The 53,390-nt window shown below is 69.8% G+C and carries 50 protein-coding genes, 1 tRNA gene and 3 pseudogenes; 25 read left to right on the forward strand and 29 right to left on the reverse strand.

The window, feature by feature from the left end; translation table 11 throughout:
* Positions 1 to 117: 117 nt before the first annotated feature.
* A pseudogene (locus tag ACWEVP_RS48580) lies at positions 118 to 545 on the reverse strand (IS110 family transposase); the annotation flags it as partial.
* A gap of 1,188 nt (positions 546 to 1,733) precedes the next feature.
* Between ACWEVP_RS48580 and ACWEVP_RS48585 the strand changes: the two are divergent.
* On the forward strand, positions 1,734 to 2,381 hold the full coding sequence (locus ACWEVP_RS48585) for a hypothetical protein (protein ID WP_452069406.1): 648 nt from the start codon (positions 1,734 to 1,736) through the stop codon (positions 2,379 to 2,381).
* A 119-nt stretch (positions 2,382 to 2,500) separates the two neighbouring features.
* On the opposite strand, the gene ACWEVP_RS48590 is transcribed toward ACWEVP_RS48585, so the two are convergent.
* The 3 genes from ACWEVP_RS48590 to ACWEVP_RS48600 all read right to left on the reverse strand — a co-directional run bounded on the left by ACWEVP_RS48590 (position 2,501) and on the right by ACWEVP_RS48600 (position 5,289).
* Positions 2,501 to 3,244 carry a hypothetical protein gene (locus ACWEVP_RS48590; RefSeq protein WP_452069407.1) on the reverse strand — a complete coding sequence of 248 codons (744 nt, stop codon included), beginning with the start codon at positions 3,242 to 3,244 and terminating at the stop codon, positions 2,501 to 2,503.
* 56 nt (positions 3,245 to 3,300) lie between these two features.
* The gene (locus ACWEVP_RS48595; RefSeq protein ID WP_452069408.1) at positions 3,301 to 4,776 is read right to left on the reverse strand and encodes a helix-turn-helix domain-containing protein; all 1,476 of its coding nucleotides are present in this window, start codon (positions 4,774 to 4,776) and stop codon (positions 3,301 to 3,303) included.
* A 186-nt stretch (positions 4,777 to 4,962) separates the two neighbouring features.
* Positions 4,963 to 5,289, reverse strand: coding sequence for a GntR family transcriptional regulator (locus ACWEVP_RS48600; RefSeq protein ID WP_452069409.1), 327 nt, complete (start codon positions 5,287 to 5,289; stop codon positions 4,963 to 4,965).
* Between the two features lie 119 nt (positions 5,290 to 5,408).
* Here ACWEVP_RS48600 and ACWEVP_RS48605 point away from each other — a divergent pair, with 119 nt between their 5' ends.
* The 9 genes and pseudogenes from ACWEVP_RS48605 to ACWEVP_RS48645 all read left to right on the forward strand — a co-directional run bounded on the left by ACWEVP_RS48605 (position 5,409) and on the right by ACWEVP_RS48645 (position 13,187).
* Positions 5,409 to 5,693 (forward strand): hypothetical protein, encoded by a 285-nt coding sequence (locus ACWEVP_RS48605; protein ID WP_452069410.1) that lies wholly within the window; start codon positions 5,409 to 5,411, stop codon positions 5,691 to 5,693.
* Positions 5,690 to 6,046 carry a hypothetical protein gene (locus ACWEVP_RS48610; protein WP_452069411.1) on the forward strand — a complete coding sequence of 119 codons (357 nt, stop codon included), beginning with the start codon at positions 5,690 to 5,692 and terminating at the stop codon, positions 6,044 to 6,046. Before ACWEVP_RS48605 ends, ACWEVP_RS48610 begins: the two co-directional genes overlap by 4 nt.
* 1 nt (position 6,047) lies before the next feature.
* On the forward strand, positions 6,048 to 6,365 hold the full coding sequence (locus ACWEVP_RS48615) for a hypothetical protein (protein WP_452069412.1): 318 nt from the start codon (positions 6,048 to 6,050) through the stop codon (positions 6,363 to 6,365).
* Positions 6,362 to 7,264, forward strand: a complete 903-nt coding sequence (locus ACWEVP_RS48620) for a hypothetical protein (protein ID WP_452069413.1) — start codon at positions 6,362 to 6,364, stop codon at positions 7,262 to 7,264. Before ACWEVP_RS48615 ends, ACWEVP_RS48620 begins: the two co-directional genes overlap by 4 nt.
* Entirely contained in the window at positions 7,264 to 9,522 is a 2,259-nt protein-coding gene (locus ACWEVP_RS48625; protein WP_452069414.1) for an FtsK/SpoIIIE domain-containing protein, read from the forward strand. Before ACWEVP_RS48620 ends, ACWEVP_RS48625 begins: the two co-directional genes overlap by 1 nt.
* 234 nt (positions 9,523 to 9,756) lie before the next feature.
* Entirely contained in the window at positions 9,757 to 10,116 is a 360-nt protein-coding gene (locus ACWEVP_RS48630; RefSeq protein ID WP_452069415.1) for a hypothetical protein, read from the forward strand.
* 35 nt (positions 10,117 to 10,151) lie between these two features.
* Positions 10,152 to 11,300: a DUF3631 domain-containing protein gene (locus ACWEVP_RS48635; protein ID WP_452069416.1), complete on the forward strand. Its 1,149-nt coding sequence runs from the start codon at positions 10,152 to 10,154 to the stop codon at positions 11,298 to 11,300.
* Between the two features lie 287 nt (positions 11,301 to 11,587).
* A complete protein-coding gene (locus ACWEVP_RS48640) occupies positions 11,588 to 11,776 on the forward strand; it encodes a helix-turn-helix transcriptional regulator (RefSeq protein WP_452069417.1) in 189 nt (62 codons plus the stop codon).
* Positions 11,776 to 13,187, forward strand: a pseudogene (locus tag ACWEVP_RS48645) (tyrosine-type recombinase/integrase). Before ACWEVP_RS48640 ends, ACWEVP_RS48645 begins: the two are co-directional and overlap by 1 nt.
* A 146-nt stretch (positions 13,188 to 13,333) precedes the next feature.
* Here the strand turns inward: ACWEVP_RS48645 and ACWEVP_RS48650 are convergent.
* Both ACWEVP_RS48650 and ACWEVP_RS48655 read right to left on the reverse strand, forming a co-directional pair.
* Positions 13,334 to 13,948 carry a hypothetical protein gene (locus ACWEVP_RS48650; protein ID WP_452069418.1) on the reverse strand — a complete coding sequence of 205 codons (615 nt, stop codon included), beginning with the start codon at positions 13,946 to 13,948 and terminating at the stop codon, positions 13,334 to 13,336.
* Between the two features lie 652 nt (positions 13,949 to 14,600).
* A tRNA-Leu gene (locus tag ACWEVP_RS48655) sits at positions 14,601 to 14,674 on the reverse strand.
* A gap of 173 nt (positions 14,675 to 14,847) precedes the next feature.
* Between ACWEVP_RS48655 and ACWEVP_RS48660 the strand changes: the two genes are divergently transcribed.
* Both ACWEVP_RS48660 and ACWEVP_RS48665 read left to right on the forward strand, forming a co-directional pair.
* Positions 14,848 to 15,450 (forward strand): ANTAR domain-containing response regulator, encoded by a 603-nt coding sequence (locus ACWEVP_RS48660; protein ID WP_004559041.1) that lies wholly within the window; start codon positions 14,848 to 14,850, stop codon positions 15,448 to 15,450.
* Between the two features lie 64 nt (positions 15,451 to 15,514).
* A complete protein-coding gene (locus tag ACWEVP_RS48665; RefSeq protein ID WP_452069450.1) occupies positions 15,515 to 16,006 on the forward strand; it encodes a hypothetical protein in 492 nt (163 codons plus the stop codon).
* 45 nt (positions 16,007 to 16,051) lie between these two features.
* On the opposite strand, the gene ACWEVP_RS48670 is transcribed toward ACWEVP_RS48665, so the two are convergent.
* The 5 genes from ACWEVP_RS48670 to ACWEVP_RS48690 form a co-directional block, all read right to left on the reverse strand.
* Positions 16,052 to 16,765 carry an ABC transporter ATP-binding protein gene (locus ACWEVP_RS48670; RefSeq protein WP_452069419.1) on the reverse strand — a complete coding sequence of 238 codons (714 nt, stop codon included), beginning with the start codon at positions 16,763 to 16,765 and terminating at the stop codon, positions 16,052 to 16,054.
* A complete protein-coding gene (locus ACWEVP_RS48675) occupies positions 16,755 to 17,519 on the reverse strand; it encodes an ABC transporter ATP-binding protein (protein WP_452069451.1) in 765 nt (254 codons plus the stop codon). The genes ACWEVP_RS48670 and ACWEVP_RS48675 overlap by 11 nt, the downstream gene beginning before the upstream one ends.
* Before the next feature lie 5 nt (positions 17,520 to 17,524).
* Positions 17,525 to 18,652 (reverse strand): branched-chain amino acid ABC transporter permease, encoded by a 1,128-nt coding sequence (locus ACWEVP_RS48680; RefSeq protein ID WP_452069420.1) that lies wholly within the window; start codon positions 18,650 to 18,652, stop codon positions 17,525 to 17,527.
* Complete coding sequence (locus ACWEVP_RS48685; protein WP_176171421.1) at positions 18,649 to 19,611, reverse strand: branched-chain amino acid ABC transporter permease; 963 nt, start codon at positions 19,609 to 19,611, stop codon at positions 18,649 to 18,651. The genes ACWEVP_RS48680 and ACWEVP_RS48685 overlap by 4 nt, the downstream gene beginning before the upstream one ends.
* Positions 19,612 to 19,722: 111 nt before the next feature.
* Positions 19,723 to 20,880, reverse strand: coding sequence for a branched-chain amino acid ABC transporter substrate-binding protein (locus ACWEVP_RS48690; RefSeq protein WP_452069421.1), 1,158 nt, complete (start codon positions 20,878 to 20,880; stop codon positions 19,723 to 19,725).
* Positions 20,881 to 21,407: 527 nt separating this feature from the next.
* On the opposite strand from ACWEVP_RS48690, the gene ACWEVP_RS48695 reads away from it, so the two are divergent.
* Positions 21,408 to 22,178, forward strand: a complete 771-nt coding sequence (locus ACWEVP_RS48695; RefSeq protein WP_452069422.1) for an alpha/beta hydrolase family protein — start codon at positions 21,408 to 21,410, stop codon at positions 22,176 to 22,178.
* On the opposite strand, the gene ACWEVP_RS48700 is transcribed toward ACWEVP_RS48695, so the two are convergent.
* Both ACWEVP_RS48700 and ACWEVP_RS48705 read right to left on the reverse strand, forming a co-directional pair.
* On the reverse strand, positions 22,144 to 23,115 hold the full coding sequence (locus tag ACWEVP_RS48700) for a LysR family transcriptional regulator (RefSeq protein ID WP_452069423.1): 972 nt from the start codon (positions 23,113 to 23,115) through the stop codon (positions 22,144 to 22,146). The genes ACWEVP_RS48695 and ACWEVP_RS48700 overlap by 35 nt on opposite strands.
* Positions 23,116 to 23,119: 4 nt before the next feature.
* Positions 23,120 to 23,560: a hotdog fold thioesterase gene (locus ACWEVP_RS48705; RefSeq protein ID WP_452069424.1), complete on the reverse strand. Its 441-nt coding sequence runs from the start codon at positions 23,558 to 23,560 to the stop codon at positions 23,120 to 23,122.
* A 62-nt stretch (positions 23,561 to 23,622) separates the two neighbouring features.
* Here ACWEVP_RS48705 and polA point away from each other — a divergent pair, with 62 nt between their 5' ends.
* From polA to ACWEVP_RS48720, 3 genes are all read left to right on the forward strand, one after another.
* The gene (polA, locus tag ACWEVP_RS48710) at positions 23,623 to 26,364 is read left to right on the forward strand and encodes a DNA polymerase I (RefSeq protein WP_452069425.1); all 2,742 of its coding nucleotides are present in this window, start codon (positions 23,623 to 23,625) and stop codon (positions 26,362 to 26,364) included.
* Positions 26,365 to 26,461: 97 nt separating this feature from the next.
* Positions 26,462 to 26,995 (forward strand): EF-hand domain-containing protein, encoded by a 534-nt coding sequence (locus ACWEVP_RS48715; RefSeq protein WP_452069426.1) that lies wholly within the window; start codon positions 26,462 to 26,464, stop codon positions 26,993 to 26,995.
* A 159-nt stretch (positions 26,996 to 27,154) separates the two neighbouring features.
* Entirely contained in the window at positions 27,155 to 28,765 is a 1,611-nt protein-coding gene (locus ACWEVP_RS48720; protein ID WP_452069427.1) for a trypsin-like peptidase domain-containing protein, read from the forward strand.
* A gap of 302 nt (positions 28,766 to 29,067) precedes the next feature.
* Here the strand turns inward: ACWEVP_RS48720 and ACWEVP_RS48725 are convergent, their stop codons facing one another.
* From ACWEVP_RS48725 to ACWEVP_RS48750, 6 genes are all read right to left on the reverse strand, one after another.
* On the reverse strand, positions 29,068 to 29,640 hold the full coding sequence (locus ACWEVP_RS48725; protein ID WP_452069428.1) for a TetR/AcrR family transcriptional regulator: 573 nt from the start codon (positions 29,638 to 29,640) through the stop codon (positions 29,068 to 29,070).
* The gene (locus tag ACWEVP_RS48730) at positions 29,637 to 31,532 is read right to left on the reverse strand and encodes a YhgE/Pip family protein (RefSeq protein ID WP_452069429.1); all 1,896 of its coding nucleotides are present in this window, start codon (positions 31,530 to 31,532) and stop codon (positions 29,637 to 29,639) included. Before ACWEVP_RS48730 ends, ACWEVP_RS48725 begins: the two co-directional genes overlap by 4 nt.
* Positions 31,529 to 32,218: an ABC transporter ATP-binding protein gene (locus tag ACWEVP_RS48735; RefSeq protein ID WP_452069430.1), complete on the reverse strand. Its 690-nt coding sequence runs from the start codon at positions 32,216 to 32,218 to the stop codon at positions 31,529 to 31,531. Before ACWEVP_RS48735 ends, ACWEVP_RS48730 begins: the two co-directional genes overlap by 4 nt.
* A gap of 99 nt (positions 32,219 to 32,317) precedes the next feature.
* Positions 32,318 to 33,238 (reverse strand): GNAT family N-acetyltransferase, encoded by a 921-nt coding sequence (locus ACWEVP_RS48740; protein WP_452069431.1) that lies wholly within the window; start codon positions 33,236 to 33,238, stop codon positions 32,318 to 32,320.
* 20 nt (positions 33,239 to 33,258) lie between these two features.
* A complete protein-coding gene (locus ACWEVP_RS48745) occupies positions 33,259 to 34,179 on the reverse strand; it encodes a GNAT family N-acetyltransferase (RefSeq protein ID WP_452069432.1) in 921 nt (306 codons plus the stop codon).
* Positions 34,176 to 35,027: a class I SAM-dependent methyltransferase gene (locus ACWEVP_RS48750; RefSeq protein ID WP_452069433.1), complete on the reverse strand. Its 852-nt coding sequence runs from the start codon at positions 35,025 to 35,027 to the stop codon at positions 34,176 to 34,178. The genes ACWEVP_RS48745 and ACWEVP_RS48750 overlap by 4 nt, the downstream gene beginning before the upstream one ends.
* A gap of 285 nt (positions 35,028 to 35,312) precedes the next feature.
* On the opposite strand from ACWEVP_RS48750, the gene rpsA reads away from it, so the two are divergent.
* On the forward strand, positions 35,313 to 36,812 hold the full coding sequence (gene rpsA / locus ACWEVP_RS48755) for a 30S ribosomal protein S1 (RefSeq protein ID WP_364451091.1): 1,500 nt from the start codon (positions 35,313 to 35,315) through the stop codon (positions 36,810 to 36,812).
* Positions 36,813 to 36,885: 73 nt separating this feature from the next.
* Here the strand turns inward: rpsA and ACWEVP_RS48760 are convergent, their stop codons facing one another.
* Positions 36,886 to 37,500 (reverse strand): TetR/AcrR family transcriptional regulator, encoded by a 615-nt coding sequence (locus ACWEVP_RS48760; RefSeq protein WP_452069452.1) that lies wholly within the window; start codon positions 37,498 to 37,500, stop codon positions 36,886 to 36,888.
* A gap of 200 nt (positions 37,501 to 37,700) precedes the next feature.
* Between ACWEVP_RS48760 and ACWEVP_RS48765 the strand changes: the two genes are divergently transcribed.
* Positions 37,701 to 38,147 carry an OsmC family protein gene (locus ACWEVP_RS48765; protein ID WP_452069434.1) on the forward strand — a complete coding sequence of 149 codons (447 nt, stop codon included), beginning with the start codon at positions 37,701 to 37,703 and terminating at the stop codon, positions 38,145 to 38,147.
* Positions 38,148 to 38,340: 193 nt separating this feature from the next.
* On the opposite strand, the gene ACWEVP_RS48770 is transcribed toward ACWEVP_RS48765, so the two are convergent.
* Complete coding sequence (locus tag ACWEVP_RS48770) at positions 38,341 to 38,589, reverse strand: hypothetical protein (RefSeq protein WP_452069435.1); 249 nt, start codon at positions 38,587 to 38,589, stop codon at positions 38,341 to 38,343.
* A gap of 136 nt (positions 38,590 to 38,725) precedes the next feature.
* Complete coding sequence (locus ACWEVP_RS48775; protein WP_452069436.1) at positions 38,726 to 38,962, reverse strand: hypothetical protein; 237 nt, start codon at positions 38,960 to 38,962, stop codon at positions 38,726 to 38,728.
* Between the two features lie 143 nt (positions 38,963 to 39,105).
* Between ACWEVP_RS48775 and coaE the strand changes: the two genes are divergently transcribed.
* Positions 39,106 to 40,290: a dephospho-CoA kinase gene (coaE, locus tag ACWEVP_RS48780; protein WP_452069437.1), complete on the forward strand. Its 1,185-nt coding sequence runs from the start codon at positions 39,106 to 39,108 to the stop codon at positions 40,288 to 40,290.
* Here the strand turns inward: coaE and ACWEVP_RS48785 are convergent.
* The 7 genes from ACWEVP_RS48785 to ACWEVP_RS48815 all read right to left on the reverse strand — a co-directional run bounded on the left by ACWEVP_RS48785 (position 40,287) and on the right by ACWEVP_RS48815 (position 47,553).
* Positions 40,287 to 40,910, reverse strand: a complete 624-nt coding sequence (locus ACWEVP_RS48785) for a response regulator (protein ID WP_452069438.1) — start codon at positions 40,908 to 40,910, stop codon at positions 40,287 to 40,289. The genes coaE and ACWEVP_RS48785 overlap by 4 nt on opposite strands.
* The gene (locus ACWEVP_RS48790; protein WP_452069439.1) at positions 40,907 to 42,178 is read right to left on the reverse strand and encodes a sensor histidine kinase; all 1,272 of its coding nucleotides are present in this window, start codon (positions 42,176 to 42,178) and stop codon (positions 40,907 to 40,909) included. Before ACWEVP_RS48790 ends, ACWEVP_RS48785 begins: the two co-directional genes overlap by 4 nt.
* Positions 42,175 to 43,683 (reverse strand): ArnT family glycosyltransferase, encoded by a 1,509-nt coding sequence (locus ACWEVP_RS48795; protein ID WP_452069440.1) that lies wholly within the window; start codon positions 43,681 to 43,683, stop codon positions 42,175 to 42,177. The genes ACWEVP_RS48790 and ACWEVP_RS48795 overlap by 4 nt, the downstream gene beginning before the upstream one ends.
* Before the next feature lie 86 nt (positions 43,684 to 43,769).
* Positions 43,770 to 45,266, reverse strand: a complete 1,497-nt coding sequence (locus ACWEVP_RS48800; protein ID WP_452069441.1) for an ArnT family glycosyltransferase — start codon at positions 45,264 to 45,266, stop codon at positions 43,770 to 43,772.
* Entirely contained in the window at positions 45,257 to 46,000 is a 744-nt protein-coding gene (locus tag ACWEVP_RS48805; RefSeq protein ID WP_452069442.1) for an ABC transporter permease, read from the reverse strand. Before ACWEVP_RS48805 ends, ACWEVP_RS48800 begins: the two co-directional genes overlap by 10 nt.
* Positions 46,001 to 46,011: 11 nt before the next feature.
* Positions 46,012 to 46,917, reverse strand: coding sequence for an ABC transporter ATP-binding protein (locus ACWEVP_RS48810; protein WP_452069443.1), 906 nt, complete (start codon positions 46,915 to 46,917; stop codon positions 46,012 to 46,014).
* A 117-nt stretch (positions 46,918 to 47,034) separates the two neighbouring features.
* Positions 47,035 to 47,553, reverse strand: coding sequence for a DUF402 domain-containing protein (locus tag ACWEVP_RS48815; protein ID WP_452069444.1), 519 nt, complete (start codon positions 47,551 to 47,553; stop codon positions 47,035 to 47,037).
* 100 nt (positions 47,554 to 47,653) lie between these two features.
* On the opposite strand from ACWEVP_RS48815, the pseudogene ACWEVP_RS48820 reads away from it, so the two are divergent.
* The 6 genes and pseudogenes from ACWEVP_RS48820 to ACWEVP_RS48845 form a co-directional block, all read left to right on the forward strand.
* A pseudogene (locus tag ACWEVP_RS48820) lies at positions 47,654 to 48,526 on the forward strand (DUF5685 family protein); the annotation flags it as partial.
* Positions 48,527 to 49,333: 807 nt separating this feature from the next.
* On the forward strand, positions 49,334 to 49,939 hold the full coding sequence (locus tag ACWEVP_RS48825) for a carboxymuconolactone decarboxylase family protein (protein ID WP_452069445.1): 606 nt from the start codon (positions 49,334 to 49,336) through the stop codon (positions 49,937 to 49,939).
* Between the two features lie 46 nt (positions 49,940 to 49,985).
* On the forward strand, positions 49,986 to 52,142 hold the full coding sequence (gene uvrB, locus ACWEVP_RS48830; protein ID WP_452069446.1) for an excinuclease ABC subunit UvrB: 2,157 nt from the start codon (positions 49,986 to 49,988) through the stop codon (positions 52,140 to 52,142).
* A 145-nt stretch (positions 52,143 to 52,287) separates the two neighbouring features.
* Positions 52,288 to 52,560 (forward strand): type II toxin-antitoxin system VapB family antitoxin, encoded by a 273-nt coding sequence (locus ACWEVP_RS48835; protein ID WP_452069447.1) that lies wholly within the window; start codon positions 52,288 to 52,290, stop codon positions 52,558 to 52,560.
* Positions 52,557 to 52,955 (forward strand): type II toxin-antitoxin system VapC family toxin, encoded by a 399-nt coding sequence (locus ACWEVP_RS48840; protein ID WP_452069448.1) that lies wholly within the window; start codon positions 52,557 to 52,559, stop codon positions 52,953 to 52,955. The genes ACWEVP_RS48835 and ACWEVP_RS48840 overlap by 4 nt, the downstream gene beginning before the upstream one ends.
* Positions 52,952 to 53,299 carry an MmcQ/YjbR family DNA-binding protein gene (locus ACWEVP_RS48845; RefSeq protein WP_452069449.1) on the forward strand — a complete coding sequence of 116 codons (348 nt, stop codon included), beginning with the start codon at positions 52,952 to 52,954 and terminating at the stop codon, positions 53,297 to 53,299. The genes ACWEVP_RS48840 and ACWEVP_RS48845 overlap by 4 nt, the downstream gene beginning before the upstream one ends.
* The last annotated feature ends 91 nt before the right edge of the window (positions 53,300 to 53,390 follow it).

Genomic DNA, 53,390 nt, shown 5'->3' on the forward strand with positions numbered 1-53,390 from the left:
CACTTACCGGAGACCTCACCTATTTCGGCATCCAACACGCCCAGCACGGCCAACTCCAGCCCAACCCGCCGGAGACAACTTCGATACAGGCCCTAACCGAGTTACGCATTACTCGTCTAGGTCGTCGTCGAACCCGACCAGCACCTCCAGCTCCGCCAGCGCCTCGTCACCGACATCCACCGGCCGGAGTGTGTGCGGGAGGGAGCGGGCGGCGTCGGCGATGACGAACGCGTCCCGGGCGTCGGTTTTGGCGCGGCCGGGGTAGAGGTCGGCGATGCGGCGCATCGCCAGCCCGGGCAGTAGGCGACTTGGTGGCCGGCGGCGCGGGCGACCGCGACCGGCAACGCCCCGATCGTGGCGGGCTGGTCGACCACGACCAGCAGCGGCCCATGCTCGGCGAGCTTGTCGAACAGGGCTTTCAGCCTGGGTTCGGTGTTGGGCAGCGGCCCGTCATGCCGCCGGTTGCCGTCGGGGTCGAGACCGACCGCGTGGTGGACGTCCTTGCCGACGTCCAGGCCGAGGAACACGCTGAAGCTGCTGCTCATCCACCATGCCGTTTCGCTCGTCGGATGTGGTCACCGATCAGGCATCGAGCGCCGGCACCCACGTTACGAGGAGACCTACCAAGCCGGTGGCCGTGTCCCTATCAGCGGTCGGTCGATGCCACCAGGCCCGGTGACACCACCCCCCGGATCATGGGTTCGACTGGGGGCGCAAATCATGCCGGGCCTGGCGACCACAGCTCCTTGATCAGGAACTACGAAAACGGTAACGGGGGCGACTGGCCGGTCTCGGGCCTCGGGGCGGTCGTCACCGTCTCGCCGAACGGCGTTGACCGCAGAGATTTGTCGAGACTCGCCGCGGACTGCTGCAGCGGCGACAACGCCAACTTGACCCTGAGGTTGTTCACCAGGACATTAAGACGGTTCGGGACTGATTCGAACTCACACGGCTCGACCTGGGCAAACGCGTCTGTCGAGTCGCTGCTTCGACGGGGAATATGACGCCGGCCTGAGAAGTCTCCGTGCCCCGGTGAGATTCGAACTCACACTGGACGGGTTTTGAACGGATGTTGCGAACCGCCTCTGAGCAGGGCAGGAGTGGCGAACTGAGTCCGAGCGGGGGCGGATCGGGGGGTGAGCCGGCCGTCCGAGAGGGGCCTCGAACGTGACGCGGCGCTGCGGCTGCTCCGGCAGACTAAACCGGGGGCCAACCTCGCCCAGTACCGTCGCCGCTGAGACCGCATGAGCGGTGCTTCGATACAGTGACCTCATGGCTTCCAGGTATTTTGGGGCGTGAAAGGCCTGGTCGGAGACCTTGTCTGTCTAGCTGTGGCGAGGAATCGTAAGCTTTCTTAGCCGTCGTAACCCCTCGGGTTGGCCCTGGGATGTTGCGTTCAGGATCAAGTGCGCGACTGACATGTCGTGTAGGCGGCTCTCGTGTACACGACACCGAACGGAAGGATCGTTGTGCTTGAGCAGCCGACAGGCCCGTCAACTGTTACGCCGACTGCCTCGCTGACCCCGACACCTTCTGCGCCGGGCTCGCCATCGGTTGCGGCTTCAACCTTGACTGCCACTAGCCCTGTCGGCACTCCATCGAGTGTCAACGATCCCGCAAGGTCGAGCGCAGATGCCGCGTGGGCCAGCTTTTGGGTCGCCCTGTTTGCCTTGATTGCGACGATCGTCGCCGCCTTGGTGGCGTGGCGTGGGTACAGGAAGCAGTCTCGACAATTGGCAATACTGGAGGATGAAAAGCAAAAAGAGGTGCCTTCAAAGTTTGCTCTATGGATTCACTGGGCCGATGGCGGTTACGAAGTGCGTTACCATAACGGCTCTCATCTGCCCGTAAGCAACGTGTGGTATCGCTTTACTGTCGATGGAGAGGAAACAAAAGATAACCCGTTGGGTAATTTGGGCCCGACGACCTCACCGATTGCACTGAGTTCTGCAATTGATGCACTGACTCAGATGGTAGGCGAAGTTATTTGGAAGATGGACGAAACTGCCGCCTCTGAATCTCCTCAAAGAATCGGAATCGACCCAGAAACGCTTGAATATATTCGTCACGAGCTTTTTACGGGTGCAACGGTGTCTGCGCTATGGTTTACTGATTCTTCTGGGAAGAAATGGCTGCGTGGCGCGTCGGGTGAATTGACGGCCGAGCCGAATGTAGATGAGGCGCCGCCGGGATACGGTGCTACGCCTCTCAATGTAGAGGAAGCGCGTCGTGGTCGGGCCAATCAAGTGAGGGAATTTCAGCAAAAAAAAGAAGAGTGCAAGCAGAAAGGGCAGTCGACGCGCCTGCGGACACTGGCAGGGTGGCTGCGTCGCGGCTTCGGTCTTGCTGATCGCCTTTCGCGGTGGGGGAGAAACGGGTAGATAGGTGGGCTCACCTGCTTGCGGAAGCTGGCTCGGAGTCAGCGGGGGAGCGGGGTATCCCTGTGAGATCAGGCACGGCTTCGTCTCGCTGCTCGCGGTCGTGTTGCATGACTCGAACTTCAGCTGAATGCGTAAATTGCAAGCTGAATCTGACTTGATGGCACGGCAATTGTCCTCTTGATATCGTCATCATAGATAAATGTGGTACCATTTCCAATGCCGATAAGAAGTCCGGATCTAATCGGTTTATAGTCCGGTATTACGTTATTTTCTGCTGTGTACAGTAGTGTCGCGGCTTCCTCGGGTTTTGTCCATCGATATAGTACGACGCGAGGGATCAAGTCGGCGCGCACCGGATTGCCTGATTCATAGTCCGAATTTACGGAAACCCTGCCAGCTTGATCGCCTAAAATGTGGGCACCATAAAGAATCAGCGCAAGGGTTGCGACTCCGATTAAGAGTGACAATATTAGCTTGAAGTGGTGTATCTTCCGATCGATTTCCGTGAAGCGCCAGGAGGCTTTGGCGAGCTTCTTGCGTCGTAGGGGCTCTTTAACTCTCCATTCAATTAATTCCGTGGAGCTGCTTGAGTAAGGTAATGATATCGTCGAGTTTTGAATATTATTACGCGATGAGACAAGTGCAAATGATAATATGCCGAAGATAATGATGGTTGCCGCAATGGATCCTGTGTAGTAGAGTCGACCAAAAGCGTTCAGGGGCGTAATAGCTAATTGCTCTGGCGAAAGCCCAAAGTGTGAATAGTACGCGGTAGCGGCGAGATAAGAGGCCGATTGACCTACAATGCCAGCCAGCGTGATGGCGCCCACGATGCTGGCGACTGTGACCTTCGGAAGTTTCATCTATTTTTCGTCCTGGTTTCATTATTCTGTGTTCTGTGAGGCGCGGCGACCCGTATTCACCTTTCAAGGATCTGGCTACGGAAGCGCCATGCGCGTTCGAGAATGCATGCGCCTGGAGAAGCCATTGGCTCATGTGTCAAGAGGCGAGTGACGCTATCCTCGGTGAACGGGACCCCGTCTGAGACGGATGACGATTCGGCGGCGGTTACCAGGACGCCTTCAGCGTTGACGTCGACAGCGCCTCCGAATAGATCGTCGAACACGTCGTCGTCCATTACGACTGCCGTCAAGACCGTAGCTGTGAGTGTGAGTGTGTCCAACCCGATGCCGAGGCAATACGCCGTAACGCGATCTTTCTCGCGCGCGGCTTGCAGGTCGCGGTACAGCGACCAGTTCTCGTAGTCGAGCGGCTCACCCTGGCTGCCGTCTCGCTCCGGTTCGCCGAGGATCTCCTCGGAGTACTCCCGAACCATGCTGCGCCACAGGTCGAAGTCGTTCTCCTTGTCCCACGCCGCCACAGATGACGGCTGGAATTCGCCGGCCGGGATGAGGCCGTAGATGCCGGCGGCCGTCGCGACCTTGGCCGGGTCGCGCCAGTGCAGGAGGAACGTCGCCTTGCCGGTGTCGCGCTGACGGCGGAGCGTCAGCGTCTCGATCGCGGGCATGACCGGCCGCCGCTCCAGGTCGAACGGGTCGCCAATCAGGCCGCGCAGCGGCAGTTCCGACCAGTCCGCGCGCGGCATCTTCCGGTTCGGAGCCTGCGCGACGGCCAGCTCGTGTGCGATGGCCTCGGACAAGTCGAGCTTGTCGAAGTACGTCGCCAGGCCGAATTTCATCCGCTCGTTCGACGGCGTCAGGTCGACGTCCAGCAGCCGGTAGCTCGTGCGGTTTTCGAACAGCGACGGCGGGTCCAGGTACTTGATCGCCGACGTGTACCGCTCGAAACGCCGGCCGGGCGCACGGAGCGGCAACGCCTTGTCCGCCTCCGGTTCGGTGCCGGTCACCGTGATCGGCACCCGGTGGTCCGACCACTCAAGCTTGATGTCCTCCAAGCGCACCGGTGCCGGCGGCATCCACTCCCGCCGGGCGATCAGCGGAGCCTTGCCGATGCGCGCCTCCGGCCGGTAGAGCGACGCGGCCGCCTCGGCGAGCTCCCGCCGGCGGCCATTGAGTTCGCGCCGCATCCGTCGCCATTCCTCCTGGCTCACTGCGACCGGGTCAACCTCGTTGACCAGCGCAGATGTCGACGGGGGAGCGACGGGCTGAAGCAGCTCCTTGGACAGCCCGAGGCGCGACGGAGAGATGCTGAGCTGGTTGGCGACCCGCAGCAGCGTGTCCAGGTCTCGGACCTGCCGTTGACCGGTCTCGATCTTCGAGATGTACGACTGGTCCATGTTGAGGATCTGGGCCAGATCGGCCTGGTTGAGCCCGTTGGCCTTCCGGTACTCCTTCAGGACCTCGGCAAGCAGTCCGGTGTTCAGTTCGACCTCGGTTGTCGACCTCGGCGAGAGCCACGGCTGGTCTGCTTCCACTGGGGGCAAGTCCCTTCGTTTCGATCTTTTTCGGCTGCGATCGGGCGGACTAGACGGTGTTTGAACTGCGGTTATGCCTGGTTGTCATGCGGGAGCGGTGTTAGGACTGTCCGGCCTTGGACGGTGGTGGTGCTCACGGGCGAAGCTAGCTCCATGATCACGAACCACGGACCGAACGGCCGGACATCACGACCGCTTCTCAAGCTCCTCTACCCGCCGGCGGAGGTCGGCAACCTCGGCTCGGAGAGCGGCGACGTCGTCGGCGGGCGCGCTCTCATCCGGGAGGCTTCGGACGAACGTGCCTCGCCCGGCGGCGGACTCGAGCACGCCGGCGTGCTGCAGCTCGCGGATGGCGTTGTGGACGGTCAGCTCGGCGACGTTGTACGTCGCGGCCAACGCCTTGAGTGACGGGATCTTCTCCCCGAGCGCGAACTCGCCGGCTCGGATGCGTCGGACCAGGTCATCCCTGATCTGTGCGCCTAACGGCTGCGCTCCCTGCTGATCGATAGGCATCTCGCCAGGGTACGCAGAAAACCAACATCACCCTAATGCGCCACACGTGCGACCTTGACTTACCTAAGTGCTATAAGGTGCACTAAGGCGCAGTAAGGCACTCGATCGAAAGGTTCCCCATGAAGTCCGCGCACATCACCAACCGCGTTGTCCGTGCCGCTGTTGACGGCGTCTCCGCTGCTCACCAGCACTACCCGGACGGCCTGGACGAGTCCGCCATCGACGCGCTGATCGCCGAGATCGACCAGGAGTTGACCGCCGCGACCGCCGTGGCCGAGGCCCGCACCCGGTACGCGTTCACCGACTCGCAGCACGCCCACCGCACTCGCCGGCGCACCAGCCGCGCGGCGCTGCGGGTCCTGCCGTTCCGGCTCGACACGGCGGAGAGCGGGGAGGCCGCATGACGGTCCGACTCGTCATCTCCACATTCAGCCCCGACACGGCGGCTCATCCCGCCAAGAACGTGCACGCCGCGTCGGGTCTCGCCAACAACCACCACGCAGGTAGCTACTCGGAGAGGTCTCCCATGGTAAGCACCCTGACTCCCCGCGCGATCGAGCGTTTGGCGATCCGCCGGTACGACACCGCCGGCCGGTCGTGGGCCAAGGCCCCGGCCGTCGAACGCCGCGCCTGGCTCGCCGAAGCCGAGCCGATCATCCGCGCCGAACACGGCATGGCGCTGGACGCGGTGTGGCACGGCGGGGACTGGCAGGCACCCGGCCAATCCGACCTCTTCGACGTCCCGGAGGTGGCCTGACATGTCCACGCAGGTGCTGATGGTCCTCGGCGGTCTCGCGCTGGTCGGCGTCTTCGCCGTGTGGCGCTCCGGCCGCAAATCCGCGGTAAGGGCGCAGAAGGGCGTCCGCGAGATCACCCGCATGACCGGCAACACGATCCGCCTGGTCCTGGCCACGGCGATCATCGCGTTCGTCCAGTGGCTGGTGATCGTGAAGATCCAGGACACCACCGCCACCTGGATCGCGCTGGTCGTCCCGGCGCTGCTGGCCGCCGCGACGATCGTGCGGCTGATGGCCATCACCGAAATCGTCCACACCACCCGGGGAGGCCGTCGATGACCACCACCGCACTCACCCCGACCGACGCCCGGCACCAGCCGCCGTCCGAGGCGGACAAGCTCGCGCAGGACGCGGCCACCGCCGCGCAGGTCCGGCGGCTGGCCAACCACCCCGACGTTGTGGCGCTGCGGGTGGAGAAGGTCCGCACGCAGATCGACGCGGTGATCTGGCTCGGGATCTTCCTCGGCTTGGCGTTCACGATGGTCAACGTCCAGTCCTTCGCCGCCGCCGGCGCGGCCACCTGGTCGCTCGGCTGGCTCGCCGGGTGGCTGCTGGACCCGATGGTCTCGCTGGTGCTCGTGGCGGTCCTGCGGGCGGAGCAGGTGACCGCCCGGTACCAGGTCGACACCGGCCGGTGGGCGCACCGGACGAAGTGGTTCGCGTTCCTGGCTACCTACGTTATGAACACCTGGAAGTCCTGGACACACTTCGACGTGGCCGGGGTGGTGCTGCACTCGGTTCCGCCGGTGCTGGTGTTCCTCGCGGCGGAGACCGCGCCGGTGCTGCGGGACAAGCTCACCGAAGCCGTCATGGCCGCCGCCGGCACGGCGTTCACGGGCCAGCCCACCGCCGACGCTCCGGCCGCCGAGCCTGCTCCGGCGGAGGACAGCACGAGGGAGACGCCCGCACCGGCCACCCGGCCGCGTCGCCGTCCGGCCCGCAAGCCCGCCGCGAAGCCCGCTCGGAAGTTGCGCGGGGACTACCTGGCCGACGCCCGCGCCGCGTGGGCACCGGGCATCGAGATCACCCCGGCCTGGGTCCGCAGCGTGTGCCCGGAGATCTCGCGCGGCACCAGCAAGAACGTCGCCGACGACCTGATCGCCGAAACCACCGCCCCGGCCGCCCTGCCGGTGCCCGCCGACCAGCCCGTGACCGTCGACCAGGAGGAGGCCGCCTGATGTCCACCACCGCCGACCACACCCCCGAGTCCGTGAACGGACCCGACCCCGAAGGGCCTCTCTCCGTGAACAGCACGCCCGACCCGTCCACGAACACCCCGGCCGCCACGCCCGTGAACGCCACCAGCGGCGACGTCGTGAACACCGCCACCGACACCGCCGTCACCCGCGCCGGGAACGTCGTCCCGATCCGCCCCGACACCGTCCGCACCCCGGAGGAGATCCCGGAGCAGGACCGACCCGCCGACGACAGCACGGCGGTCCGGCTGGTCGACCCGCCGGCGACGAAGGCGACGTGGTGGGAGTCCGCCGGCCACGCCACCGCCCGGCCGCTGGTCGCGCGCTGGCTGACTTCCGCTGAAGAGTTCAAGTCTCGGGCTCGGTTCCTGGTTCGCTACGCCGCCCACACCACGGCGTTCCACGCGCTGCGGGTGCCGGTGTACGTGCCGACCGCGTTCCTGCGCTCGTTCGGCGCGACCGGCCGCCTGGTCGCCCGGCTGCGGGCGTGGGTGTACGACGCGGAGTCCCACCCGGTCCGCATGAACGCCCGTGACCGCTCCGACGCCGAGCTGTACATGAAGCTGCGCGAGATCCGCAACGAGACCGTGCGCCGCCGCATGGGACCGGTGATGTTCGCCGTGTGCGTGCTGCTGGCCATCGTCTACCTGTGCATCACTTTCGTCACGCCGTTCTGGAACTGGACCGGCCTGGTCGTCGCGATGACGCTCGTGGGCTGGTGGGGCGCACCGGCGGATAAGCCGGTCGCCGGCCGTGCCGTGGACTCGGTCAAGACGCCCAAGCTGACGTCGTCGATGATCGAGGACGCGCTCTGCTCGCTCGGTATCGGTGGGCTGAACCAGGCCTACGCCAAGGGCAAGCGCATCGAGTTCCCGAACCCGATCGCCCGCGACGGCGACGGCTGGCGCGCCGACGTCGACCTGCCCTTGGGTGTCACGGCGGGCGACATCATCGCCAAGCGCGACGAGCTGTCCTCGGCGCTGCGTCGCCAGATCGGGTGCGTGTGGCCGGAAGGGGACGCGAAGGTCCACGAAGGACGGTTGGTGCTGTGGGTCGGGGACGTCGACATGTCCAAGGCCAAGCAGAAGCCGTGGCCGCTGGCCAAGCCGGGCGCGACGGTCGACCTGTTCACCGCGCAGCCGTTCGGCACCGACCAGCGCGGCCGGTGGGTGCCCATCACGCTGATGTTCGCGTCGATGGTGATCGGCGCGGTCCCGCGCATGGGCAAGACGGTCACGCTGCGGGAACTGCTGCTGATCGCCGCCCTGGACCCGCGTGCGGTGCTCTACGCCTACGACCTCAAGGGCACCGGTGACCTTTCGCCGCTGGGGCAGTGCGCGCACGGCTACGGCGTGGGCGATGACCCCGAGGACATCGAACGCATGGTGGTGGAGATGCGGGAGCTGCGGGAGGAGATGCGCCGTCGCACCAAGGTGATCCGCAACCTGCCGGAGTCGGTGTGCCCGGACAACAAGGTCACCCCGGAGTTGGCCGCGCGTAAGGACTTGCGGCTCGCGCCGATCGTGGTTGGGGTGGACGAGTGTCAGGTGTGGTTCGAGCACCCCGAGCACGGCGAGGAGCTGGAGGAGATCTGCACCGACCTGGTCAAGCGCGGCCCCGCCTTGGGGATCACGCTGATCCTGGCCACGCAGCGCCCGGACGCGAAGTCGCTGCCCACCGGGATCTCCGCGAACGCCATCCTGCGGTTCTGCCTCAAGGTGATGGGGCAGCAGGCCAACGACATGGTTCTCGGCACGTCGCAGTACAAGTCCGGTGTCCGGGCCACGATGTTCGCCCGCTCCGACCGGGGCATCGGCTACCTCGCCGGCGAGGGCGACGACGCGCAGATCGTGCGCAGCGTCTACAAGGACGCCACCGACGCCAAGAAGATCGCCGCCGGCGCCCGGGCACGGCGGGAAGCGCTGGGCAACATCACCGGCTACGCCGCCGGTGAGGCGGTCGACGTGGAGGCCGCGCGGCTGGACCCGCTGGCCGACACCATCGCGGTGTTCGCTCGCGGCGAGGACAAGCTGTGGTCCGACGCCATCGTGACCCGGCTCGCCGAGCTGCGGCCCGGCCAGTACCGGGGCTGGACCGCGCAGAACCTCGCCACCGCGCTCAAGCCCTACGGAGTCAAGCCCAAGCAGGTGTGGAGCACCGACCCCGACACCGGCAAGGGAGCCAACCGCAACGGCTACACCCGCGACGCCCTCACCACCGCCAAGAACAACCGAGCGTAACCAGTCTCAGAGGCTAGAGGCGGTGCGCGTCCTAGACCGGACCGCCCCTAGACCTAGACCCCTCCTCTAGACACCCGCAGCAGTCGTGACCAGCGCACTAGCGCCCTAGACCCACCTCGCTCCGACCTGCGGAAACACCCGGAAAACCAGGCTAGCGCCCGCGCCACCCGGCCCTAGCCCTGGCCGAACACACCCACACACTGTCACCCCGTGTGACCGACGTGAGGACCCGCCTTGACCACGCACACCACCGCCGCCGGCCCGGCCACCCGGGTCACCATCCCCTTCGCCGAGTACCGCGCCCTCACCCTCGACGCCGCCGCCTGGCGACACCTCAACACCAGCCCGCACGTCGCCGAACTCCTCGCCGAATGGATCGAGTGGGACCGCCGCCACACGATGCGGGAGACCTCCCACGCCGTGTCGGCCGCCGCCGACTGGCGCGCCCTCGCCGCCGCGCCGACCTACGCCGAACTCGAACGCCGCCGCGCCGAAGTCACCCGGCCCGCCCTGACACCGCCCCAGATCCGCGCACAGGCCGCCGCGTCCTGGGCGCGGGTCAACGCCTGGATCGCCACCCGAGAGGCCGCCTGATGACCACCAGCACACCAAACGACAAGGGAGCAACGATGGGCACCTACGACATCGAACCGTCCACCCTGGACGGAGCTGCCTTGCTGGACTCGCTGCGGGCCGCGCTCACCCGGTACGTGGCCCTGCCCAACCCGGAGACCGCCGACGCTATTTCCCTCTGGATCGCCGCCACCCACGCGCAACCGGCGTGGGCGCACGCGCCCCGGCTGGTGATCCGCGCCCCGGAGAAGCGCTGCGGGAAATCCCGGCTACTCGACATCGTCGAGGCCACCTGCCACAACCCGTTCATCACGGTCAACAGCAGCCCGGCCGCCGTCTACCGGTCGGTCTCCGAGGACCCGCCCACCTTGCTCGTCGACGAGGCGGACACCATCTTCGGGCCGAAGGCCGACGGGAACGAGGACCTGCGCGGGCTGCTCAACGCCGGGCACCAGCGCAACCGGCCGGTCAAGCGCTACGACGCCACCAACCAGCGCGTCGAGTCCATCCCCACGTTCGCCATGGCCGCCCTCGCCGGCATCGGGGCCATGCCGGACACCATCGAGGACCGCGCCGTCATCGCCCGGATGCGCCGCCGCGCGCCCGGCGAAACCGTGGCCCCGTACCGGCACCGCCGCGACCGGCCCGCCCTGCGGGCGCTCGCCGACGACCTGCACGCGTGGCTGCGCGCCGACCTGTCCACATTCGAGACCGCCGAACCGGAGATGCCCGTGGAAGACCGCGCCGCCGACACCTGGGAACCCCTGGTCGCCGTCGCCGACCACGCCGGAGGCACCTGGGGCGACCGCTCCCGTACCGCCGTGCTCGCCCTCACCGCCGCCGCCGACGAGGACAACGACAGCAACGACCGGCAACGCCTGCTCACCGACTGCCGCACCGCGTTCGGCGACGAACTCGCCTTGCCCACCGCCGAGTTGCTGCACCGCCTGCGCGCCCTGGATGAGTCGCCGTGGCGCGAGTACGGCGCGACCGGGCTCACCGCGATGAAGCTCGGCAGTCTGCTCAAGGAGTACGGCATCCGCTCGGACACCATGCGGTTCCCCGGGGCAGGGCAGGCCAAGGGCTACCGCCGCGCCGACTTCACCGACTCATGGGAGCGCTATTGCTCCGAACCGCCGGCCAAACGCGACGGCGAAGAGGCCGCCGGGGGAGCCATCCCGCTCCGCCGAGCGCGGTCTGCCTGACACCGCCGGGCGGGGGAGCCGTACCAGCCGTACCAGCCTCATTTTCGCAGGTCAGCCCTGGTACGGCTTCCTCGGCTGGTACGGCTCAAGCCGTACCACTGTCACTGCCCTGGTACGGCTCAAGCCGTACCAGGAATCCAAGCCGTACCGCACCTGACCAGGCAAAACGAGGCTGGTACGGCTGGTACGGCTTACCCCCTCAGCACCGACAACCGACCACGACAAAACCGAGGAGAGCTCATGCGCATCGCCGCCGCCGACAGCACGACCCGAAGGGCTCACCACCGATGGCCACGCCGCGCCGACACCTCACCATCGCCGAACTCTGCGACGAACTCGCCGTAGCTCGCTCGACCTTCTATGAGTGGCGCGCCAAGAAGCGCGCGCCCCGCTGCATCAAGCTCCCGAACGGAGAGATTCGCATCCGCCGAACCGACCTCGAAACCTGGCTGGACAACTGTGAGGAGGCCGCCTGATGGACACCACGTACGACGTCAAGATCTGGAAAGTCGAGCGGCGAGCTTGGAAGTCGAAGACGAGCTACCGCGTCGTGTGGTTCGTCGCCGGCGTTCGGTTCGGCGAGACGTTCGAGACGAGCGCTCTGGCCGATAGCTTCCGCTCAGACCTGGTTGCCGCATCCCGCCGTGGCGAGGCTTTCGAGCGCACTCAGGGTCTCCCGGTCTCGAAGCTCCGGCAGGAGAACGAGATGCCGTGGTTCGACTTCGCGTGCAAGTACATCGACATGAAGTGGCCACGGGCCGCCGGGAAGTCGCGCGCCGGAAACGCTGACGCACTCGCCAGCGTGACGCCGGCACTGCTCGCGACGACCCGTGGCGCTCCGGACGGCAAGACGCTCCGGCGGGCGCTCACCGGATGGGCGTTCAACACCAAGCGCCGCGACGAGCCGAAGCCGCGCGATGTGGAGCAGGCGTTGAAGTGGCTCAAGACGAACACCGCGCCGGTGTCGAGGCTCAATGACAAGGCCGTTCTTCGGGAGGTGCTGGAAGTGTTGTCGCTCAAGCTCGACGGAAAGCAGGCCGCCGCGAAGACCGTCAACCGAAAGCGCGCTGTTCTGTTCAACGCGCTGGAGTACGCCCACGAACTGAAGCTGTTGACCGCGAATCGACTTTCCGAGGTGAAGTGGACGGCACCGAAGACGGTTCGGGCCATTGATAAGCGGGTGGTCATCAATCCGCAGCAGGCAAGGAGCCTGTTGTCCGAAGTGGAGGCACAACGGATCGAGGGACAGCCGCGCCGGTCGTCCGGGCCGATGCTCGTGGCGTTCTTCGCCGTCATGTACTACGCGGCTCTCCGGCCGGAAGAGGCGGCGATGCTGCGGAAGGCGGACTTGCAGCTCCCCGAGGAGGGTTGGGGTGAGTTGCTGTTGTCGGAGACCGCGCCGATCACCGGCGCGGCCTGGACGGACAGCGGGAACGTCGCGACCGCAGGCAGCTCAAGCAGAGGGGAAAGGGAGAAGTCCGCACGGTGCCGTCGCCACCACCGCTGACGGCGATCCTGCACACGCACCTGACCACGATCGGCACGGCGGCCGACGGGCGGCTGTTCCGGAACCTGACTGGTGGAGACCTGGCCGAATCCACGATCGGCCGGGTCTGGGACAAGGCGCGTAAGGCGGCGTTCTCGGACGACGAGTACGCCGCTCCGCTGGCAAAGCGTCCCTACGACCTCCGTCACGCCTGCGTGTCGACCTGGCTGGCCGCTGGGGTGCCCTCTACCCAGTGTGCGGAGTGGGCCGGCCACTCAGTCGCCGTCCTGCACCAGATCTACGCCAAGGTCATCGCCGGCCTGGAGTCGGCGGCCCACGACCGCATCGAGAAGGCGCTCGACTGGCAGGGCGACGAAGCTCCGAGACGCGGCAGCGCGTAGCGAGGAGAGTGTCTTAGCTGCGGACAGTTCCAGATACTTTCGAAATTTCCGGGTCGGTCCTTGGCTGGACTTTGCTGGCCAGGGACCGACCCGACGCTCGTGGAAACTGAGTATCGGGATTGAATGCAGGTGGCTCGGCATGAAAGTTACTTTGCATGGTTGGCGCGATAAGTTCTAATAAGGGCTATCGTGGCAAATGTGACTGTTGCTTGAAAAATGATAATCAGTGCCCCCATGGTGTGACTCTGATACTCAAGGGGTTTGTTCCATTTTAGCGTTGCAGGCGCGTCGAGAAGTGGGATCGATTTCGCGAATTGCCAAATGTAGAGAGAGGCAACCTGCACTGCTGGCAATTGATATGCGTCGCCGACGTTGTCGAAGGGGATATGCAGAGACATGGTTTGGTATGCAAACAGCTGCAAGGATGTACTTGTGAACGTTGCGGAGTAGAGTATCGGGCCAAACCATCGAAGGAGTGCTAGTCGGTCTATCAATGCAGTGCGCCTGGCGCGACTGAGTAGCTGAATTGAGCCGATGATCCAAGCGAAAGGCCAGACCCATATAGGGGGGACATGTTCTATAGTATGAGGGCGGGTGAAGAGCATTGCTGGGGCAGATCCGGCGAAAAATACGACAGCGAAACCCCACTTGTCAAGCATTTCGATTGCGGCGTAGACCTTGTGGGCTGTCCATTTCCCGAAGATCTGCCAGTAGGCCCTTGTCGCAAAAAACACTACTGGAATCAGTATCCAGTCACTCATTCCTCTTATTATAAGTCTCGCATCTCCTCCAAAAAGGCTGGCCGTACCTCGAAGTGCCGTGAAGATGATAATCGAAACGACTATATCTCGTAAAAATGGGAGTAGGGTAAATGGGCGATTGAAACCTAACTCCTCTGTTAGAGTAGGCTTCGAATTTTGACGCTTCTTCTTTTTGCTCATCTGAGACGACCTGTCGCGAGGTTGATAACTAAGATCGCACTCTTGAGGAGCAGCCAGCTTGTCAAGTTAGGTCTGGCAGCACCCGTTGCTTCGGCAGTCGTAGATGCCCGTCGTCGTGTTACGGGACGACGGTGAGCTAAGGCGAGTGTCCCGGGTCCGGGGAAGCAAGTGATTCGTGAAGGATCGTTCGCGGACGGTGACCGAACGTTGGCCAAGCGATTTCAGGCTGGTCGCCCGGGAGTCGTGGTCCGGCGCCAGATCCGACGTCGAGGTAGTCGTTGCCTGCGTCGGCCTCCTCGACCGCATCGAAAGGCGCTCGACTGACAGGCGACGACGGCTCGAAGCGCGGGGGCGCATAGGGGGTGGAGGGCCGTAGACGGCCGGACAGCCCCGGACACCGCCGGACCGAACGAGATCAGCCCCTGACCGGATAACGCCTGGTCAGGGGCTGATTTCTGCTGGTGGGCCACTGTGCCCCCGGTGAGATTCGAACTCACACTGGACGGGTTTTGAATCCGTTGCCTCTGCCAGTTGGGCTACGGGGGCGCGATGCGGTAACCCTACGGGATCACCCGTTCCGGCCGGTGACCGGGGCCGGGGTGTCATGCTGGCCACTTCGTGGTGAACGCCATCTCTTCTTCTGGATCGTTCCCGGTAGGCTTCAGGTTCGCGGGAAGCCGCGAGACCCACCGTCCCGCCGAGTCTTCAGGAGGACCCCGGTGACCGATCAGGCTACCGAGGCCAACGTGCCGCAGCGTCGGGTGCTCGTCGCGGAGGACGAGGCGCTCATCCGGCTTGACCTCGTCGAAATGCTGCGTGAAGAGGGCTATGAAGTGGTCGGGGAGGCCGGGGATGGCGAGCAGGCCATCTCGCTGGCCACCGATCTGAAGCCCGACCTCGTGATCCTCGACGTCAAGATGCCCAAGCTCGACGGCATCGAAGCCGCGGCGAAGATCACCGGTGACCGGATCGCCCCCGTGGTCATCCTCACCGCCTTCAGTCAGCGTGACCTCGTCGAACGCGCCCGGGATGCCGGGACCATGGCCTACCTCGTCAAGCCCTTCGCCAAGCGGGACCTCGTGCCCGCCATCGAGCTCGCCGTGAGCCGGTTCTCCGAGCTGCAGGCCCTCGAGGCCGAGGTCGCCGGGCTCACCGACCGGCTCGAGACGCGCAAGGTCATCGACCGCGCCAAGGGCCTGCTCATGAGCCGCCAGGGCCTCACCGAGCCCGATGCCTTCCGCTGGATCCAGCGCACTGCCATGGACCGCCGGACCACCATGAAGGCCGTCGCCGAGGCCGTGGTCGAGAGCATCGGGAGCTAGCCGAACCCGGCGGCCGGCGGGCAGAATCACGAAGGTGAAACTGCTCCCGGCCGTCGTCGCTCTCATGCTCCTGACCGGCTGCGAAGCCGCCCCGAGCACGCCCGCGCCCACCACCTACGAGCTGCCGCCGCGGCAGGTCCGGCCCGACGAGACCGCCCTCAAGCTGCCGCCCGCGAAGAACGGCGACACCGAGTTCGACCTCATCGGCCTCGCTGCCGGACTGCCCAGCATCACCGGGAGCCACGCCGAAATGCTCCCCAAAGGCCAGTACGTGCGCCTGCGGCTGGTGATCACCAACACCGGCACCTCGAGCGTCCTCTTCGACACGAAGCGCCAGCTCCTGGTCGACGACCGGGGCGACACCCACCCGTCGGACGAGCAGGCCATGCTGATCAAGCGCCAGCCCGCCCAGTTCGACCTCGGACACGGCGTGCGCGTCGAATTCGACCTCTACTGGGACATCCCCAAGGACCGGAAGCCGGTCGCGGTGAAAGCCTTCGGCGGGCCCACCATCACCGACATGAAGAACGCCAACGGCACCGACATCAAGCTATGAGAAAGGGGGCCCGGCGCCGAAGCGCCGGGCCCCCGAAAACAACACTCAGACGCCCAGGTCGCCACCGAGGTAGGCGGCCCGCACCTTCGGGTCGTTGAGCAGCTCCGCCCCGGGCGCGCTCTGGACCACGCGGCCCGTTTCGAGCACGTACGCCCGGTCCGACAGCTTCAGCGCCTGCTGGGCGTTCTGCTCCACCAGCAGCACCGTCGTGCCGCGCTTGTTGATCTCGCGGATGATGTCGAAGATCTGCGCGATCAGCATCGGCGCCAGGCCCATCGACGGCTCGTCGAGCAGGAGCACCTTCGGCTTCGTCATCAGCGCGCGGCCGATGGCGATCATCTGCTGCTCGCCGCCGGACATGGTGCCGCCGAACTGCGTCTTCCGCTCCGCGAGCCGGGGGAACAGCTCGTAGACCTCGTCGAGGTCGGCCTTCAGGTCGTCCTTGCGGGTGTAGGCACCCATCAGGAGGTTCTCCTGCACCGTCATGCCGGGGAACACGCCCCGGCCTTCCGGCGACTGGCCGATCCCGAGCAGCACGCGCTTGTGCCCCGGGGTCTTCGAGATGTCCTGGCCGTTGAACAGGATCCGGCCGCTGGTCAGCGGCCGCAGCCCGGAGATCGTCTTGAGCGTCGTGGTCTTGCCGGCGCCGTTGGCGCCGATGAGGGAGACGATCTCACCCTCGCCGACCTGGATGCTCATGCCCTTGAGGGCCGCGATCTTGCCGTAGTGGACGTTGATGTCCTCGACCTCAAGAAGCATCTTCGGACACCCCCAGGTACGCCTCGATCACCTTCTGGTTGTTCTGCACCTCGTGCGGCAGCCCTTCTGCGATCTTCTGCCCGAAGTCGAGCACCGCCAGCCGGTCGCTGATGTGCATGACCAGGCCCATGTCGTGCTCGATGAGCAGCACCGTGCGGCCGTCGTCCCGGATCTTGCGGATCAGCGCCTGCAGGCCGTTCTTCTCCGCCGGGTTCATGCCCGCGGCCGGCTCGTCGAGCAGCAGCAGCTTCGGGTCGGTCGCGAGCGCCCGCGCGATCTCCAGCCGGCGCTGGTCACCGTAGGAGAGGTTCTTCGCGACGTTGTGCTCCACCCGGCCGATGCCGACGAAGTCGAGCAGCTCCCTGGCCACCTCGCGGCCGTGCTTCTCCTCCTTGCGGTGCCACGGCAGGCCGAGCGTCGCGCCGATCGCACCCGTCTTGTGGTGCGCGTCGACGCCCACCATGACGTTCTCCAGCGCCGTCATGTTGTGGAACAGCCGGATGTTCTGGAACGTCCGGGCGATGCCGCGCTTGGTGACCTTGAACCGCTTCATGCCGTCGATGCGGTCGCCGTCGAAGCGGATCTGGCCCTCGGTCGGCTGGTAGACACCGGTGATCACGTTGAACACCGTCGTCTTGCCCGCGCCGTTCGGCCCGATCAGGGCGAAGATCTCGCCTTCGTTGATGCTGATGTCGACCTCGCGCAGGGCGGTCACGCCGCCGAACCGCATGGTCACGTTGTCGATTTCGAGCATGGCGTTCACTTGACGACCTCCGCCGAAGCGTCGGAATCGGGTCCGGCCACCTCGGCACCCATGGCACCCATGCCGCCGGTCCCTTCCCGTAGTTCGGCCTTGCGCTGCCGCGACGGCAGCAGGCCCTCCGGCCGCAGCGCCATCATCAGCACCAGCACGAAACCGAAGATGAGGATGCGGTACTCCGACAGGAACCGGAACCGCTCGGGCAGCCACGCGATCACGAACGCGCCGAGGATGACCCCCGGCAGGTTGCCGGAGCCGCCCAGCACGACCGCGGCCAGGATGGTCGCGGACAGGATGAACGGGAAGTTGTTCGGCTCGATGAACACGGCCTTGCTGGCGTAGATCGTGCCGGCGAAGCCACCGATCATGGCGCCGATCGCGAAGGCGAGCAACTTGAACTTGAACGTCGGCACGCCCATCAGCTCGGCCGCGTCCTCGTCCTCGCGGATCGCCGCCCACGCCCGCCCGACCCGGCTCTTGTGGAGCCGCACCGAGAAGACGATGACGAGCACGATCGCGAACAGCATCAGGTAGTAGTACGGCGCCGGGTCGAGGAAGAACTCGACCCCGAAGATCGGCTCCGGGTGCGGGACGTTCGTGATGCCGCGGGCCCCGCCGATGGCGTCGGTGTTGTTCGCGGTGATCCGGACGATCTCCCCGAACCCGAGCGTCACGATCGCGAGGTAGTCACCCCGCAGCCGCAGCGTCGGGGCGCCGAGGATGACGCCGGAGATCGACGCCAGGAAGATGCCGAGCACCACCGTCGGCCAGTACGACCACCCGTACGACGTGCCGATCGACGCCCAGGTGTAGGCGCCGATCGCGAAGAACGCGACGAAGCCGAGGTCCAGCAGGCCGGCGTGGCCGACGACGATGTTGAGGCCGACCGACAGCAGGATGTACGTGCCGACCGGGAAGATCAGCACCGTCGTCCAGTCCGAGTCCGGCGACATGAACGACCCGATCCAGGGAGCGGGCAGGATCAGCGCGAACACGATCAGGGCGAGGTAGACGCCATAACGCTGCCAGTGGGGAGCGTCCGCCCACCAGTCCCGCATCCCGTCGATGGGGTGGAACCCGCTGCGCGCGGGCTTTCCGTTGCTGGTAGCCACTTCTTCGCCCTTCATGCGCGTGCCCGCTGCAGCGATTCACCGAGGATGCCGGTGGGCCGGAACATCAGGACCAGCACCAGGACGACGAACGCGGTGACGTCCTTCCAGGCCGAGCCGAGGAAGATGGAGCTCCAGTTCTCGACCAGGCCGAGCACGATCCCGCCGAGCAGAGCGCCGCGCAGGTTGCCGATACCGCCGAGCACCGCGGCGGTGAACGCCTTGATGCCGAGCAGGAAGCCGATGCGGTAGTCGGTGTTCTCGTACTCCATGACGAACAGGGCGGCCGCGACACCGGCCATGGCCCCGCCGAGCAGGAACGTGATGCGCACGATCCGGTCGATGCTGACACCCATCAGCACGGCGGCCTCGGGGTCCTGCGCCGTGGCGCGGATACCGCGGCCGATCCGGGTGCGGCTGACCAGCTGGTCCAGCACGACCATCACGATGACCGCGCCGATGATCACGAAGACGTGGTCGGTGCGCACGACGCCGTTGCCGATCCGGAACAGCTCCTCGTGCGGGACGAACCGCGGCGCGGACTGCTGGACGCGTCCCGGCTTGTCGAAGAGCCAGGGGATGATCTTGAGGCCGAACGCCTCCTGGAGGAACAGCGAGGCACCGATCGCCGAGATGAGGGCGGCGAGGCGGGTCGCGCCCTTCTTGCGCAGCGGCCGGTAGGCGAGCTGTTCGAGCACGATCGCCGAGCCGCCGGAGACCAGTGCGGACGCGACGATCAGCAGGAGCAGGATGCCGATCATCGAGAAGATGGTGAACGGCGCGGTGGGCGCGATCGTGACGAGGATGAACAGGGACGTCATCGTCCCGATCATGAAGATTTCGGAGTGCGCGAAGTTGATGAGCCTCAGCACGCCGTAGACCATCGTGTAGCCGAGGGCGATGAGGGCGTAGATGGAGCCGGCTACCAGGCCGCCGATGGTGCTGCCCAGAAACTGGCTCTGCAGATCTTGGAACATGACGTAGTTGCCTTACCTGACGGGGCGAGGATGGTCGCCACATTGGCGGGGAGCGGGGGTGCTGTGGCCGTCCACAGCGCCCCCGCTCCCGTGAGGTGTTCCGCTAATCCGTCAGCCGTTGATCTTGGCCTCGGTCGACGCGCCGAGGTTCTTGATGACCCCGCCGACGACCTGGTAGACGTAGATCGCGTTGGTCTGCGGCTCGCCGTTCTCCTTGAACTTGACCTGCTTCGACGCGCCCTTGAAGTCTTCCGTCTTCAGGAAGTCGTTGATCTTCTCACCGGTGGTGTTGCCGGCCTTGACCGCGTTGATGATGGCGGTCGCGGCGTCGTAGCCCTCGGTGGCGTAGATCGCCGGGTCGACGTTGAACTTGGCCTTGTACTTCGCGGCGAAGTCGTTGCCGGGGGCACCCGGGTCCGGGATGTTGCACGGGCAGCCGACGACGGCGCCTTCGGCGGCCGCGGCACCCGCACCGGAGACCAGCTGCGGGTCGAGCGAGCCGTCACCAGTGGCGAAGATGGCCTTCACGCCGCCGTCGCGGAGCTGCTTGAGCAGCCGGCCGCCCTGGGCGTAGTAACCACCGAAGGTGATGACGTCCGGGTTGGCGGCCTTGACCTTCTGGACGGTCGAGGAGTAGTCCGACGCGTCCTTGGCGAACTTGTCGCGCTCGGTCGTGATGCCCTTGTCCTTGAAGGTCTTCTCGAAGGCGTCCGCCAGGCCGACGCTGTACTCCTGGTCGTCCGAGATGACGTACGCGTTCTTCGGCGACTTCGCCGTGATGAGGAAGTTCGCGATGGCCGGGCCCTGGTCGTTGTCGTTCGCGACGACGCGGTGCCAGTACTTCCAGCCGTTGTTCGCCAGGCCCGGGTTGGTCGCCGACGGCGACACGCTCGGGATCTTGCCCTGCTCGAGGACGCCGCCGACGGCCTTCGACTCACCGGAGAACGCCGGGCCGATCAGGGCCGTGATCTTGTCCGTCCCGATGGCGGTCTGCACCAGCGAGGTGGCCTGCTCCGGCTTGCCCTGGCTGTCGTAGTTCTTCAGCTCGAGCTTCACCTTGGGGTTCGTGGCGTTGTACTCGTCGATGGCGAGCTTGGCGCCGTTGTTGGGCGGGATCACGATCCCGGAGTTCTCCCCGGTCAGGTCGCCCATGAACCCGATCTTCAGCGTGCTGCCGTCACCACTGTTGCTGGACGAGCCGCCACCGGCGCAGCCCGCCAGCGCGAGCGACGTCGCCGCTGCGAGGGCGAGAACCCGTCCAAAACGCACTCCTGACACCGACTACCTCCCATGACCAACCAGCCGCCGGTAGGCGTTGCCCCCGACACAGGGGCTAGGTTAGGGCAGGAAGATATCCCTCTCGCCCATCATGTGCACAGGCGGCCTCACTACTCTGTGTCCACATCGTGACGATCGCAACCGACACGAATTGCACGAAAAGCCGAACGACGTTTCGTTACAGCCCGCCGCTGGTCACGTAGCGATACTAAGTATCCGGGCTCGTTCTGCGAATGGGTGACAGCCGTGTTTCCGCGGTATGTCATCGGCCATTTCGGCGGCCGGTGCGTGGCCGGTTTCCCGGCGATCCGCTGTTCACCCTGGCGAGGGTCCTGGCGAGCGGGCACCGCCGTAGGGATGCACCTTACGTCCGGTTCGGGCGGCCGATCGGACCAGCCCCCGGTGAAGTCTGCCCGAACGGCCACAACCACCGGTTGTCGTGGGCACCGGAACGGCTGTTGGACCCGCACCCCGCCCCGGCTGTTCGCTGGAAGCAGCCGAGAGACAGGGAGAGAAGGATGCGGGAAGCGATCGAGGGCGTCGCGGCGGGCGTGCCGTTCGTGGCGCTGGCACCGGCGGACCCGGCCGCGCCGGCGGCGCTGCTGGCGGGCTGGCACCTGATGGAGGAGCCCTCGAGCGAGCGGGCCTTCGCCGAAGCGGTGCCGATGACCGGGCTGCAGGCGTGGCGGGTGTACCTCGGCCTGCCGCTGACCGGGGCGCGGCTGCCCGAGGGCGGCCCGGCCGAGCTGTTCCGGCTCGCGAGCGAGGACGCCGTGCTCAACGTCTTCGAACCGGTCACCGGACAGGCGGCCGCGGAGTTCCCCGCGGCGCTGGCCGAGCTGCGGGACCGGCTGCCGGGCGCGGCCGGCCCGCTCGGCGTCTTCGGCGGCTCGGCGGGCTCGCTGGTGGCCCTCGAGGTCCTCACCCGCGGGGACGTCCCGGTCGAGGCCGCCGCGGTGGTCAGCCCGGTCGCGCGGCTGGCGCCGGTGATCGGCCGCAACGAGCGCCTCTTCGACGTCACGTACCCGTGGACGCCGGAATCCCGGGCCGTCGCCGACCGCTACGACTTCGTGCGCCGGGCCGGGGAGCTGACCGCGCCGCTGCTGCTGGTCGCCGGGGCGGACGACGACGTCGCCGTGCGCGAGCCCGCCGAAGCGCTGCGCGAGAAGCTGGGGACCGAGCTGGTGACGGTCGACGGGATGGCGCACGAGTTCCCGCCGGGGACCCCGGCGGCGAAGGCCGTCGACGCGGCCTTCACGGGGTGGTTCGCGCCGCGGCTGCGAGCTTGAGGTCGTCCGCCGGCAGCCACGCGTGCTCCGGGTCGTAGGCGCACCAGTCCTCTTCACGGCTGGTGCGCCCGGCCAGCGCGAGCAGCCGCCGCAGCGCCGGGCCCGCCTTCCCGCGCCGCCAGACCAGCGACCACGGGAACAGCGGGGACGGTTCGAACGGCAGCACCTTCAGGGTGAGGTCGGGCGCGAGCTCCATGTCCGCCCCGGCGAGGGTGACGCGCCGCTTGCCGTAGCGCGTCTGCTCCAGGGTGTGCCGCAGGTCGAAGCTGACGCCGGAGTCGTCGACCGGCACGCCGAACCGGGCGCACAGCTCCTCGAGGTAGGACAGCCACTCGGCCGGGCCGCGCAGGCCGGGCAGCCAGATCCCGTCGGCGCGCAGGTCGTCGAGCCGCAGCACGTCCTGCACGGCCAGCGGGTGCTCCGGGGCGAGCAGCGCGACCAGCGGTTCGAGCCGGACGACCCGGTGCTCCAGCTCGTCGGGCAGCGGCCGGCCGATCCCGCTGACCCGGCCGATGGCGACGTCGAGCTCGCCGGTCAGGAGCGGCTCGATCGCGCTCGCGAACCCGCCGCCGGCGACCCGGTCGATCCGCAAATCCGGGTCGCGCGCGGCGAGCCGGCGCAGCAGGAAGAGGGGGGAGAGCCGGTAGTCGACGACGTCCAGGCGCAGCGGCCGGTCGTCGGCGCCCATGGCGGCCACCGCCGCGTCGGCCACCCGCACCAGCTCGCGCGCGTGCGGGAGGAACCGCTCGCCGTCGGCGGTCAGCTCGACCGAGCGGTTCGTGCGCAGGAACAACGGTGCCGAAAGCGTGTCCTCGAGCTTCCGGATCCGCTTCGACAGCGCCTGCTGGGTGAGGAACAGCGCCTGGGCCGCCCGCCCGAAGTGGCGCTGCTCCGCCGTCACGACGAACGCCCGTACCTGGGCGAGGTCGAGGTCCACCCGCTCAGGCGCCCGGCGGGCGGTCCCGGACGACGCAGGTGAGCCGGGCGGTGCAGGTCCGCCTGCCCTCGTCGTCGGTCAGCACGATCTCGGCGGTGATGGTGCCGCGGCCGACGTGCAGCGGCGTCGCGACGCCGGTGACCGTGCCTTCGCGGACCGCTCGGTGGTGGGTGCAGGACAGCTCCAGCCCCATCGCCGCGCGGCCGGGGCCCGCGTTCAGGGCGGCGACCGTGGAACCCAGCGCTTCGGCGAGCACGGCGTTGGCGCCGCCGTGCAGCAGGCCGTACGGCTGGAGGTTGCCCTCGACCGGGATCGTGCCGACCACGCGTTCGGCCGTCGCCTCCAGGAGCTTCATGCCGACCTTGTCGTTCAGCTGCTGGTCGGCTGCCGCCGGGTCGATGCCCGACAGCCGCTCCACGTCGATGGGGGCGGCACGTTCCGTCACGCAAAGCTCCTGTTCCTATGCGACACGTAAGAGTGTCGGACCCTCAGCCTAGACTCGGCCCCGTGAGCCCGAGTGAGAAGACGACCGTTGCCAACGCCACAGGAACCACCGCTGTCGCCGAGCGGCCGAAGCTGCTGCTGATCGACGGCCATTCGATGGCCTACCGCGCGTTCTTCGCGCTGCCCGCGGAGAACTTCAAGACGAAGACCGGGCAGGTCACCAACGCGGTCTTCGGGTTCACCTCGATGCTCATCAACCTCCTGCGCGACGAAGCGCCGACCCACCTGGCGGTGGCGTTCGACCTCTCCCGCAAGACCTTCCGCTCGGAGACCTACGCCGACTACAAGGCGAACCGCAGCACGACGCCCGACGAGTTCCGCGGCCAGGTGGACCTGGTCAAGGAGGTCCTCGACGTGCTCGGCATCCCGTCGCTGGTCAAGGAGAACTACGAGGCCGACGACATCATCGCCACGCTCACGACGCAGGCGACGGCGGACGGCTTCGACGTCCTCATCTGTACCGGTGACCGCGACGCGCTGCAGCTGGTCACCGAGCACGTCACCGTGCTCTACCCGAAGCGCGGCGTTTCGGAGATGACCCGGTTCACGCCGGACGCCGTCGAGGAGAAGTACGGGCTCACCCCGCGGCAGTACCCGGACTTCGCCGCGCTGCGCGGCGACCCGTCGGACAACCTGCCGAGCATCCCGGGCGTCGGCGAGAAGACCGCGGCCAAGTGGATCAAGCAGTTCGGCTCGCTCGGCGACCTGATCGACCGCGTGGACGAGGTCAAGGGCAAGGTCGGCGACGCGCTGCGGGCGCACCTGTCGTCGGTCCAGCTCAACCGCCAGCTGACCGAGCTGATCCGCGACGTCGAGCTGGAGATCGCGCCGTCCGGGCTGGAGCTGCGCCCGTGGGACCGCGAGGCGGTGCACGCGCTGTTCGACGAGCTGGAGTTCCGCGTGCTGCGGGACCGGTTGTTCGCGACGCTGCAGAGCGCCGAACCGGAGGCCGACGAAGGCTTCGAGGTCTCGGGGTCCGCGCTCGCGCCCGGCGCGCTCGCGGCGTGGCTCGAGGCGCACGCCGGGGCGGGGGAGCCGGTCGCGCTGAGCTTCCGCGCGGTCGGCACGTCGGTGCGGTCCGACCTGCGGGCGGTCGCGTTCGCCGCGGCCGACGGCGAAGGCGCGTACGTCGACGTCACGGCCATGGACCAGGCCGACGACGCCGCGCTCGCCGCGTGGCTCGCCGACCCGGCGATCCGCAAGACCGGCCACGACCTCAAGGTGCCGCTGCACGCGATCCGCGCCCGCGGCTGGGCGCTCGCCGGGCTCGCCATGGACACCGCGCTGGCCGCGTACCTCGTGCGGCCCGGCCAGCGCACGTTCGAGCTGGACGACCTCGCGCTGCGCTACCTGCACCGCGAGCTGCGCTCGGAGACCGACGGCGGCGACGGGCAGCTGTCCCTGCTCGACGGCGGCGCGGAAGGCCTGGAGCAGAAGGAGATCGACGAGGAGCTGGTCAAGGCCCGCGCGATCTTCGAGCTGGCCGGCGCGCTCGAGAAGGAGCTCGAGCAGATCGGCGGCGCGCGGCTGCTCGCCGAGCTGGAGCTGCCGCTGCTGGAGGTCATCACCGAGCTGGAGATCGCCGGGGTCGCCGTCGACCTCGAGCAGCTGACCACGCTCGAAGCGCACTACCTCTCGCGCGTCACGCAGGCCGCCGAAGCGGCGTACGAGGTGATCGGCAAGCAGATCAACCTGGGTTCGCCGAAGCAGCTGCAGGTCGTGCTGTTCGACGAGCTCGGCATGCCGAAGACCAAGCGCACGAAGACCGGTTACACCACCGACGCCGAAGCGCTGCAGGGCCTGTTCGAGAAGACCGAGCACCCGTTCCTGCAGCACATGCTGGAGCACCGGGACGCGACGAAGCTGCGCACGACCGTCGAGGGCCTGATCAAGTCCGTCGCGGACGACGGCCGGATCCACACCACGCTGCTGCAGACCATCGCGGCCACCGGGCGGCTGTCGTCGACCGAGCCGAACCTGCAGAACATCCCGGTCCGCACCGAAGAAGGCCGCCGCATCCGCGACGCGTTCGTCGTCGGCGAGGGCTTCACCGAGCTGATGACCGCGGACTACAGCCAGATCGAAATGCGGATCATGGCGCACCTGTCGAAGGACGAGGGCCTGATCGAGGCGTTCAACTCCGGCGAGGACCTGCACACGTTCGTCGCGTCGCGGGCGTTCTCCATGCCGCCGGAGGAGATCACGCCGGAGCTGCGCTACCGCGTGAAGGCGATGTCGTACGGGCTGGCGTACGGGTTGTCGGCGTACGGGCTTTCGCAGCAGCTGCGGATTTCCACCGAAGACGCCAAGTCCCAGATGGAGGCGTACTTCGCCCGCTTCGGCGGCGTGCGCGACTACCTCCACTCGGTGGTCGGCGAAGCGGCGAAGTGCGGGTACACGGAGACGATCTTCGGCCGCCGCCGCTACCTGCCGGACCTCAACAGCGACAACCGCCAGCGCCGCGAGATGGCCGAGCGGATGGCGCTGAACGCCCCGATCCAGGGGAGCGCGGCGGACATCATCAAGGTGGCGATGCTGAACGTCCACCGCGCGCTCGTCGAGGCGAAGCTCAAGAGCCGGATCCTGCTGCAGGTGCACGACGAACTCGTGCTCGAGGTCGCCGAGGGCGAGCGCGAGCAGCTGGAGCAGCTCGTGCGCGACGGCATGGGGTCGGCCTACGACCTCGCGGTGCCGCTGGAGGTCTCGGTCGGCTACGGGCGGTCCTGGAACGAAGCCGCGCATTAGGTTCACGCTCCGCCACGACCCGGATCACCGGGTCGTGGCGCGGGTGTACTCGGGCGGCCGTCGTCGGGTGCCGGTCGGCGGGGCAAAGCTGTTTCCCATGGCCAGTGACTTCCAGCGACGCAAGATCTCGACCGTGTTCGGCGCGATGGACGCCGATGCCGACGGCTACCTGACCGAGTCCGACTTCCGCGCGCTCACGGCGAGATGGCTCGCCGTGCGCGGCACCGACGCCGGCACCCCCGAGGGCGGGAAGCTCGCCGCGATCATGATGGGCTGGTGGGCGACGCTGCTCGACGCGTCCGATCGCGACCGCGACGGCAAGGTGACCCTCGACGAGGTTCTCTCCGTCGTCGACGAGCTCCCGAAGATGCCGGGCGCGGTCACCGGCACGGCGGCGGCGATGTTCGAGGCGGTGGACGAAAACGGCGACGGCACGATCTCGGCGGCCGAGTACGGGCGCATGATCGAGGCGTGGAGCGGCACCGGTGTCCCGGCGGACGAAGCGTTCGCGCTGCTGGACACCGACGGCGACGGCCGGCTGTCCCACGACGAGTTCACCGGTCACTGGTACGAGTTCTGGGCCGGCGACGACCCCGCGGCGGCCGGCAGCTGGGTGTTCGGCCGCGTCTAGCAGCGGACTGTTTTTCCGACGTCTCTGACGGAAATACTCACCGGCGCACAACACCGTTCGGCGTTCCTACCAACGGAGGACTCCGTTCGGGTGAGCCATTACCGCTGGGTAGGGAGGTCGGCGCCCACCCGGGAGCGATCACGGCGTAGGGTCCGCCGAATGGGGTTCGAGCGTGAGCGACGACGCTGGCGGGTCCGGCTGCACGACGAACTCGGCCGGGTGTGCGGTGCGGGCACGGTGCTGGACGAATACCACGTCCTCACGAGCGCGCACGTCGTCGAAACCGCCGGGGGGCCGCGGTCCGCGTTGAGCGTCGACTTCGTCGGCCTGGCCGAGGCGATGCCCGGCCCGGCCACCGTCGTCGAAGGCTGCTGGGTGCCCTCCGACGGCGGCGGCCGCGGCGATCTCGCCGTGCTGCGCCTCGACCGCCCCGAGTCCCGCGTCTTCCGCGCGCCGCTGCACCGCATGCCGCTCGGCGAGCACCAGCTGGTCCGCGCCTTCGGTTTCCCGCCGGGCTCGGTCGGCCGCTGGACCCACGCCCGGCTCGGCGGCCCCGAACACCCGGGCGGCCCCGGCGGCGAGTGGGTCCGGCTGTTCCGGACGGCCGAAGCCGAACCGCTCGGCCCCGGCTTCGGCGGTACGGCGGTGATCGACGAAGCGACCGGGCACGTCGTCGGCGTCGTCGTCGGCAAGGACACCGGGACGTGGATGATCCCGGTCGAGACCATGCTCGGGCACCTGCCGCAGCTGAGCATCTGGACCTCGGGCAGCCCGGCCGTCGACGCCAGTTTCTCGCGCCCGGTCGGCGAAGCCGTCGACGTCTCCTTCGTGCAGAGCGTCGCTGACTGGTTCGCCAAGGCCGAGCCCGGCACGGTCTGGGTGGTCGACACCGGCGAAGCCGGGTCGCCGGTGGCCGCGGCGCTGCGGTTCGGGATCGTGCTCGCCGACCGCGAACGGTCGCTGGGCGTGCCCGGCCTGCCGCCGGCGCTCGGGCAGATGCCGCCGGCGGGCAGCGTCGACCTCGCCGTCGACGCGACCGGCCGGACCGCCGACGCCGTCCGCCACCGCATCGCCGACCGCCTCACCACGGGAGTCGCGGGCCGCACCCTCGTCGTCGACGCGATCGACGACTCCGCCGAACCCGACCGGCTCGTCGGCGAAGTGCTGGCGCCGCTCGCGGGCCGCGCGGCCGAGCTCGGCATCCGCCTGCTGCTCGGCTTCCGGGAGGAGTCCTCGCCCGGGGTGGCGGCGATCCGCGCGGGCACGCTCGGCGCCCGCCCGGCGCCCGACGACCTCGCGGGCCGGCTCGACGTGCTGACGCAGTCGGTGGAGGAACTGGCCGAGATCGAGGCCTACCAGCTGAGGGTGGCGACGCGGTTCACCGGCGTCGCGATGCTCCCGGCCCGCGCCCAGCGGCTGCGCGCGGCGTTGAAGCAGCTGCGGTCGGCCGAGGTCGACGGCGACGCGGAGTGGGTGGAGAAGCACATCGACGGCCACGAGCACGCGGTCGCGCCGGCGGTCGAGGACGGCCGCCGCCAGCGAGCGGTCCTCGACGGGCTGGTGGCCCGCCGCGAGGAGCTCCGGGCGCGGCTGGCCGCGGACAACGAGCTGGCCCGCGAGCACGGCCTCGACGGCGACCCGGAGCTGGAGCAGGCGTACATGCCGGCGAAGAGGTTGCTGATCGACGGCCCCTGCGAGCTGACGGCGGCCGCCACGGCGGTCGATACGTATGCGGCGGCGGTCCGGGCGCGGCTCGAAGACCGCCCCTGAGCAAGCCTCGGGCGCCGAAACTGTCGGTCCCGGCCGGTAGAGTAGAGAACGGGGGGCGCCCCGGCGGGCTTGCGTTGATAGCCGCGCTTGACTTGCCCGGCGGTCTGCCGGTGCTGGAAGCACCCACCACCCCGACGCCCGATTGTGACTACGGCCGGCGGTACCGGGTCAAGGCGGGAAAGATGCCTTGACCCGGCACCGCCGGCCGTGTTCTGGCTTCGGATCGGGGTGGGGGGAGGGGTCTGGGCGGGGTGCCGGGCGGTGCCGCCCCGAGCTTCGGCTACCGCCGCCTCAAGCTTCGGCTACCGTCGCCCCAAGCCGCGGATCAGGACCATCACCGCTTCCCGCACCTCGGCCCGCGTCCGGTGCGGCCCGAACACCTGCCAGTCCAGCGCCACCACGAGCATCGTTCCGAACAGCCCCGCGGCCGCCGTCGGGATCTCGACTCCCTCCGGCAGCCGCCCGGCCGCGTCCAGCCGGGACAGCTGCTGCTTCACGATCGAGATGATCTCCTCGCGCAGCAGGGAAAGCGTCCCGTGCCACTGGCCCGGTGTCCGCCACAGCTCGCTCACCAGGATCTGCGAAAACCCCGGGTAGGCCGCGATGAACTCCAGCGTCGTGTCGACCTGCGCCTCGATCACGTCCAGCGGGTCCGCCTCGGAAACCGCCAGGCGAAGCCGCGAAGCCAGCATGTCCACTCCGTACCGCAGGAGCCCGTCGACCAGGCCGTCCTTCGAGCCGAAGTTGTAGTACACCGTGCCCTTCGCGACGCCGGCTTCGGCCGCGATGTCGTCGACCGTCAGCCCCACCAGGCCACGGCTCTTCGAGAGCCGCAACGTGGCCTCGAAGAGCTTCTGCTTCGTCCCGCCGCTCACAGGCTCAGCTCGGGCTTGAGCGCCGACACCGTCCAAACGCGACGTTTGCGCGCGGCCAGCGTCGACACGAGGATCCCGCCTACCAGGTAGGCCAGCAGCACGCCGATGTCTCCCAGGATCTGCACGGTCGCGCCACTGTAGAACAGGTGGCGGAAGCCGTCGATCGCGTAGCCCATCGGCAGCACCACGTGCAGCGGGTAGAGCGCGTCCGGGATGGTCTGCCACGGGAACGTCCCGCCCGCGCTGACCAGCTGCAGCACCAGCAGCACCAGGCCGAGGAACTTGCCGACCGCGCCGAAGAACGCGTTGAGCGCGTGCACCACCGACGTGAACGTCAGCGACACCAGCACCGCGAACCCGATCGCGCCCAGCGGGTGCGCGATGTGGATGCCGACCAGCCACGTCACCGCGCCGAACAGGACGATCACCTGCGCGACGCCCAGCAGCGCCGAGGACAGCCAGCCGCCGACGGCGACCCGGAACGGCGCCGCGCCCCCGGTCAGCGCCCGCGTCGAGAGCGGGCGCAGCAGCAGGAACAGCACGAACGCGCCGATCCAGGTGGCCAGCGAGATGAAGAACGGCGCGAGACCGGCGCCGTACGTCCCCGCCGACGCTTCGCCGTTGGCGTTCACCGCCACCGGGTCGGCGATCGTGTTGGCCGTCGCGTTGCGTGTCGGGTCGTCCGGGTTCGGGATCTGCTGGAGGCCGGCCGCCAGCCCGTCGCGCAGCTTGACCGCGCCGTCGGCGAGCTGGTTCGTGCCGTTGACCGCCGTCTTCTCGCCGTCGCTGAGCTGGGAAGCGCCGTCGCGCAGCTGGTTCGCGCCGTCGGACGCCTGCGCGATGCCGCTCGTCAGCTGCGGCGACGCGGCGGCGAGCTTGGCCGCGCCGTCGGACACCTGCCGGGCGCCGTCGGCCAGCTTCGCGAGGTCGCCGTTGGCCTGCTGGATCTTGCTGTTCGCCTGGTCGACGGGGGAGCGCAGCTGATCGGCCCGCGCCAGGATCTCCTGCACCTGGGCATCCGGCACCCCCGCGGCGCGCAGGTCGGTCTGGAGCTGGCTGCGGTAGGAGTCGAGCTTGCCCTGGATGTCCGACGACGCCGTGGCGGCGATCGAAGCGGCGTCGGCGACCTTCTGGTCACCGGCGGCCACCTGCGACGCGCCGCTCGCCAGCTGCTGTGTCTGCGAGGGCAAGGAAGCGGTGCTGCTCTTCAGCGTGCCCAGGCCGGTCGCGAGCGTCGACGAGCCGTCCGCGAGCTTCGCGGCGCCGTCGGCCAGCTGCTGCTGACCGGACTTCAGCTGCGTCGCGCCGTCGGCGAGCTGGGACGCGCCGGTCGACGCCTCCTGGATCTTGGCGTAGATCGTGGAGAAGCCGACGAGGAACCGGTCCGCGGCCTCGCTGCCGACCTTCTCCGCGATCGTCTTGCGCACCTGCTCGGCGACCTGCTTGGCGATGGTGCCCGACAGGTAGTTGTTGGCGTCGTTGGTGGTCAGCGTGATCGTCGCCTGCTGCGGCTGGAAGTTGCCGACCGAGAGCAACGCGGCGGAGAAGCCGCTCGGGATGCCGATCGCGAAGGAGTACTTGTCGTCGCGGACGCCGTCGCGGGCCTCCTGCTCGGACACCTCGTGCCACTGGAAGGTGCCGGACTTGACCAGCTCGTCGGTCACCTCGCGGCCGACGTTGCGCTGCTGGCCGGTCGAGTCCTTCGCGCCGGTGTCGCTGGTGAAGACGGCGGCCGGCAGCTTGTCGAGGCGGCCGTAGGGGTCGTAGTTCGCGTAGAGGTAGAAGGACGCGTAGAGCAGCGGCACCAGCACGAGCGCGACCAGCGCGAGCTTCGGCATCGTGCCGGTGGAGAGGCGGCGCAGCTCGTTGCGCGCGATCCGGAAGGCGTTCATTCGGGGACTCCGTCAGTGCTCGCGGGGAGCTCTTCGGTGGGGGCGGGTTCGGGGGCGTGGTGCTGCGGCTCGGGCTGCTCGGCGGCGCCGAGACGGGCGGGCGTGAACGGCAGCGCGGACAGCGGGGTCGTGGCGGTCAGGACGACCACGGCCAACCCGCGCGCGGCCTGCTCGCGGGCGAGGTCCGTCCAGCTTTCGACGTCGCTGGTGTGCCGGTCGGGCGTGTCGAGGACGAGCAGCCGCACGCCCTTGCGTTCGGCGGCCAGTTCCGTGAGCAGCCGGGTGCGCAGGGTGGGAGCGAGGTTCTCGAACCGCGTGCCGGCGAAGGGCGCGGCGTCGTGGGCGGCGAGCCACCGGGCGACGTCCTCCTTGCCGGCCGGGCGGTGGGCCAGCGCGAGCTCCTCGCCGACGACCACGCGCAGGGCCAGCGCGTCGTCGGGTTCGCTGACCCCGGGGGCGTCGACGACCGCGACGAGCTCGGGCAGGCCGGCGTCGGTGCCTTCGGCGTGCACGGTGCCGGTGGTCGGCTTCAGCCGCCCGGCCAGCGCGAGGCCGAACGCGGTGACGCCGACACCGGGCTCGCCGTGCACGATCGCCAGGTCGCCCTCGCCGACGGTCAGCGAGGTGGGCGGTAACAAGGTGCCGTGGTGCCCGTCGAGGGACACGCGATCGGCTCGGACCTGCACGGGAACTCCAGCGTTTTGAACTGACCGGTCAGTTCAAAAGCTAGTCCTCCTCGGGGTGCGCGGCAAGATCACCGGACGCACGTCACACCCGTGGGTGACTCACCGCAGCGCCGACGCCGGGCGGATCTCCCAGCTCGTCCACAGCGGACGGTAGCCCTGGCGGTGCCAGAACACCGACGACAGCGGGTTCGTCGGGTTGTAGTAGAGGTACGTCCGGGTGGCGCCGCCCCGGTGCAGCTCGCGGTGCACGTGGGCCATCAGCGCCCGGCCGAACCCGCTGCCGCGCTCGCCGGGCGCGGTCACGACGTTGTTCACGTAGCCCCAGCGGCCCGGTGGGAGCAGCTCGGCGGCCTCGTTCCCCGGTGCCGCGTCCACCCACGCGCAGTGCGCGAGCGCGCGGGCTTCGCCGTCCTCTTCGGCCAGCCAGACGGGCGGTTCGGTCTCGGCGAGGGCCGCGCGCAGGCCGGGGCCGAGCAGTTCGGCGGTGTTGGGACGGCGGGGCGCGGCGACGAGGCCGGTGTAGTCGAAGGTCGCCTCGGCGAGCGCGACCGCGGCGGTGTAGTCGGACGGCCCGGCCCGGCGGACGGTGACGGCCGGGTCCGCTTCCGGCGGGGGAGCGGTCCGCACGCCGACCGCCGACAGGGGGACGAGACCGTGGTCCAGGAAGGCGCGGATCGCCTCGGCGTCCCGGCTGGGCCAGAGCACGACGCACGCCGAATCGTCGCCGGCCGGCTCCGCCTCCAGCCGGCCCTTGAGCGCGCGCAGCAGGAGGTCGGCGCCTTCGGTACCGGTGTCGCCGAAGTACGGGAACAGCTGCCAGGTGTCGGCGGCCGACCACAGCATCGGGACGTCGCCGGGGCCGAACCGGTGCCGCTGCAGGACCCCGGTGACCTGCGTGCCCGCCGCCGTGGCCGCGTCCAGCCGTTCGCCGTCTGCGGGCGGCGCGGCCGGCGGCAGCAGCGCGTCGAGCGCCGCGAAGCGCGCGCGGTGGGCGGCGAGCAACGGCTCGGCGATGTCCATGGGGCCCCCAGGTGTGTCGGTCAGGACCAGGCGGGTCGCCGGATCCACATTGTCCACAGTGGACGATAGTCCTGCCGGTGCCAGAACACGGGCGAGAGCGGGTTCGCCGGGTGGTAGAAGAGGAACGTACCGCGCGCGTCCGGCCGCAGCAGCTCGCGATGGGCCACCGCCATCAGCGCCCGGCCCACGCCACCGCCGCGCGCCTCGGGCGCGACCGACAGCGTGTCGACGTACCCCCAGCGACCCGGGAGCAGCCGCCCGTGGAGGCTGTCGCCGGGTGCCGGCGAGGCCAGCGCGCACGCGGCCATGCCGACCGGCACGCCGTCGTCCTCGGCGAGCCAGACCAGCCCGCTGAAGCGCAGCGAGCGGACGACCTCCGCGCGCAGCAGGGCCCGCGCGCCGGGCCGGTCCCGCGCCGTGCCGACCAGCGACGTGTAGCGCCACTCCGCCAGGCGCAGCTCGGTGAGGGCCTCGACGTCGCCCTCGTCCGCGCGGCGGACGGTCACCCGCGGCTTCCCGGGGAGCCGGGTGGTGACCGGCGGTCCGGGTTTGCGCACCGCCAGCTGCGTCATCGGCGCGAAGCCGTGGGCCAGCAGGACGGCGGATGCTTCCGCGTCGCGGCTCGGCCAGGCCACCGAGCAGCCCGAATCCGGCTCCGGGCGCGTCCCCCGCAGCCGGTCGCGCCAGGCGCCGAGCAGCGCCGCGAGACCCGCCGCGCCGCTGTCGCCCGGCACCGCGGTCAGGTCCCGGATCTCCAGCGGCCCCCACAGCGCGGGCCACGACCCCGGCGCGTGCACGACGTGCGTCAGCAGGCCGCCCGCGCGGTGGCCCCCGGCGGCCACCACCAGCGGCTCGCTCGCCGCGGGCGGGGGCGCGATCGGCGGGAGGAGCGGGTCGAGCGCGGCGAACCGCGCGTTCTGCTGGGCTTCGAGGGGGTTCACGAGCGGTGCGTGCGGAAGATCGCGGTGCCCGGGAAGAGCCGGCCGCGCAGCGGGCTCCACTGGCCCCAGACCTGCGTGTGCCCCGCCGGCCACTCGGGCTCGACCAGGTCGGTCAGGGTGAACCCGGCCGCCGCCAGCGCGCGCACGTAGTCGCCGAGGGTGTGGTGGTACTCGACGTAGGTGGCGGTGCCTTCGTCGTCGACCTCGACGTACGGCGTGCGGTCGAAGTACGGCTGGGTGACCGTGAGCCCCTGCGGGCCCGGGTCGTCCGGGAAGATCCACCGCATCGGGTGAGTCACCGAGAACACCCACGGCGCGCCCGGCCGCAGCACCCGGTGCACTTCGGCGAAGACGTTGTCCACCGAGGCCACGAACGGGATCGCGCCGAACGCCGAGCAGGCGGCGTCGAAGCTGCCGGACGCCAGCGGGAGGTACTCGGCGTTGGCCTGCACCAGCGGGACGTCGAGGCCGGTGCGCGCGTTGCCGTCGCGGGCGTGGCGCAGCATGCCGGCGGACAGGTCGGTCGCCACGGCGTGGGCGCCCTCGGCGGTCAGCCAGCGCGCGCAGGCGGCCTGCCCGCACCCGACCTCCAGCACGCGCTTCCCGCGGACGTCGCCGAGCAGCCGCGCGTCCGCCTCCCGCACGCCCTCCGGGCACCAGACGAAGTCCGCGTCGCCGAGGAACCCGCCGTGCTCGGCCTGGTAGTCGTCGGCGTCGGCGTCCCACCAGGCGAGGTTCGCGGCGGCCGCTTCGGCGCCCCCGACCTTGCGGTAGGCGACGGCCGCCGTGCCCAGCCGGTGCTCGGCCGCGTCGTGGCGCCCCGGCGCGGGCGGCTCCTCCGGTGGCATGATGGTGGTCTCCGGTCCGCTGCGTGTTTGCTTCCGCGAGGACCTTAGCGATCGAGGGGGACCCTGATTGTGCCCCCTAGCGGCCGCCGCGTACGATAAGTGTTAGCGCAGTGGGTTCGCGCTGCCTTCCGCTCAGCTTCTGGTTGGGACTCGGGTCGCGCACCGTATGCGGGGTCATGCCGCGGTCGTTCACTGGTGGACGTTTGCTCGCAGGGTCGTCGTATGCCGCCCATCGCGTCGACAACTGCCAACCCTCGATTCCCATCCACCGGAGCAACCCGCCTAATGACCACCGACACCGCCACCGCCCCGACCGCCCCCACCGGGCCCCAGCAGGTCGCCATCAACGACATCGGGTCGGAGGAAGACTTCCTCGCGGCGATCGACAAGACGATCAAGTACTTCAACGATGGCGACATCGTCGAAGGCACGATCGTCAAGGTCGACCGCGACGAGGTCCTGCTCGACATCGGCTACAAGACCGAGGGTGTCATCCCCTCGCGTGAGCTCTCCATCAAGCACGATGTCGACCCGGCTGAGGTTGTCACCGTCGGCGATGAGGTCGAAGCCCTCGTTCTCCAGAAGGAGGACAAGGAAGGCCGTCTGATCCTGTCCAAGAAGCGCGCGCAGTACGAGCGCGCCTGGGGCACGATCGAGGAGCTCAAGGAGAAGGACGAGCCCGTCAAGGGCACCGTCATCGAGGTCGTCAAGGGCGGCCTCATCCTGGACATCGGCCTGCGCGGCTTCCTCCCCGCGTCCCTGGTCGAGATGCGCCGCGTCCGCGACCTGCAGCCGTACGTCGGCCGCGAGCTCGAGGCGAAGATCATCGAGCTGGACAAGAACCGCAACAACGTGGTCCTGTCCCGCCGCGCCTACCTCGAGCAGACCCAGTCCGAGGTGCGCAGCGAGTTCCTCAACGCGCTCGCCAAGGGCCAGGTCCGCAAGGGCGTCGTGTCGTCCATCGTCAACTTCGGTGCCTTCGTGGACCTGGGTGGCGTCGACGGCCTGGTGCACGTCTCCGAGCTGTCCTGGAAGCACATCGACCACCCGTCCGAGGTCGTCGAGGTCGGCCAGGAGGTCACGGTCGAGGTCCTGGACGTCGACATGGACCGCGAGCGCGTCTCGCTGTCGCTGAAGGCGACCCAGGAAGACCCGTGGCGCCAGTTCGCCCGCACCCACGCGATCGGCCAGATCGTGCCGGGCAAGGTCACCAAGCTGGTTCCGTTCGGTGCGTTCGTGCGCGTCGAAGAGGGCATCGAGGGCCTGGTCCACATCTCCGAGCTGGCCGAGCGCCACGTGGAGATCCCGGAGCAGGTCGTCCAGGTCAACGGCGACGTCATGGTCAAGGTCATCGACATCGACCTCGAGCGCCGTCGCATCTCGCTGTCGCTGAAGCAGGCGAACGAGGGTGTCACGCCGGACACCGAGTTCGACCCGACCCAGTACGGCATGGCCGCCGAGTACGACGCCGAGGGCAACTACATCTACCCCGAAGGCTTCGACCCGGACACCCAGGAGTGGCAGGAAGGCTTCGACAAGCAGCGTGAGGAGTGGGAGCGCCAGTACGCCGAGGCGCACACTCGTTACGAGGCCCACATGAAGCAGGTCCAGAAGGCCGTCGAGGCCGACGCGGAGGCCGCGGCCGACGCGGCGACCGGCGTCGAGGGCGGCTCGGAGAGCTACACCTCGGGCTCGACCTCGACCGACACGAAGAGCAGCGGCGGCACCCTCGCCTCCGACGAGCAGCTCGCGGCGCTCCGCGAGAAGCTCTCCGGCGGTGCGTGAGCTGTACCGGCTCTGAGTAGCTGACGGCGAACCCCCGGTCCACTTCGGACCGGGGGTTCGTTCGTGTCCGGGGTCAGCGGTTGCGCAGGCCCAGGCCGGTCATCATGGCCGTGACCCCGCGGCGGTACATCTCTTCGTTCGCCTCGTCGGTCGGCGGGATGAACCAGTCCGGCAACGGCGTCCGCGAGGCCAGCATCAGCTCCGCCCCCACCAGGCCGTGCATCGCCGTCCACAGCTGGTACGCGGCCGCGCGGGCGTCCGCGCCCGGTGGGCACACCCGCTCGACCCGGGCGGTGAACAACGCGAACGTCGTCCGCAGGACCGCCGACCGCAGCGCCGGGTCCGGGTCGAAGCCCGGCACCGGGCGCTCGAACATCAGCGCGTAGCGGACGGGGCTTTCCCGGGCGAAGAGCCGGTATTCGAGCGCCAGGTGCAGCAGGTCCGCGACACCGTCCGGACTCGACGGCGGCAGCCCCTCCAGCAGCTCCCGCAACGAGTCGAACGTGCGCTCGTACAGCGCGTCGAGCAGGCCGGCGCGGCCGCCGAAGCGGGCGTACACCGAGAGGGTCGACGCGCCGGCGGCTTCGGCCACCCCGCGCACCGACAGCCCCGAGACGCCGCGGTCGAACAGCACCGACAGCGCCGCGTCCAGGAAGCGTTCGCGGTTGCCCTGCTCGGCGGGGCGCATCGACAGGTGCCTGGTGGCCACGGCGCACCCCCTTCGCGCACGACGACGTCCGGGTGACCCACCCGCAGCAGAAGATACGATATCCGGCGCGTCTTGGGAATGCGGCGGATGTCCGGATCCGCGGGGCTCCCGACGTGCCGGCTCCGGTTCGTGCCAGGCTTCACGCGCAACCGAGGAACCACCCTGGGAGGACTGACCGTATGGAACACCCCGAGCCCGGCACGGTGGTCGTCACCGCGAGCGGCGACGGCACCTACACGCAGCAGGTGACGACGGCGACGCACGCGCTGCTCGTCGACGAGCCGGTCGCGGTCGGGGGCGCGGACGCCGGGCCGAACCCGTACGAGCTGCTGCTGGCCTCGCTGGGTTCGTGCACGGCGATCACGCTGCGGATGTACGCGAACCGCAAGGGCTTCCCGCTGACCCGCGCGACGATCCGCCTCCGCCACGACCGCATCCACGCGGAGGACTGCGCGAAGTGCGAGACCGAGCGCGGCATGCTGAGCCGGATCACGCGTGAGATCACCCTCGAGGGCGAGCTGGACGACGACCAGCGCGCGAAGCTGATGGCGATCGCGGACAAGTGCCCGGTGCACCGGACGTTGTCGTCGGAGATCGCGATCGAGACCCGCGAGGTCGCCGGCTGAGCGCCGGCCGGTGGGCCGGTCCGCGACACACGAGCGACGCAAACGTTCGCGGCCGGGCTCGCCGGCTTGAAGCCGGCTCGGCCGCCCAGGCAGCACGCCGGCCGGCGCGGGCGGGTACGGCCGGGGCCAGGTCGGCCGGCACCTCGAACGTGCCGTCCGGCAGGCGCAGGCCCAGCCGGGTTGCGGCGGGCGGCTACGCCGCTCGGGCCGTCGCCGGCCGGATCGTCGCCGTGCCCACCGCCGGGACCCAGATGCGTTCCAGTGCCGCCGCGCGGGCCTTGCGGCGCAACCCCGCGAAGCTGTGCTTGGCCGGGACCAGCAGGGTGCTCAGCCACGTCCGGCGGTAGTCCGCCAGTGCCTCGGCCACGGATCGGTGGACAACGCAGTGCACCAGTCCCGGCGTGCCGAGCCGGTGCCTCCCGGCGTGCTTGCTGTCCGCCATCGTTCCTCCGTGTGGGCGACCTGTCGCGCGCACGGTACGCAATCACGCCGGTGGACGTGGGTAAGCAACACGGCGTGTCCGGATATCGGTTGAGTCACGCGTCACGTTCGCCTTGCGGCTCGCCCGTTCGTGTGTCTCAGGCCGGGCCGGCTACGCCGCCGCAGGTCACCGTCGCGAACGGGACCCACGTCCGCTCCACCGCGTACAGCGTCGCGGCCGGGGTGTACCGGAACCAGGCCTGCACCCGGTACACGCCGGACACGCACGGGGGCGGCGGCGCGGGCGACGCCGTCGCCAGGCCGGGTACCGCCACCGCCAGCCCTGCCGCGCACAGCACGGTGACCACCGGCCCGCCGAACCTCGTCATCCTCATGGCTCCCCCTCCATGTGGCGGGCCAGGCGAACCCGCTGACACCGGCATCGGAAATCGATTACTCGCGTTACGGTCCCGTCCGCGCCGTCACACGAATGGGCGCACGGGCGCCCGGTCCGACGGGGCTGGCTAGGGTGATCGGCATGTTGCGTGTGGGGTTGACGGGTGGAATCGGGGCAGGCAAGTCGACGGTGGCGAACCGGCTCGCCGAGCACGGCGCCGTGCTGATCGACTCCGACCGGATCGCCCGCGAGGTGGTCGCGCCGGGCACCGAGGGGCTCGCCCGGCTCGCCGAGGAGTTCGGCGAGGAGATCCTGGCCGCCGACGGCTCGCTCGACCGGCCCGCCCTCGCCGCCAAGGCGTTCGCCGACGACGAGTCGCGCCGCCGGCTGAACGCGATCGTGCACCCGCTGGTCGGCGCCCGCACCGGCGAGCTGATGGCCGCCGCCGCGCCGGACGCCGTCATCGTCCACGACATCCCGCTCCTGGTCGAAAACGGCCTCGCGACGGCGTACCACCTGGTCGTGGTCGTCGACGCGCCCGTCGAGGTGCGGGTCCGGCGGCTGGTGTCGGCCCGCGGGATGGCCGAGGACGACGCGCGGGCGCGGATCCGGGCGCAGGCGAGCGACGAGCAGCGCCGCGCCGTCGCCGATGTCTGGCTGGACAACGGCGGTCCCGAAGACGCCGTGCTCCTCGACGTCGACGCGCTGTGGGCCGACCGGCTGGTGCCGTTCGAGGCGAACGTCCGGCTGCGCAAGCCCCGCCCGCCGGTCTCCCCGAAGATCGCCGAGTACGACCTCACCTGGCCCGCGCAGGCCGAGCGGGTGCTCGCCCGGGTCCGCGCCGCGGCGGGCGAGCTCGCTCTCCGCGCCGACCACATCGGCTCGACCGCCGTGCCCGGCCTGCCCGCCAAGGACGTCCTCGACCTCCAGCTCACCGTGTCCACTTTGGACGACGCGGACACCCTGCGGGAACTCCTGTCCGACGCGGGGTTCCCGCGGCTGGAGGGCGACTGGGTCGACGACGCCCAGGACGGCACCGGGACCTGGCCGAAGCGCCTGCACGTCGGCGCCGACCCGAAGCGCGCGGTGAACCTGCACGTCCGGTCCGAGGAGACGCCGGCGTGGCGGCTCGCGCTGCTCTTCCGCGACTACCTGCGCGCGAACCCCGGCGAGCGCGACGACTACCGCGACGTGAAGCTCCGGCTGGCCGACGCGCACGCCGAGGACGGCAACGTCGCCGCCTACGCGGACGAGAAGCAGGAGTTCGTCAACGGCGTGTTCGCCCGCGCGGAAAAGTGGGCCGCGACCACCGGCTGGACGCCCTAGGAGCCCAGCAGCCCGCGTTCGAAGGCGACCGCCACGGCGGCCGCGCGGTCGTTGACGCCGAGCTTCGCGTAGACGTGGATCAGGTGCGTCTTGACCGTCGCCTCGCTGATGAACAGCTTCTTCGCCGCCTCCTTGTTCGTCGAGCCGCGGGCCACCAGGGTGAGCACCTCGAGTTCGCGCTGGGAGAGCGGTTCCCGCGCCGGCTCGCGCATCCGGCCCAGCAGCCGGCTCGCGACGGCGGGGGAGAGCACCGCCTCGCCGCGGGCGGCGGCCTCGACCGCGCGGAACAGGTCCTCGCGAGGGGCGTCCTTGAGCAGGTAGCCCGTCGCGCCCGCCTCGACCGCGGGCAGGACGTCGGAGTCCGTGTCGTACGTCGTGAGCACCAGGACCCGCGCCGGGTTGCCCAGCCGGGCCAGCTCGGTGATCGCCGCGACGCCGTCGGTGCCCGGCATCCGCAGGTCCATCAGCACGACGTCGGGGCGCAGCCGCTCGGCCAGCGCGACGGCTTCGGCGCCGTTGGCGGCCTCGCCGACGACCTCGAAGCCGCGGCCGGTGAAGATGCCGCGCAGGCCGTCGCGCACGACCGGGTGGTCGTCGGCGATGAGCACGGTGATCGTCATGCGGAAGCCTCCGGCGGGGCGGGGACGGCGGGCAGGACGGCCGAAATCGCGGTACCGCCGCCGGGTTCGGACTCGACGTGCAGCGTACCGGCGAGCCGCTGGACGCGGCGGCGCATGCCGGGCAGCCCGAACCCGGGGCCGGGTCCGGGCACGAACCCCGCGCCGTCGTCGCGGACGTCCAGGGTCACTTCGTCGTCCATGTAGGACACGGTGAGGCCCACCCGGCCGGCCGCGGCATGCTTGTCCACATTGGACAGGGCTTCCTGGGTGACGCGCAGGACGGTCGACTCGATCTCCGGGTGCAGCGGCCGCGGGACGCCGGTGGTGGTGACCTCGGCGGGCACGCCGGTCCGCGCGCTCCACCGCGCCGCGACCCCGGCGAGCGCCTCGGGCAGCGTCGCGGACTCCAGGTGCTCGGGGTGCAGCGCGTGCACCGAACGCCGGGCGGCGGTGAGGTTTTCCCGCGCCAGCGCGGTCGCGGAGTCCAGGTGCCGCTGCCACTCCGCCGGCTCGTCCTTGGCCAGCGCGGCGGCCTCGAGCTGCGTGATGATGCCGGTGAAGCCCTGCGCCAGGGTGTCGTGGATCTCCTGCGCCAGCCGCTGCCGCTCGTCGAGCACCCCGGCTTCGCGCGCCTGGCTGAGCAGCTGCCGTTGCAGGCCTTCGTTTTCCGCCTGGGCCGCGGCCAGTTCGTCGAGCATGCGCCGGCGTTCCTCGTTCTGCCGCGCGACCGCCGCCGACAGCAGCCCGCCGCCCCCGATGGCCGCGGTCTGCACGATGATGATCGTGATCCAGACGCCCGGCCGTGCTTCCAAGGCGTGCACGGGACCGCCGTTGCCGACGGTGTTGATGAGCAGCGACGTCATCGCCAGCGCGGTGAAGGCGAGCCACGTCGGCCGCAGCCGCATGGCGGACAGGAACGCGTAGATCATGAAGATGACGTAGGAGATGTCACGGGCTTCGAGGGCGCTGCCCAGCCCGAGGATGCCGAGGAACGTGAGCAGGGCGAAGGCGGGCCGCTCACGCAACCGCGCCGGCGGGAACATCACCGTGCCGAGCACCCAGAGCGCGGTGCCGGCGATCAGGGCACCGGTGACCGTCCACCACCGGCCGTCGTGGCCGCCGACGCCGACGCTGACGCCGGACGCGACGACCAGGAGCACACCGGGCAGGAATCGTTCGACGCGGTACAGCCACGGCTGCCAGCCGGCCGCGGTCCGCGCCGACTCCGGGGGCCACATCGGCCGGTCCCAGTCGACCCCGAGGCTCACGCTCTCATGTCCTTCAGCCGCGGCCAGATCTCGGCCCAGCCCGCGGTCCGGCCGGTGAGCTGCCAGACGGGCATGTGCTCGCTCGCGTTGCGGACGCCGAGCCGGTTGCCGACCTGCCCGGCGATGTGCGCGGAGCCGAAGTACTTGGCGAGCTTCGACGGGTCGTAGCCGACGAAGAGCACCGTGTCCGCGTTGTCGGCCGGGCGGCCGAAGTACCAGAAACCGCGGCTCGGGCTGTACGCCTCGGGCAGGCCGCGCTCGGGGCCGTACCGGCCGAGCGCGCCCGCCTGCCAGTAGCCGCCGGTCACCACGGCCGTGCCCGGCGGCGCCGTCCGGTACAGCTTCGCGACGTCGTCGGCGAGGTCCGGCCAGCCGATCTCCTCGGCCGCGTACGCCGGCCGCGGCGCGGCCGGGTGCTCGACCAGCCAGTGCGCCGGCCAGACCGGCAACGTGAACGGCAGGCTGAACAGGGCCGACAGCACGAACACCGGCCAGGTCGGCACCCACCGCCACCAGCGGGCGGGTTCGAGGGCTTCGAAGTGCACGGCGGCCGCGGCCCACAGCACGCCGAACATCCCGGCCGCGTAGTAGTACCGCCCGTTGGCGACCAGGAAGACCGCGACGACGCCCAGCGCCGTCCAGCCGAGGAACCGGTACGGCCGCAGCCGCCTGCTCCCGAGCAGCACGGCGACGCCGTAGAGGACACCGAGCGCGCCGATCACCCAGCCGGCCCCGGCCAGCAGCTGCGGGACGAAGCTCCCGCGCCCGCCCGCCGCGTCGACCTCGGCGCCGACCGCGTCGCCCATCCCGAGCTGCGGCCAGCCGTTCGCCCGCTGCCACAGCAGTGTCGGCACCAGCGAGCCGGCGGCGATCAGCGCGCCCAGCCACAGTTTCGGCCGCCGCAGCAGCTCCCGCGGGCCGGACGCGAGCACCGCGAGCCCGGCCACCACCCAGAACGCGCCGATGAGCAGCTTGCCGTTGAGCGCCACTGCCGTCACGACGCCGAGCCACACCAGCAGGTTGTCGTCGCGCGTGCGGACCCAGCGGACCAGCAGCCACAGCACGAGCGTCCACAGCAGCGGGTCGATCGTCGACGTCGCCAGGTAGTGGCCGCTGCCGACGAACTGCCCGCAGATCGCGTACGCCGCCGCGGCGCGCGCCTGCGCCTTGCGCCGCCCGCCCAGCTCGCGCGCGATCAGCGCGGTGACGACGACCCCGGCCGCGGTCGCGGCGATCGCCGGCAGCCGGAAGACGACGAGCGAGCCGGGGGCGAGGCTGTTCATCGCCCACGCGAGGAAGGGAACGAGCGGCGGCTGGTCGGCATAGCCCCAGGCCAGGTGCTTCCCGGCGGCGAGGAAGTACAGCTCGTCGCCGAAGTAGCCGTAGCGGCCCGCCGTCAGCAGCAACGCGGTGGCCGTGCCCAGCGCGAGCAGCGCGACCGGCAGCCGGGCGAAGGGGGCGAGGTCGGCTTTCGCCTGGTCGGGTGCCGTGGCTACGGCGTCCATCGTGCTCCTGTCCGTGGTCGGCGCCGGTCCTTCCCGCACCCTACGTGGGCCCGCGCGGAGTGACCGAGCGGATGGTGACGCCGCGCTCACGTGTGCGTGTTCACCAGCTTCGGCCACAGCTGGGACCACGGTTCGGCCCGGCCGGTCGCCAGCCACAGCGGCACGCCGTCGAAGTAGCTCGGCTTCGCCGCGCCGGTGTCCACCTTCCCGAGCGGCCGCAGGTCGGCGAAGTGCCCGAGCAGCGGCTTCGGATCCTTGCCGACGAACAGCACGCCGGTCGTGCTTTCCGGCGGGACGACCAGGGTCGCGTAGCCGCGGTTCCCGCTGGCCGGCTCGGGGAGGCCGAGGTCGCGGCCGTAGCGGTCGAGCGCGCTCGCTTCCCAGTACGTCTCGGTCACCACCGCGGTCCGGTCCCGGTCCGGCAGCCGCGCGAACGCGCCTGCCACCGAGCGGGCGCCCTCCGGCCAGCCGATCTCGGCGAAGGCGAACAGCGGGCTCGGCAGGGACGGGTGCTCGGTCAGCCACGCCCGCGGCCAGACCGGCAGCGCGCCGGGCAGGACGAGGACCACGGCCAGCGCGTAGCACGGCCAGGTCGCGACCCACCGCCACCAGCGCGCCGGTTCCCGGCGTTCGAGCGCGACGGCGGCCACCGCCCAGCAGACCGGGTACATCCCGGCGACGTAGTAGAACCGCCCGTTCACCGCGATGAACACCAGGGTCAGCAGCACGGTCGTCCAGCCGAGGAAACGGAGTTCGCGGCTGCGCAGGAGCCGCCACAGGCCGTAGCCCAGCAGGACCGCGCCGACCGGCAGCCCGGCGACGAGCACCGCCGTCGGCAGGAACGTCAGCCGCCCGCCCCACGTGCTGCCGACCTCCGCCGAGATCGCCGCGCCCATGCCCAGCTGCGGCCAGCCGTTCGCGGCCTGCCAGAGCAGCGTCGGCACCAGCGCCACCACGGCGAACGCCGCGCCGAGCCACAACGCCGGGCGGCGCAGCAGGTCCCGTGGCCCGCAGGCGAGGATCGCGACTCCGGCCGCGAGCCAGAAACCGCCGATGAGGAACTTCGTGTAGAGCGCGACCGCCGTCACCACCCCGGCCCAGACGAGGAGGCCGTCGGCGCGGGTGCGCAGCCAGCGGACCAGCAGCCACAGCACCAGCGTCCAGAGGAACGGGTCCACAGTGGACGTCGCCAGGTAGTGGCCGCCCGCCAGGAACTCCGTCGAGACGGCGGAAGTGGCGGCCGCGATCGTCTGGGCCTTCGCGCCGCCGCCCAGCTCGCGGGCGATCAGCGCGGTGAGCACGGCCCCGGCGACCACGGCCAGCATCGCCGGGATCCGCAGCACGAACGGCGAGCGGCCGAGCGCGTCCATCGTCCTGGCCAGCAGGGGAAGCAACGGCGGCTGGTCGACGTAACCCCAGGCGAGGTGCCGTCCGGCGGCGAGGAAGTACAGCTCGTCGCCGAAGTAGCCGTAGCGGTTCGCGGTCAGCAGCAACGGGATCGCCATCAGCACCGTCACGATCGCCACCGGTTTGACGGCGACGGGCCGCAGGACGGCCGGTGCGGGCGCGGTCGTCACTCCCATCGGAACACCCGCGCCGCGATCGCCGTGCAGCCGACGGCGAAGACGGCCATCGCCCCGAGCTGCAGCAGTTCGGGAGCGTCTCCGGCCCAGGTGGCGCGCAGCGCGTTGAGCGTCGACCCGAGCGGCAGGACGTCGGCGACGTGCTGGAGGAAGCCCGGCAGCCGCTCCTTCGGCACCCAGACCCCGCCGAGGGCCAGCATCGGGAAGAACACCGCGCTGCCGATGCCACTGGCCGCCCGCCCAGTCGGCGCCAGCGCGGCGACGAGCAGGCCGACCGAGAAGAGGGCGAGCGCGCCGAGCACGATCGAAACCAGGAACCCGCCCGGGTTGCCCGGCAGGGGGATGCCGAGCGCGAGCCCGCCGACCCCGGCGATGAGCAGGACCACGACGACGGCGGCGGCCAGGTTGACCAGCAGCTGCGCGGCGAGCAGCAGGCTCGGGCGCACCGGGCTCGCGGAAAGCCGTTTCAGCAGGCCCTTTTCGCGGTAGGTGCCCATGACGTTCGGGAAGTGCGTCAGCGCCAGCATGGCCAGCAGGATCGTGACGGCCATCGGCGCGATCACCGTGGCCAGCGCGCTGTGCCCGCCGTACTTGGGGTCCGGCTCGTTCGCGCCGGGCATCAGGCCGAACACCAGCAGCAGCGCGAGCGGGATGCCGACGACGATCGCCGGCGCGCCCGGGTCGCGCAGGAACACCTTGGCTTCGGCGGCGGTCAGTTTGGTCAGGACGGACATGGTTCCCCCTTTCACTCCGGCCGGTGGCCGGTGAGCGCCACGAAGGCGTCGTCGAGGCCGGCCTGCTCGACGCGCAGGTCGACGGCGAGCACGCCGAGCCGCGCGAGCTGCGACGTCACCGCGTGGAGCACGTTCCCGCCGCCGCGGACGACGAGGCGGTCCCCGCGCCGTTCGACCGCGCGGACCTCGGGCAGCGCTTCGAGCACCCCGGGGTCCAGCGGGGCCGACGGCCGGAACCGCACGACCTGCTCGTCGGTGACCCGGGCGACCAGCCCGGCGGGCGAGTCGACGGCCACGACCCGGCCGGCGTCGATCACCGCGATCCGGTCGCAGAGCCGCTCGGCCTCCGCCATGAAGTGCGTGACCAGCAGGATCGTCACGCCCCGGTCGCGCACGGCCTCGATCAGGTCCCACGTGTCGCGGCGCGCCTGGGGGTCGAGGCCGGTGGTGAGCTCGTCGAGCACCGCCACCTCCGGGCTCCCGACCAGCGCGAGCGCGATGGACAGCCGTTGCTGCTGCCCGCCCGAGAGCTTCTTGTAGGCGGTGTTCCGGTGCTCGGTCAGGCCGAGCGTGGCGAGCAGCTCGTCCGGATCCGCGGGCGTCCGGTAGAAGGCGGCGTAGAGGTCGAGCAGCTCGCCGGCCCGCAGCTTGTCCTGCAGCCGGCCCTCCTGCAGCTGGACGCCGACGCGCTGGCGCAGTTCGGCCCGGTCGCGGCGCGGGTCGAGGCCCAGCACCGAAAGCTCGCCGCCGTCGGGCGTGCGCAGGCCCTCCAGGCACTCGACGGTCGTGGTCTTGCCCGCGCCGTTCGGGCCGAGGATCCCGAAGATCTCGCCGCGTTCGACGGTGAACGAGACGTCGTCGACCGCGACTTTGTCCCCGTACCGCTTGTGGAGGTGCTCGACCTCGATGACCGGCATACCGCCGTCCCCCTTCTCGATCCGTTTCCGACAGATCGAGAATCGCGTGCGGGGGTACTCCGGCGGATCGTCAGGACGGTTCGAACCCGCATCCACCGATCGGCGGATGGGCGGACCCTAGGGGTGGCGGCGCCAGGTGAGCGCGATGTCCTCGGTGGACAGCCAGGCGGTCAGGTCGTAGCCGTGCGCGGCCAGCCCTTCGACGGCCGCGTAGGCGGTTTCCAGGGCGTACCGCGCGTCTTCGGCGGTGACGAGGCCGGCGGCGTGGGCCTCGAGGAGCTCGTCGGTGTCGATCACCCGCAGCGACAGCTTGTCCTTGAGCACGATGTCGACGTAGAGGTCGGTGGCGACCCAGCGCGGGCCGTCGCGGCGGACGCGGACGACGTCGAGGTAGAAGTCCTGGTCGCGTTCGTGGCCGGGGGAGAACCAGAAGTCGGTGAACCGCAGGCCGAGCCGGGGCACCAGCCACGACTCGAGGTAGTGGAACTGGGCGCGGCCCGGCGTCGGGCGGGCCAGGTACAGGCCGAAGGGTTCCTCGCGGTACTCCTCGACCTCCCGCACGATGCCCTTCGGGTCGATGTTCGCGCGCGCGGCGGGGTCGAAGACCTCGACCTTCGGGGGGTGCAGTGCGGCCATGGCGCTCATCCTGCCCGGCGGGTCACGAATCGCGGACAACCGCCGCGCGCGCCACACGTTCGGGCTAAGGTGCGCCGACTGTGAGTGAGGGGAACCGGGGATGTTCGGGATCATCAGGCCGTGCCGGCACCGGCTGTCCGAGGGACTGCACGCGGACTGGCTGGCGCACCTGTGCGGGTTGTGCCTGACGCTGCGCGACGAGCACGGGCAGTTCGCCCGGGTCGTCACCAACTACGACGGGCTGATCATTTCGGTGCTGCTCGAAGCGCAGACCTCGCGCGGCGACCTGCGCCGCGACGCGGGCCCGTGCCCGCTGCGGGGCATGCGGTCGGCATCGGTGGCCCGCGGCGAGGGAGCCCAGCTGGCGGCGGCGGTGTCCTTGGTGCTGGCCGCGGCGAAGGTCGGCGACCACGTCGAGGACGGCGACGGCGCCTTCGGACGGCGCCCGGTGGCGCTGGCCGCGCGCCGGGTCGCGGCCCGGTGGGCGTCCCAGGGGAGCAGCACCGGTGGCCGTGTCGGGTTCGACACCTCGGTACTGACCGAGGCCGTCGAGCGGCAGGGTGCGCTGGAACGATCGGTCGGGCTGGGGGACTCGGCGTTGCTGGCGACCGAGCCGGCGGAGCTGGCGACGTCCGCGGCCTTCGCGCGGACGGCGGAACTGGCGGGACGGCCGGGCAACGTGGCGCCGCTGGCGGAGGCGGGCCGGTTGTTCGGCCGGGTGGCCCACTTGCTGGACGCGGTCGAGGACTACGCGCAGGACGCTTCGGCGGGGGCGTGGAACCCGTTGCGGGTGACGGGGACCTCGTGGGCGGAGGCGCGGCGGTTGTGCGACGACGCGGTGCTGGGGGTGGAGCTGGCGCTGCGGGAGGCCGAGTTCGCGGAGCCGGGGCTGGTGCACGTGTTGCTGGTGCACGAGCTGCGCCAGGCGGTGCGACGGGCCTTCGGGCACGGCTCGGCGCACGGTCATGGGGCGGCGCATGGCGGTGGTTCGGCTTTCGGTCATGGGGCGGCGCATGGCGATGGCGCGGATTCCGGCTGCGGAACAGCCCACGGCACCGGCGCGGATTCCGGCCGCGGAACAGCCCGCGGCAACGGTCCGGCGACCGCGAGCGAGGCGGAGTTCGAGGCGGGACCGCACCCGTTGCCGGGCGGCCTCGCCGGCCGGCAGCCGCCGCCCGGGTGGATCGGGCCGGGGCCGACCCCGCAGCAGCATCCGCACCAGCAGCCGCCGCCGGGGTGGATCGGGCCCGGTCCGGCTCCGCAGCAGCATCCACACCAGCCGCCGGGGTGGGGTGGTTCGCCGCGGCCACAAGGGTTTCCGCCGCCGGGACCGGTTCCCCCGCCCGGCGCTCCCGGTCCGGGCGGACGTGGCCCAGGCGGGCCAGGTGGTCCAGGAGGCCCGGGCGGCCGTGGTCCCGGTGGTCCAGGGGGCCCTGGTGGCCCGGGTGGTCGTGGCCCAGGCGGGCCCGGCGGCCCTGGTGGCCCGGGGGGCCCGGGTGGTCCCGGCGGCCCCGGCGACTCCTCCGGCCCCGAGCCCCTCGACGGCAAAGGCGGCGGCCTCTGGTACCCGAAGTTCGCCGTCCCGCCGAAGAAGCGCAACTTCTTCCTCGGCTGCGCCCTCACGCCGTACATGTGCTGCACCTGCCAGTTCTGCTGCCGCGATCCCTATCCTGGGCCGTGGAGCGGGAAACCGCACACGACCGGCGGCTGCGACTGCGGCTGTGACGGGTGTTGCGACTGCTGCTCCTGTTGCGATTGCGGCTGCTGAAGGGGGAGCGGGATGACCATGGACGACCTGCACGACCAGGGCCGCGAGAACTTCGCCGAGCTGGTCGAAGACGGCGCGAAGCGGCTCGACGCGCTGTTCGCCACCGTCCCCGCCCTGGGCGAGCTGGCCGTCGGCACCGTCTACGGCCACCTGCACGAACGGCCCGCGCTCGACAGCCGCACCCGCGAAGCCGCCACCCTGGCCGCGATCGTCGCGGCCGGGATGGTGGGGCCGCCGCTGAGCGTCCACCTCCGCACCGGCCTCGCCTCCGGGCTTTCTCCCGCCGAGGTCTGCGAAGTCGTCGTCCAGACGGCCGCCTTCGCCGGCTTCCCCCGCGCCGTTTCGGCCGCCGACCAGCTGAACCGCCTCTTCGAAGGCCACGGCCTGCCGATCCCGCCACCGCCGGCCCCGCGCGAGGTGGTGCTGGCCTACCTCGCCCGGCCGCCGGCGGAGGTCGCCGAGGTGCTGGCGGAGCTGCCGCGCACCGAGGTCCAGGCGACCGGGCCGGACCGCGTCCTGGTCTCATGCTTCGGGGACGACTCGGTGCCCGGCGCCGTCCTGCACTGCGCCGTGACCGGCGGCGAAGTCACGTCCGTGACGGTATTCCGACCCTCCTGACCAGGGCCGACGGAAATTGTCGGTGGTGGGTCGTACTCTGGTCGACGTGGCTTTCGCAACCGAACACCCCGTGCTCGCCCAGTCCGACTTCCGGCCCGTCTCGGAGATCCCCCGGACCGGCGGCCGCTTCGAGGTGGTCAGTGACTACCAGCCCGCCGGTGACCAGCCGGCGGCCATCGACGAGCTCGAACGCCGGGTCAAAGCGGGCGAAAAAGACATCGTGCTGCTGGGTGCCACCGGTACCGGCAAGTCGGCGACCACGGCGTGGCTGATCGAGCGCGTCCAGCGGCCGACGCTGGTCATGGCGCCGAACAAGACCCTGGCCGCGCAGCTGGCCAACGAGCTGCGCGAGCTGTTCCCGCACAACGCGGTCGAGTACTTCGTCAGCTACTACGACTACTACCAGCCCGAGGCGTACATCGCGCAGACGGACACCTACATCGAGAAGGACTCGTCGATCAACGACGACGTCGAGCGGCTGCGGCACTCGGCGACGATGAACCTGCTGTCGCGGCGGGACGTCATCGTGGTCGCGAGTGTCTCGTGCATCTACGGCCTGGGCACGCCGCAGTCGTACCTCGACCGGTCGTCGAAGCTGGCGGTCGGCATGCAGCTCGACCGGGACGTCTTCCTGCGCGCGCTGGTGGACGTGCAGTACACGCGCAACGACATCGCGTTCGCGCGCGGCACGTTCCGCGCGCGGGGCGACACGGTGGAGATCATCCCGGCGTACGAGGAGCTGGCGATCCGCGTCGAGTTCTTCGGCGACGAGGTCGAGAAGCTCTACTACCTGCACCCGCTGACCGGGGACATCGTCAAGGAGGTCGACGAGGTCCGGATCTTCCCGGCGACGCACTACGTCGCCGGCCCGGAGCGGATGGAAAAGGCGATCCAGGGCATCGAAAAGGAGCTCGAAGAGCGCCTGGCCGAGCTGGAGAAGCAGGGCAAGCTGCTGGAGGCGCAGCGGCTGCGGATGCGCACGGCCTACGACATCGAAATGATGCGGCAGGTCGGGTTCTGCTCCGGCATCGAGAACTACTCGCGGCACATCGACGGCCGCGGGCCGGGGTCCGCGCCGGCGACGCTGATCGACTACTTCCCGGACGACTTCCTGCTGGTGATCGACGAGTCGCACCAGACGGTCCCGCAGATCGGCGGCATGTACGAGGGTGACATGTCCCGGAAGCGGAACCTGGTGGAGTACGGCTTCCGGCTGCCGAGCGCGGTGGACAACCGGCCGCTGACCTGGGAGGAGTTCTCCGACCGGATCGGGCAGACGGTGTACCTGTCGGCGACGCCGGGGCCGTACGAGATGGGCCAGGCGGGCGGCGAGTTCGTCGAGCAGGTCATCCGGCCGACCGGCCTGGTCGACCCGAAGGTGGTCGTGAAGCCGACCGAGGGCCAGATCGACGACCTGGTCCACGAGATCCGCGAGCGCGCGGACAAGGACGAGCGCGTCCTGGTCACCACGCTGACGAAGAAGATGGCCGAGGACCTGACCGACTACCTGCTGGAGCTGGGCATCCGGGTGCGGTACCTGCACTCGGAGGTCGACACGCTGCGGCGGGTGGAGCTGCTGCGGCAGCTGCGGGCGGGCGATTTCGACGTGCTGGTCGGCATCAACCTGCTGCGCGAGGGCCTCGACCTGCCGGAGGTGTCGCTCGTGGCGATCCTCGACGCGGACAAGGAGGGCTTCCTCCGCAGCGGGACGTCGCTGATCCAGACGATCGGCCGCGCGGCGCGAAACGTCTCGGGCGAGGTCCACATGTACGCGGACAAGATCACCGACTCGATGCAGCACGCGATCGAGGAGACCGATCGCCGCCGCGACAAGCAGATCGCCTACAACAAGGAGCGCGGGGTCGACCCGCAGCCGCTGCGGAAGAAGATCGCGGACATCCTCGACCGCGTGTACAGCGAGGCGGAGGACACCGAGCAGGTCTCGGTGGGCGGCTCGGGCCGCAACTCCTCGCGCGGCAAGAAGCCCGAGCAGGGCGACCGGGTGCGCAGCTCGGGGATGCTGGTGGACAAGGACGTGTCGGCGATGCCGCGCGCCCAGCTGGCGGACCTGATCCAGCAGATGACCGACCAGATGATGCAGGCGGCCCGTGACCTGCAGTTCGAACTGGCCGCCCGCCTGCGCGACGAGATCCAGGACCTGAAGAAGGAGCTGAGGGGCATGGACGCGGCCGGCATCAAGTAGGCCGGGGCTCGGCAGGCGCCGGTCCCGCCCGGCCGAGGGGTTCGGCGGCGGGCGAGTGGCCGGTTGCCGAACCCGTCGGGTGCCGAGTCCCGCTGCGAACGAGGAGCCGGTGGAAGCATTACACCCTCATCGGTACCATTACACCATGGCGATGAACATCAAGGACCCGGAGGCCGAGCGGCTCGCCGCCGAGGTCGCCGCGCTGACCGGCGACACCAAGACCGGTGCCGTCCGCGAAGCACTGCGGTTGCGGCGCGACCAGCTCGTGGCACAGCAGACCTCGGCTCGGGAGGGGGCCGCGTTCGTGCGGTTCCTGGAAGAAGAGATCTGGCCGCAGGTGTCCCCCGAGAACCGCGGCGTGCCGATCGGCAAAGCCGAACGCGAAGAGATCCTCGGGTACGGGCCGGGTGGCGTGTGATCATCGACAGCTCGGCGATCATCGCGACGATCATGGGCGAGCCGATGGCGCCGCTGCTCGGTGAGGTCATCGGCTCCGCGCCGGTCTGCCGCGTCGGCGCGCCGACTCTCGTCGAGACCACCCTGGTCCTCGTGCACAAGGAAGGGCCGCGCGGGAAGGCCCTGCTGGCGGACTTCCTGCAGCAGCGTCAGTTCGAGATCGTCTCCTTCGGCGACGCCCATTGGCGGTCGGCGCAGATGGCCTTCATGCGGTTCGGCAAGGGACGCCACCCGGCCGGCCTCAACTTCGGGGATTGCCTCACGTACGCGACCGCGTTCGTCGCCGGCGAGCCATTGCTGTGCATCGGTGACGATTTTCCGCAGACCGACCTCGAACTCGTGAAGGTCGAGCTGTGAACCTCGACGCCGTCGTCGCCTACTGTCTCGGCAAGCCCGGGGCCGAGGAGACCTACCCCTTCGGCGATCACGTCCTCGTCGCGAAGGTCGGTGGCAAGGGCTTCGCCTTCATCGGGCAGGACGAACCCGGCAGCGTCGCCGTCAAATGCGGGGCCACCCGCGAAGAAGCCGCCGAGGTACGGAACCGCCACCCGGGTGCGGTCACCGTCATGGACTACCTCGGCCGCTACGGCTGGAACCGCGTCGCCCTGGGGGCCGGTGTCCCGGGCGCCGAGCTCGAAGAACTCATCGACGCCTCCTACGACGACGTCGTGCGGCGGCTGCCGAAAGCCAAGCGCCCCTAGGGCGTGTATCGAAGTCGGTCAGAGCCATTCGTCGATAGCTGCGATGTGGATGGTGGCTTCGTAGCGGACGGCGAGTTTGTCGTAGCGGGTG

The organism is Amycolatopsis sp. NPDC003865 (assembly GCF_053605345.1).

What these genes read in the sequence shown, in the direction of transcription:
- ACWEVP_RS48740 (WP_452069431.1), bottom strand. Translation starts at nt 33,238, where the DNA reads ATGGACATCGCCGAGCCGTTGCTCGCCGCCCACCGCGCGCGCTTCGCG.
- ACWEVP_RS48610 (WP_452069411.1), top strand. Translation starts at nt 5,690, where the DNA reads ATGACGGTCCGACTCGTCATCTCCACATTCAGCCCCGACACGGCGGCT.
- ACWEVP_RS48685 (WP_176171421.1), bottom strand. Translation starts at nt 19,611, where the DNA reads ATGTTCCAAGATCTGCAGAGCCAGTTTCTGGGCAGCACCATCGGCGGC.
- ACWEVP_RS48590 (WP_452069407.1), bottom strand. Translation starts at nt 3,244, where the DNA reads ATGAAACTTCCGAAGGTCACAGTCGCCAGCATCGTGGGCGCCATCACG.
- ACWEVP_RS48760 (WP_452069452.1), bottom strand. Translation starts at nt 37,500, where the DNA reads ATGCGCCCCGCCGAGCAGGGCAACCGCGAACGCTTCCTGGACGCGGCG.
- ACWEVP_RS48650 (WP_452069418.1), bottom strand. Translation starts at nt 13,948, where the DNA reads ATGAGTGACTGGATACTGATTCCAGTAGTGTTTTTTGCGACAAGGGCC.
- ACWEVP_RS48795 (WP_452069440.1), bottom strand. Translation starts at nt 43,683, where the DNA reads ATGGACGCCGTAGCCACGGCACCCGACCAGGCGAAAGCCGACCTCGCC.
- ACWEVP_RS48785 (WP_452069438.1), bottom strand. Translation starts at nt 40,910, where the DNA reads ATGACGATCACCGTGCTCATCGCCGACGACCACCCGGTCGTGCGCGAC.
- ACWEVP_RS48805 (WP_452069442.1), bottom strand. Translation starts at nt 46,000, where the DNA reads ATGTCCGTCCTGACCAAACTGACCGCCGCCGAAGCCAAGGTGTTCCTG.
- ACWEVP_RS48695 (WP_452069422.1), top strand. Translation starts at nt 21,408, where the DNA reads ATGCGGGAAGCGATCGAGGGCGTCGCGGCGGGCGTGCCGTTCGTGGCG.
- ACWEVP_RS48720 (WP_452069427.1), top strand. Translation starts at nt 27,155, where the DNA reads ATGGGGTTCGAGCGTGAGCGACGACGCTGGCGGGTCCGGCTGCACGAC.
- ACWEVP_RS48770 (WP_452069435.1), bottom strand. Translation starts at nt 38,589, where the DNA reads ATGGCGGACAGCAAGCACGCCGGGAGGCACCGGCTCGGCACGCCGGGA.
- ACWEVP_RS48640 (WP_452069417.1), top strand. Translation starts at nt 11,588, where the DNA reads ATGGCCACGCCGCGCCGACACCTCACCATCGCCGAACTCTGCGACGAA.
- ACWEVP_RS48810 (WP_452069443.1), bottom strand. Translation starts at nt 46,917, where the DNA reads ATGCCGGTCATCGAGGTCGAGCACCTCCACAAGCGGTACGGGGACAAA.
- ACWEVP_RS48615 (WP_452069412.1), top strand. Translation starts at nt 6,048, where the DNA reads ATGTCCACGCAGGTGCTGATGGTCCTCGGCGGTCTCGCGCTGGTCGGC.
- ACWEVP_RS48675 (WP_452069451.1), bottom strand. Translation starts at nt 17,519, where the DNA reads ATGCTCGAAATCGACAACGTGACCATGCGGTTCGGCGGCGTGACCGCC.
- ACWEVP_RS48670 (WP_452069419.1), bottom strand. Translation starts at nt 16,765, where the DNA reads ATGCTTCTTGAGGTCGAGGACATCAACGTCCACTACGGCAAGATCGCG.
- ACWEVP_RS48800 (WP_452069441.1), bottom strand. Translation starts at nt 45,266, where the DNA reads ATGGGAGTGACGACCGCGCCCGCACCGGCCGTCCTGCGGCCCGTCGCC.
- ACWEVP_RS48775 (WP_452069436.1), bottom strand. Translation starts at nt 38,962, where the DNA reads ATGAGGATGACGAGGTTCGGCGGGCCGGTGGTCACCGTGCTGTGCGCG.
- ACWEVP_RS48665 (WP_452069450.1), top strand. Translation starts at nt 15,515, where the DNA reads ATGCTCCTGACCGGCTGCGAAGCCGCCCCGAGCACGCCCGCGCCCACC.
- ACWEVP_RS48625 (WP_452069414.1), top strand. Translation starts at nt 7,264, where the DNA reads ATGTCCACCACCGCCGACCACACCCCCGAGTCCGTGAACGGACCCGAC.
- coaE (WP_452069437.1), top strand. Translation starts at nt 39,106, where the DNA reads ATGTTGCGTGTGGGGTTGACGGGTGGAATCGGGGCAGGCAAGTCGACG.
- ACWEVP_RS48600 (WP_452069409.1), bottom strand. Translation starts at nt 5,289, where the DNA reads ATGCCTATCGATCAGCAGGGAGCGCAGCCGTTAGGCGCACAGATCAGG.
- ACWEVP_RS48620 (WP_452069413.1), top strand. Translation starts at nt 6,362, where the DNA reads ATGACCACCACCGCACTCACCCCGACCGACGCCCGGCACCAGCCGCCG.
- ACWEVP_RS48825 (WP_452069445.1), top strand. Translation starts at nt 49,334, where the DNA reads ATGACCATGGACGACCTGCACGACCAGGGCCGCGAGAACTTCGCCGAG.
- ACWEVP_RS48835 (WP_452069447.1), top strand. Translation starts at nt 52,288, where the DNA reads ATGGCGATGAACATCAAGGACCCGGAGGCCGAGCGGCTCGCCGCCGAG.
- ACWEVP_RS48680 (WP_452069420.1), bottom strand. Translation starts at nt 18,652, where the DNA reads ATGAAGGGCGAAGAAGTGGCTACCAGCAACGGAAAGCCCGCGCGCAGC.
- ACWEVP_RS48765 (WP_452069434.1), top strand. Translation starts at nt 37,701, where the DNA reads ATGGAACACCCCGAGCCCGGCACGGTGGTCGTCACCGCGAGCGGCGAC.
- ACWEVP_RS48730 (WP_452069429.1), bottom strand. Translation starts at nt 31,532, where the DNA reads ATGAACGCCTTCCGGATCGCGCGCAACGAGCTGCGCCGCCTCTCCACC.
- ACWEVP_RS48715 (WP_452069426.1), top strand. Translation starts at nt 26,462, where the DNA reads ATGGCCAGTGACTTCCAGCGACGCAAGATCTCGACCGTGTTCGGCGCG.
- ACWEVP_RS48815 (WP_452069444.1), bottom strand. Translation starts at nt 47,553, where the DNA reads ATGGCCGCACTGCACCCCCCGAAGGTCGAGGTCTTCGACCCCGCCGCG.
- ACWEVP_RS48635 (WP_452069416.1), top strand. Translation starts at nt 10,152, where the DNA reads ATGGGCACCTACGACATCGAACCGTCCACCCTGGACGGAGCTGCCTTG.
- rpsA (WP_364451091.1), top strand. Translation starts at nt 35,313, where the DNA reads ATGACCACCGACACCGCCACCGCCCCGACCGCCCCCACCGGGCCCCAG.
- ACWEVP_RS48605 (WP_452069410.1), top strand. Translation starts at nt 5,409, where the DNA reads ATGAAGTCCGCGCACATCACCAACCGCGTTGTCCGTGCCGCTGTTGAC.
- ACWEVP_RS48750 (WP_452069433.1), bottom strand. Translation starts at nt 35,027, where the DNA reads ATGCCACCGGAGGAGCCGCCCGCGCCGGGGCGCCACGACGCGGCCGAG.